This is a genomic window from bacterium (assembly GCA_030685015.1).
Taxonomy (GTDB): Bacteria; CAIWAD01; CAIWAD01; order CAIWAD01; family CAIWAD01; genus CAIWAD01.
Genome location: JAUXWS010000020.1, coordinates 1 through 57,671 on the forward strand (window position 1 = coordinate 1; position 57,671 = coordinate 57,671).

The following is a 57,671-nucleotide window of genomic DNA, read 5'->3' on the forward strand; positions in this document are numbered from 1 at the left end:
TGATCCGGACTTTCTGGGAGGACCGCGCAGAGCTGGACCTGCGGCCCTGTGCGCTGGAGGAGGCGATGCGGGAGGAGCGCCTGCCCGCCTGCGATTGGCTGATCCTGGCCACGGACAACCACTCGTCCCGGCTGCGGGCGCTGGAGCTGTGGCGGCGCTGGGACTGCCGCCTGCTCAACCTGGCCACGGACATCCAGGTGCGGGAAGGCGGCGCCCGCATGTGGGCGCGCGTCACCCTGCTGCCCCGGGACCGCAGCTGGTGCCTGGTCTGCGCCGAGGCGGTCAGCGCCGAGGAGGCGGCCCGGGAAGAGGCGGGTCCAGACCTGCGCGAGCGCCTGCGGCGGGAAGGCTACCTGACCGGGGTGAAGGCGCCGGCTGTCTATCACTTGAACGGCCTGTGCGCGTCCTGGGGGGTTGGCCTGCTGCATCAGGCCCTGTTGGACGGCGGCCTGGCCGAAGGGCGTGACCTCCTGCTCAACCCCGTCGACAGCCTGCTGATGGAGGTGGAGCCGCCGGCCCGGGGCTGCTGGCACTGCGCCCCCGGCGAGGCCGCGGCGGCGCCGGACTCCCTGCCCAGGCTGACGCTGCCCGCGGGGCCGGGGCGGTCCATGGAAGAGGGGCGCACCGCCCGCCGGGGGCCTGGCGGCGGCGCGCGCGGCTTGTGAGTGCAGGGGCGCTTTTCGACGTTCGCTTGGCCGAAGGGCTCACCTGCCCGCGCCATCCATCGTGAGGACGCCGTGACACAAACCGACCTGCCCAACACCGATTCCGCCACGTGGAGCGATCTGACCACCCTGCCCGTCTTCTCCTGCCGTGTGCGCCTGCGCTTCCGCACGGCGGGACAGCTGCCGCCCTTCAAGGCCTCCACCGTGCGTGGCGCCCTGGGTCACGCGCTCAAGGGCCTGGTCTGCGAACAGCGCGGCCGCCCCACCTGCGAGGGCTGTCCCCTTGAACCCGCCTGTTCCTATCCATGGCTCTTCGAAGGGCGCAGTCCCCGGCCCAATCCCTGGTATCAGCAGTCCAACGCCTCGCCGCCGCTGCGTGTGCAGGTGCCGGACGAGGCCCTGGGCCAGGTGCGGCCCGGGGACGGCCTGGATTTCCGGCTGACCGTGTTCGGGGACGGCATCGCCTACACCGGTCTGTTGCTGCGCGCCATCGACGAAGTGGGTCAGAAGTTCGGCCTGGGGCGAGACCATTTGCGCGGCGCCGGCCACTTCCACCGCCTGCAGGTCGTGGACGAGGACACGGGGGAGCCCATCACCGACGGGTACAAGCTGCCTGAGCGGGTGCAGGCCCGGCCGCTGCGGGAACGCCTGCGCCGCCTGGAGCCGACTCCCTGGCGGCGCCTCCTGCTGACCACTCCCCTGCAGATGAAGCTGGGCGGGCGCCTCTGGACGGATCCCGGCCAGATCCCGCCGCTGAAGGATTGGATCGAGTCCATCCAGCGCCGCCTCTATCTGCTCTGCTGGCACCTCGTGCCGGGCTTCGCCCTGGCGCCGCCCGCCGCCGTGCCGCCGGCGGGGCGCCTGCTCGCCTCCGACCTGCGCTGGCAGGAGTTGAACCGCTACTCCCATCGCGACGAGCAGTTGAAACCCCTCTCCGGCATGACGGGCTGGATCCTCTACCACGTGGACGGGACGGCGCTGGACGAGCTGCTCGCCGCCGCCGAGTGGCTGGGTGTGGGACGCCAGACAGTGATGGGTCTGGGGGAAGTCCAGATCCTGGACCGCTGACAGGCCGCTGCCGCCCCCACTCCCCCGCTGGAAACATGGCCAGTTGCCGCCTGCCCCGGGCCTGTCCGCGCGCCGTTCACATCTCCCTCGCTGATCCGGCGACGCCCATGGCGCACCCCGTAGACTCACCGACGTGGCAGTCCATTGAAAGGGACGGGATCCAGCCCCTTGGTTGTTCGCAAGGGAGCGACACACAAGAGGAGGATCCCATGAAGACGCAGCGCGTGTTGGTGCTGGTGGACGAGGCCAATCTGACCTGCACGGTGAGGGGCTTCGACCGCTGGGTGGACTGGAAGCGGTTGAGGGACTACCTGGCCTGCGCCGAGGAGGGCCGGCAGCTGTTGGAGATGGCCGTCTATGTGGGCATGCCGCCCACCCACCCCGACTTCAACGAGGTCGAGGACAAGAAGGACCGCTTCGTCTACTGGCTGGAGACCAACGGCTTCCTGGTGGTGACCCGGGAGGGCGTGCCGGCGCCGGCCAACGGCAACGGTGCGCGCGGACCGGGCTACAAGGCCAACGTGGATGTGCTGATGGCCATGGACGCCGTGTCCCTGGCGGCGGAGATGCGCCCCGACGTGGTGGTCCTCGTCACCGGCGACGCCGACTTCGCCCCCCTGGCGCGCCACCTGCGGCGCAAAGGCATCCGCGTGGAGGCGGCGGGCATCGAGGGCAGCATGTCCCGCGCCCTGCGCAGCGCCTGCAACGACTTCATCGACTTGGCGGAACTCCTCGCCGAGTTCCCGGGGGTCAATGGGCAGGAGGCGCCGGCGCTGGGCACCGCCGGCGGCCTCTTCGCCTGAGGCCGGCAACCTGCCCAGCACCCACGGGCATGCGCCGCCTTTGCCCCCTGGCCTTTCGGGTCAGGGGGCGGTCGTGCTCGGCTCTGGAGTCAGGGCCCCCAAGAGGCGGATGCTCTCGCCCTGGTGCAGAGGCGTACCGCCAAGACCCTGAGACGACATCTGGTCAAGAGTCTGCCGCACGGCCTCGCTGGGTGCGACACCCCGCGATAGCCGGTAGAAAAGCGTTTCAAGCAGCTGCTTTCGCAACGGGCCACTGGCGCCCACGCGGCGGCGATAGGCCAGCACGATGCGGGCGCCGCCCAGCAGCGCCGCCATGGCCGGACCCAGGTCGTTCTCCGTGCAAGGATCCTGGACGGAACCGCTGTGGCAGCAATCCAACACGACCAGGCGGCAACCGGCGGCCTGTGCGAACAAGTCGCCCACATCCAGGCCCGCATCGGCTTGGTTGTGCTTGATCATGGAGCGATGGGGCTGCTGCGGATGGCTTTCCCCGTGGCCGGAGAGCAGCCAGATACCCGCCTGGCTGGGTTTCCGGAAGAACCGTGTGACGGCTTCCACTGACGCGAAATCGGCGGGAGGACCCGTTCGCCGGGACGGCGGCTCGACGCTCGATGAAAGCGGGCGGAAGAGCCAGTTCAGGTTGGGGCACTCCAGGATCAGGAGGCGCCCGCCCCACAACCCGTCCCCGTGGGGCAGGGCGTGCCAGGCGATGTCCTCGGCCTGGCCATCTGCGATGACGTGGATGGTTTCACCTGCGGGATAGCCTTCGAACATGAGTTGCCCCAGTCGCCCGCGGGAAGACAGGGATGAATCGTTGATCCAGTCCGCCGCCAGGGTGCGATGCTCCAATGCGCCACCGCCCGGCGCCGTGCGGATCAGGTGCCACTCCCGCTCCCCCTGGATGAGGCGGACGAAGGCCGGACATCCCGCCGCGAGGACGGAGTACTCCGGCAGGCGGGGCGGCTCCTGGACATGGACGGTCCCCTGATCCAGCTCCCGCTCCGGCTGGGACCCCAGCAGAATGGCCAGCAGCTGCTCCTGCAGGTGGGGCTTGGCCACCAGGTCCAGCACGTGCCGGTTGCAGGGGTGCTCGGCCTCGGTCAGGGCATGGTGCAGGCGCTGTTCGGGCGCTTGGCGGCGTGGAGCCAGACCGGGTGACAGCCACAGGTCGGCATGGCGCTGATAGAGGGGCCGGGCGTGTTCATAGAGACCGCGATCCAGCCAATCCAGCCAGTCCAGCTGATCCGTGCCCAGGCCGTCCACCTGGTGCAGCCTCCGCATCAGGCGGTCCAAGCCGCGCCGCTCCCAATCGAGCCTGCGCAATCCCCGTCTGACGGCCAGGCGCTTGATAGCCGCCACGTGAAGCAATCCCGGGGCATGCAAGGGTCGGTTTGACAAGGCAAGAGCGAGGGCCTCCTCCTCCGGCATGGGCAGCAACCCGGGCCGATCTCCATCCCACGCCAGTTGCAGGCGGCAGCGCATGAAGAAAGCCCGGTGGAAGAGAGGCAGGCGGGCCTCCGCGGCGGGGCCGGGCAAGCAGCGCGCCAGGTCGCCCCAACGTGCATTCCTCTGCAGCAGGTCGCAGGTCTTGCGGACCTGTTCCAGACGGAAGCCGGGCGCCAAGCGCCGCCCAAGACGCAAGGCCAGGCGCAGCGCATCTTCGGCCGTGGGCGCCGTCGTGGAGGAAGCCAGTTCGCCACGCGGATCGTTGACCCGGATGTCGGCGACCAGGCTGAGAACCTGGGCGCGCAGGGCCGTCGGCAAGCCCTCTTCCGCCAACAGGTCTTCCAAGCCATGCATCGCTTCGCTGTGCTGATAGCGGAAAGATTGCTGGCGGGCCTGCTCCAGCTTCAACAGCCACAACCACGTGGACCGACGGTCGCCTTCGCCCGGCTGGGCGGCGGCCGCCAGAAGATCCCGCCCGGTTTGGAGCAGGTGTTCGGCGGCCCGGTGCCGGCGGCAGGTGGATTGGATGCGGGCGGCCCAGTAGGCTTCCAGGGCATGGCGGGGTGCGCTCGATTCCAGGCGGCGGCGGGCCTCCTGCGGCCGGCCGTCCATGAGCAGGCGGATGGCGGGCAACCACGGGTGGCCGCCGGGGGGGGGGCCTTGCCGGCTGGGTTCCACCCGGCGCAAGGCCAGGGCTTCCAGAACGTGCACGTGATCAGTGGACAGGGGGCAGCCCACCAATGGTTTGCCTGATGGCTTGATCATCCCCAGACAGCACGGCGTGCACGGCCCGGAGCCAGGGATCGCGGCTGGCCTCCATCTCCGCCAGGTGTTCCTGGGGGGAAAGGAACTCCGGACCGGCCGCCCGCCTCGCCTCGTCCGCCTGCTCCGCCAGATGCTGGCCCAAGACGATCAACTTGGCCTGTTTTGACTGTCGCAAATCGTCCGGTACTCGTTCCACCAAGCCGAAGAACTTGTCGTGCAGGGCCATGTCCAGTGTCCGCGCCAGGGGCGCCATGCGCAGGCTCGTCTGCACCAGGCGCAGGTTGCGCACATCCCGCGTGCTGGGCAAGCCCGTCGCCGGATCCAGGGGAATGGGCCATCCGCTGTCCCAGGCCAGGGTCGGCGGGAAGTCCTCCGCCTTTGGGCGGTCCGCCAGGGCCAGCACGCCCTTCCAAAACGCGCCAAGCAGTGGCAGGGCCGCCGGGGTCAGCTCGCCATCCAGTTCGGCCAGGTCACCGGCCAGGACGCTTTGGAAGTTGCTGAACTGGAGCAGCACGGGTTCCAGGTCGACCGGGACAAAGGGCGCCCACAGCACCAGGTCGCTGTCCACCAGTTGATGGGCGCTGCCATCCGCCAGCGGCACCACGGTGACGGCCTCCAGACCGCAGGGCAGTTCCTCGGGACCGGTCAACACCAGCAGGCGGGGCACCAGGCTGTTGGCGCCATCCGCATCCCGGGGGATCCAGATTCCGCCCGGTTTGATGGTTTGGGAAGTGGTCGTCACGGGTTGATCCTCATCAGTCAAGAGACGTGTGCCGGGGAACATCGATGGGTTGCCGACGGGCGCAGGCGAGCAGGCTCTCATACATCTTGCGCTGGTCATCTTGCATACTGAGCACTCGGCACAAGTCATTCAAAGCCGGCTGGATATGCCGTCTCCATTGCTCATCCAGCGCCCGCCAGCTGACTCCGAACTCGGGAGCAACCGACTTCATGATGGTCGTCAGGGCGATCTTCTGATCTTCGCCAAGTAGTTGATTCTCCAGTTCAGGCACCACCCGCAACAGCAAGCGACGGTGCTCGGTGCGCATGCGCCGCAGGAAGTGGACCACGACCCGGTCCAGCTCTTCGTGCTCCCCTGCCCCCTCCGCGCTAGCCCCTGCATCTCGCCGGGCATTTCGAACGCCGTCCCCCGCCTCACCTGATTCATCCAGCGTTGGCTGTTGTCCAATCAATCTATCCCCCGGCTGCGGTTGGGACGATCCATCCTCGGAGCCGGAATGCAGCCAGGTCGAATCCAAGGAGCTTGGCATGTGCATGAACGCCCCTTGGTAATCCAGCACGGTCATGAACTGCTGGCATTGGTGAGCCTGCAAGGTGAATTCGAAGGTTGTGTCGATGAACCCGTTCAGCCTGGCGCGCTCCACGTCCAATTCCGGCAGAAGTCCGTTGTCCAATTGACGGGCCAGGCTTTCCAGGTCCGCGTTGTACTTCGCGACCGGCAACGACCACGCGCTGGGCGCCTTCCATGGATCTCTGGCTTCCTCGATGGTCTGGTAGGTCGGTTGGGCCAAGATCTCCCGAATGCGTCGGTTGGCCGTCTTCCATCGCTCCTGAGTTCCCTGCTCATCAGGGATGATCTTGAGGCTGTTGCGCAGGCACTGGCGCAGATAGGCCGCCAAGCTAGTCTCGCGCTCCACGGCACTCCACTTGGAGACGTAATCCCGCTCGAAGATCTCACCCTGGAAGCGATGCAGGACACTTTCCATCAAGGCAAGCCAGGTGGGTGGAGAATCGAACTCGATGTAGCGGGCCAACTGCACGTCCAAGCGAGTTGAACAAACCCCCCGGACCACCTGATGGCGCAGGGCCAGCAGCCAAGCGTTGTAGTCCGGATCCGCCGCCCCCCCTGCGTCGCCCTTGGCCCGCCACCTCAGCCAAAGGGCATGGAGGTTCTGCTCATGTGCTGGGAGATAAGTGGGCATCGATCCAATCCTTCAGCAAATCGACCACTTGTTTGGCAATGTCGGGCGATGCTTGCGCGATGAAGCGCGGGTGCGACCAGGCCGCTTCCCAGGCGGACAGCTCCTGCCAGCAATGAACCAGCAGCAGGGAATCCCCCTCCAGTCCAGGCACGCTGCCTTCCGGTAGGTAGAGCACCCACTTGCGGCGCTTCGATCGTCCCTTGAGCGGCTCGCCGCGTTCATAACTCGACAAGGGCACGGCGCGCAACGCCGGCCCCGCCACGCCCATGGTGTATCCGGGCCGGTGATAGGCTTTCGCCTCCCGCTCGGCCATGCCGAAGGTGAAGAGCCGATCCGGCAGCCACCACAGGTTGTGGGGACGGAAAAAACTCTTCGCTCCTGGCGGCGGCGCATGCATGTCCATGATGGTTCTCGTTCGCTGTGTCCTGTGACGAGGGGCAAGTTAGCGAGAAACACGCAACGTCGCCCCCGCCTGCGTCCATCCCGCCCATGATCACACCAACCAGCGGGCCAGCTTGTACACACCATAGCCCAACGCCACCGCGGCGGCCGCTGGGGCTGCCGTCACCAGCAGGGTCCCGGCTGCCATGCCACCCTCATGCCAGAAATGATTGCCGTGATGAGTGTAGCCCGTACGCCCCGTGACGAGGTGGTCACCGATGCGGTAGCGGATGGACATGCCTGCTCTCCTTCACTTCTGAAACGGCCCCTGCGACCGGTTCACCCAGGGCAAGGGGCCGGCGGGCAGTTTTTCAAACAGGCGGGTCGAATCCTTGTGTGCTCAGCCGGCATTCGCCGCATCACCCCGGTCAGACCCAGACTGGATGCGCCGGATCTGCCTGCTCCATCCCTCCTCGGTGCAGAAGAAGAGGGTTGTCGCCAGGTTGAGGCGGAACAGGGTCTCCACCGGGCACAAGGCGTGGGTGCCCAACAGGGGGACGCACTCCGGATCGATGCGCTGGACGCGGACGGCGCCGGGCACCGGCGGATCGTTGCTGTATCCGGGCGCGGCGGGCATGGTCGGGTCCGGCAGGATCGTGCAGGAATAGCCGGGCTTGGCCACGCGCCTGACATGGGCCAGGACGCGCTGCTTGCCACCCATCAGCATGCCGTGTTGATCGAATAGAAAGGCCATGGTCGACTCCTTGCTTTCACAATGCAAGGGGCTGACCGGTTGAGTTTTCAAGTATATTTCGGCTACAACGTGCGCCGGTTGGCTGGACCTGCTGTTTGTCTGCCAGTCAGGCTGTTTCACGATGGCGGTGGCTCCTCAAGTGGGCGCATCCAGCGGGCGGACGGCGAAGTCGCCTGCGCCGACCGCGGTGGCCATGGCGCGCGTGCTTCAGTGCGTGGCCTGCGGTGCCACGATCTGGGGGGTCGCTCGCACGATCTCCGCTTCGTCGACGGTTCAGGGCTTGCCCGGGCGCAGTTTCCTCCCGCGATGCCCTTGACCAGACCGATGCCAAATCGCCGGGCGATTTCCTTGTTCAGCAAATCTTCGGCGGCCAGCAGGAAGATCCGGGCGCGCTCATTGAAGCGAACGGCCGACCTCGTCGGGTCCGACCCTCGTGCAGCTTGCGCTCCTCGGCGCTCAGCGTGTTGGTCGGCGCGGCGCACATGGATGGCGTGTTCCTGGTTGTGAAGCGCTTTGAACCAGGAGAGCGAAACACATTCGCGCCCACAATCGCGCGGCACGAACACCCAGCATGGAAGGATAAAAGGGCGATTCATTGTCCTTCCCAAACGGATGAATGACGGAAGGGCAAGCGCCGCGCTTGATCCCGGCGCGACCGTCCCGAATGGCGCAGCATCCCGCCCGTGGCCTTTTCCAGGCTCAGCCGCACGGGCTCCATGGCCAGCCTGGCATAGGTCTCCGTCGTCGTCTTCGATTCGTGTCTCAGGATATTTTTGATAACCTCCAGCGGCCTGCCCGTGTCGATCTGGAAGGTGGATAGCCTGCGCCTGAGGTTGTGCATGCGGGCCCATCAGGCCGGCGCGCTCCAGGAGGCGGATCCGCCCGACCTTGGGATTGGTCATGGGTTTGCTTGGGTTGCGCCCCGGAAAGACCCACGAGCTGACGGCCCGGGCGCGGCGGGCAAGGAGAATCTGCCGCACCGCTCCACCCGCACCACGGCAGCTCGCCGTCCGCCCATCACGGCTCTTCCTTTTTGCATGCTGCACGCCGCTTGCCCCAAGGTTCCGCATCCTCGATGCGTCACGCATGATCCCGGACCTGGAACAGTGCCTTGGCGCTTGGGTTGTGGGCAGTGGATGCGCCTTTGCTCCTTACGCTTCGGGACAGCCGGGTACTGCGCATCTCTGTACTGCGCATCTCTATCCAATCCGGGCCAGCTGCTTGCGCTTGGTCACCGCACGGGCCATCGAGCTGGAGGAGGACTGGCTGACGGATCGGCGCAATCTCAACATGGCGCTATTGCTGGAAGCGATGGGCGAGGCCGGGAGGATGGCCGGCTGATTTTGCGCAAGATCCCCGACTTGTCTTTGCCAACGACCAGTACACCCAGCATGACAAGGCGGCCGACATCCCCGCTCCGGACATGTCCTTGCCAGCTGATGACGCTGGTTCCATCGTTTTGATCGGGCAGCCACTACATCTTGAAGGACAGGATGGTCGCCAGACCACAACATCCTGCGCAAGTACTTGACTGACAACAAATGCCGCGATGGCGTGATTTGTGCACGCCGTGCCTTGTCGCGGAGGTGGTGCTTGCGCACGCCATGCGGACCAGGAAACGCAGCTTTGAACAGAGTCTGCCGCCATCCCGCTGGGCTTGATCTCGTGCGGTGCGGCAAGAGGTCGTGCGCACCCATGTTCCATGTTGCGGAAGCGCCCCCGCTGGAAGGTGGCGCGGGAAGGGAGCCCAATGATCCAACCCGGCCAAGCCGACACGGCCGTCGACCCCATCTGCGGCATGAGGGTGGAGACGGCCACCGCGCTGATTGCCGAGCGCAATGGACTGACCGCCTACTTCTGCAGCGAGCACTGCCGTCAGACCTTCCTGTCACATCCGCCTGATGCGGGGCGGGTGAAGCAGGTGGCAAGGGCGGGGGGGACGGTCGCCTATACATGCCCCATGCATCCCGAGGTGCTGCAGGACCATCCCGGCAGTTGCCCCACCTGCGGCATGGCGCTGGAACCAAGGACGGGCATGACGGGCACGGACGACCAGGCGAATCCCGAGCTGCTTGACATGAGCCGGCGCTTGTGGTTCGCCGCCGCGCTGACCGCGCCGCTTGTCCTCGTGGCGATGGGCCACCTGATTCCCGGCCAGCCGATCTCGCACATGCTCACCCTGCGGGCCCAGACGCTGCTCCAGCTGGCCCTGGCGACGCCGGTCTGCACATGGGCGGCGTGGCCCTTTTATGTCCGCGCGGTGCAATCCGTCAAGAACAGAAGCCTCAACATGTTCACGCTGATCGGCCTGGGCGTGGGCGTAGCTTTTGCCTACAGCGTGGTGGCCGCCTTGCTTCCAGGCCTCTTTCCAACGTCCTTCCGCATGCACGGCGAAGCGGCCGTCTACTTCGAATCCGCCGGCGCCATCGTGACACTGATCCTGCTGGGCCAGGTGATCGAGCTGCGCGCGCGCAGCCGGACGGGACAGGCCGTACGGCTGCTGCTCGGCCTGCAGGCCAAGACCGCGCGGCTGCTCATGGATGACGGCACAGAGCGGGATGTGGCCCTGGACCAGGTGCAGGTCGGACAGCGTCTACGCGTGCGGCCGGGCGAGAAGGTGCCGGTGGACGGAGTCGTCCTGGAAGGCTCCAGCTCGCTGGACGAGTCCATGGTCAGCGGCGAGGCGATCCCGGTGGAAAAGGGCGTGGGCGATCGGCTCATCGGTTCGACCGTGAACGGTGGCGGCGGCCTCGTCATGCGCGCGGAGAAGGTGGGCGCCGAGACCCTGCTGGCGAGGATCGTGGCGCTGGTCGCCGAGGCCCAGCGCAGCCGTGCGCCGATCCAGCGACTGGTCGATGTCGTGGCCGCCTGGTTCGTGCCGGCCGTCATCCTCTGCGCCGTCCTGACCTTCATCGCCTGGTCCCTTCTGGGACCCGAGCCGCGTCTGTCCCACGCCCTCATCAATGCGGTGGCGGTGCTCATCATCGCCTGTCCCTGCGCTCTGGGCCTGGCCACGCCCATGTCGATCATGGTGGCCACGGGCAAGGGCGCTGGCATGGGCATCCTGTTCAGGAGCGCCGAGGCCATCGAGCTGCTGCGCCAGGTCGACACGCTGGTGGTCGACAAGACGGGCACGCTGACGGAGGGAAAGCCCAAACTCGTCAGTGTCGTGGTGGCGCAGGGCGGGGAGGAGCGCTCCCTGCTGCGGCAGGCGGCCAGCCTGGAACGGGCCAGCGAACACCCCCTCGCCGCCGCCATCGTCGCGGGCGCCGAGGAGCGAGGCCTGGTGTTGACCGATGTGCGGGACTTCTCATCCAGCACCGGCCTGGGGGTCAAGGGGCGGGTGGAGGAGCGCGAGGTCGCGCTGGGCAACCTGTCCTTCATGGCGAGCCTGGGAGTCCTGCCCGGCGAGCTGGCGACCCGCGCGGACGAGATGCGGCGCGATGGCCGGACCGTCCTGTTCGTGGCCGTCGACGGCCAGGTGGCGGGCCTGCTCGGCGTGGCCGATCCGCTCAAGGCCACGACCGCCGAGGCCATTCGCACCCTGCACGCCGAAGGCGTCCGGATCGTCATGCTGACAGGAGACAACCGCACCACGGCCGAAGCCGTCGCGCGAAGCCTGGGCATCGACGAGATCCTGGCTGATGTGCTGCCCGGCCAGAAGGCCGACGTGATCAAGCGCCTGCAGGCGGAAGGGCGCGTCGTGGCCATGGCCGGCGATGGCGTCAACGACGCCCCGGCGCTGGCCCAGGCGCAGGTCGGCATCGCCATGGGCACGGGGACGGACGTGGCGATGGAGAGCGCGGGCGTCACCCTCGTCCAGGGCGACCTGCGGGGCATCGCGCGGGCCCGCCGGCTCAGCCGCCGCACCATGTCGAACATCAAGCAGAACCTGTTCTTCGCCTTCGTCTACAACACGGTGGGCATCCCCGTCGCCGCGGGTGTGCTCTATCCGTTGTTTGGCGTGCTGCTCAGCCCGGTGATGGCCGCGGCCGCCATGAGTCTCAGTTCGGTTTCGGTGATCGCCAACGCCCTGCGCCTGCGTGGTGCGAAGCTGTAGGATGCGACTTGGGACGAGTCGTCCCCGGAGCGGGGGCTTTCCCGGCGTCAGACGGGACGCCCACTCGTGTCACACAAGGGTGCCATGGCGCCCCAGCGGAGGGGGTAAAGCGGCGTGATGAGGTAGGAAACAAGGGGTGAAAAGGAGAGCCAAGGATGCCAACCCAATTCGGCATGCGTGCAAGTTTGAATCTGCCGTACGAGCAGGCCATTGAGAAAACCGTGGCCGCCCTGCTGGCGGAGGGCTTTGGCGTGCTGACCCAGATCGATGTGAAGGCCACGTTGAAGCAGAAGATCAACGAGGACTTTCGCCGCTATGTGATTCTGGGCGCCTGCAATCCCGCACTTGCCCACCGCGCGCTTTCGGCCAACCTGAACGCGGGCCTGCTGATGCCCTGCAATGTCACCGTCTACGAGGAGGCTGACGGATCGATCGTCACGGCCGTGGACCCGCTGGAGACGTTGGGTTCCCTCAAGGAGGACAACGTGGCGAAGGACGTCGCCATGGAAGCCAGGGCCAAGCTGCAACGCGTCGTGGCGCGCCTCACGTGAACCGTGAATGATCTATAGAAGGAGATTGGCTTCATGAACAACAAGGACAGAACCGGCCTGATCATCGGTCTGGTTGTTGTGGGCGTGCTCATCCTGCTATTCGGAGGCGGGGCCATGAGCGGCTCCCAAATTGGCAGTGGCATGATGGGGAATGGCCGCATGGGCGGCATCCATTGGATGTGGTTCCCCACTGTCGTCATGGTCGGGGTGGGCGTGCTGCTGGGCTGGGTCATCTTTGGGAAGAAGTAGGTGGTCTGCGGAGATGCCCTGATGTGTTCCCGGCGGCAGCACCTGCCACTGCCAAGGGCGATGCATGCCTCGGCCCGAGCCGTCACGCAATAGAACTGAAAGCATGTTGGCTGGGTGGAAACACACGTGGCCACGATTGATCATTGAATCCTCCACCTCCGGGCTTTGTCCAGGGCGGGGCCGGTCGAGGAGCCACCCACGGACGTCAGGAATTCGGACAACTTGGCCGACAAGGCCTCCAAATCGCGGGTCTCGCACTCCCAGACGACCAGCGTGTCCCAACCGGCATGGCGCAAAGTGGCCAGCGCACTGCGGTCCCGGGCGCGGTTGCGGTCGTGCTTTTCCTTCCAAAATCCTCGGTTGGACTTCGGCAACCGGTAGCCGGCACAGCCTTTGTGTGAATGCCAGAAACAGCCGTTTACGAAGATGACCTTCCGCCGTGCAATGAACGCGAGATCTGGTGTGCCCGGCAAGTCTCGTCGATGCAGGCGGAACCGGAATCCCATGGCATGGACAAGACTGCGTACCAAGAGCTCGGGCTTGGTACCCTTGCCTTTGATCCGGGCCATCAACGCGCTGCGGGCCTCGGGTGTGATCACGTCCGTCGCGGCCATGTGCTTCTCGCAGGAAGAAGGTGTCCGAGGGGTGGGACATCCACTCGGTATCCCGATGACAGGAGAATACTGAATCCGGGCCGAAGAGGCAGGATTGGGAGCTGATGACTCTGTGTGCAAGTAGGCGGGAGGCTTTGTCCGATCGACTGAGTCCTGTTTCCTATCGATCAGACAAGGAGGTGTGGGTCAGTCGCGATCAAGTTTGTGGCTGTACCTGGGTCGACCCAGGATGCTGGCAGCCAGCTGCTTGTTGTGCACGGATGAAGTGGCATCGATGCGCTCCAGGGCGATGCGAACATCCCGGTGCCAGCCTTCATTGTCCAGCCAGTCGAGACGCCAATGCCAAGTGGATCCAGGCTTCTATCCAGAGGGAGCTGAGTTCGGGGCAGCCACCCGCAGGCGCTGGACCTCGCCTTGCGCCCTATCACGCCCCATGCTCCCAAATCCCGCATCGTCGATGCGTCGCACATGATCCCGCACCTGGCAGTCACCTCTACAAAAATGAGTTCAATCAGAAATCAACGATCAAACATCGATAACATGATGCAGCTCATGTGGGATCCAAGGCAGCTGGCGACGGGTGCGATCCGGTCGGCCGGCGACATGAGAGTTTCTTGACCAGGAGGCGCATCATGTCCCGCTCACCCTTTGCCGGCCCGACCCTGACCTTGTTCACCCTGGCCCTGCTCGTCGCGCTGGGTGGTCTTGGCTGCGGCCAGTCCACCTCCATCGTCCGCAACCAGGCCATCGGCAATAACGGCAGCTTCGAGCATGACCGCTCGGGACGGCCCGTCAACTGGCACGTCCACCAGAAGGCCGTGAAGAAGAGCCGCACGGAGCTGAGCCTGGACAAAACGGAGGTGCGGGACGGCGGCCAGTCCCTCAAGTTCAGCGTGGGCACCGCCTCCGGCAATGGGGCGGGGGAGTCTCCCGGGATCTACCAGGACTTCGCCACCCGGCCCAACCGCACCTATCGCGTCTCCTTCTGGCTGAAGAACAACCAGACCCGCTTCAAGGTCTTCGTGACCGGCCTCTCGCCCAAGACCACGCCCACCCGCCAGCTCGTCCTCAGCGAAGAAGGCCTGGAGGACGACTGGTCCCAGTTCAATGTCAACCACACGACCACCGGCGCCCAGACGGCGATCCGCTTCGAGCTGAACATCACCGGTCCGGGCACTCTCTGGATCGACGGCGTGGAGATCCAGGAAGTGGACGGCAACTAAGCGCCCGGTACGCCTGGGGAGGCATCCGTGTCTCGGCCCAGGGCATCACCAGGGCATCACCAGGGCAACACCAGGGCATCACCAGGGCATCACCAGGGCATCACCAGGGCATCACCAGGGCAACACCAGGGCAACACCAGGGCATCACCAGGGCATCACCAGGGCACTGTCCATTTCTTCTCACAACCCATGTCCGTCTCAGCTGCAACTCAGCACTTTATCCAGCCTGCCTTACAAGCTCCCAGGCCGGTGCCAGGTTGGTGCCAGTGCCAATGGTGCAGGTTCTGCACCATTGGCCTTAGCAGAAGCGCGGGGCGCTTCTGCCTGCAATCGGCTCGGCTGATCGACACGAAGCCTTCAAGAACCAACTCGTCCTCTCGGGATTACAAGCATTCCTGTGACCGTCCGCCCCGCGCCCCTCAAGAGGAGGCCGAGGCGTAGTTGCGCAGGGCCAGCCGCCAGAAGCCGAGGACGGCCAGGAAGAAGAGGGCCGTCACCCCCAGCACGTGACCCAGCAGGGCGGGGGAGACGCCCTCGAAGAGCAGGGCGGTGGGGAAGGAGCTGATGAGGGCGAAGGGCAGGGCCGTCACCAGGATGCGCCGCACCCAGCCGCGGAAGATGCGGTCCGGCCGTTCGCTGTACTTCTCCAGCACATAGAAGGTCTCGCCCAGGCCGCGGCTCGAATGGAGCCAGAAGACGGGGATGAGGAAGGCGAGGTGCACCAGCCAGTAGAGGATGGCGCCGTTGAGCAGGAGCAGGATGAAGACGCCGGCGGCCAGGGGGTCGAGGGGGCCGGGGTAGCGGCCCAGGGCCCAGGCCAGCAGGGCGACGGCGATGAGCAGGTTGACGAAGGAGTTGGCGGCGAAATCGCGCAGGCTGAGGAAGAAGAGGGGGCTGACCGGGCGCGTCAGGTAGTAGTCCAGGTCGCCCTTGTTGACGAAGATGGGCAGCCACCACATGTTGTTGGCGAAGATGGTCATGTGCAGGGCGTCGATGAGGAAGAAGCCGCAGGCGAAGACGATGGCCTGGTCCAGGTCCCAGCCTCCCAGCAGGGCCGTGTGCCGGTAGAGGACGCCGAAGAAGGCCAGCTGCACGGCGTAGAAGGCGGCGTCCATCACGATGCGGAAGAAGAAATCGACGCGGAACTCCATGGCGCGGCTGAAGGAGAAGCGCAGGAAGTGCAGGTAGAGGCGCAAGTGGCGGCCCATCAGATCCCCACTCCCGTGTAGCTTAGCTCCCCGCGCCGCCAGACCAGCCGCGACAGGGCCCACAGCAGGCCGCACCACAAGCCGATCAGGCCCATGCCCGCCGCCCACTCGCCGAAGGCGAGGCGGCCCATCAGGGCGCTCACCGGGAAGTCGAAGAGGAAGCGGAAGGGGAGCAGGTCCAGCACCGCCCGCGCCTCGTCCGGGAAGAGGCTGAGGGGCAGCAGGGCCCCGCCCAGCAGGCCGCTGCCGAAGCGCACCAGCACGGCCAGGCTCCACACGTTGTCCGCCCAGAAGGCCACGGCCTGGATGGGCAGCAGGAGCAGGAAGTAGAGCAGGTTGCCCGCCGCCAGGGCGATGGCGCCCATGGCCAGTTCGGCCGGCCCCGGGCGGAAGGCGCCGATGCTGCCGGAGAAGAGGGGCATGAGCGCCATGAAGAGGACGAGCTGCACCAGGGCCGGGAGCAGGGCGCCCACATGCTGGGCGTACTTGACGCTCCAGTAGTCGACGGGGTAGAGCAGGTAGCGGCTCAGGCCGCCGTCGTAGATGTCCTGGGAGAGGCCGGCCATCATCTCCTGGCCGCGCACCAGCTTGCCGCAGAGAATGACCAGCACGTAGTACTGCAGCATGGAGGGCAGGTCCCAACCGCCGATCAGCGCTTGGCCCGTGCTGCGGAAGATGGCCTCCCACAAGTACCAGACCACGCCCAGCTGGGCGAAGAAGCTCACCACGACGTTGATCCAGAAGTCGGCGCGGTAGCTCATCGCCTTGCGCGCCTCCACGCTGGCCACGTGGCTGAAGAGGCGGGCGCGCTGCCTCACGCCGCCTCCACCGCGGGCGGGGACTCGGCGGCCGGCAGGTCGCCTTGGGCGCGGCGGGCGTGGAGCAGGCCCTCGATCACGGTGCCGATGTCCATCTCCTCGATGGCGAGGTCGTGCACGGCCAGTTCCGTCACCAGGCGGCCGGCCAGGCTGGGGATCTCGTCCCGCGGCGCCTGGATGCGCAAGCGCTCCGGCCCCTCCTCGAGCACCTCGAGATCCAGGCCCCGCCCCAGCAGGCGGCGCAGGTCGGGCGGCGGCGCCCCCGGCTTGAGCTGCACGGCCACCACCTTGTGCCGGGCGTGGGTGCGCATCACCTCGGCCAGCGGCCCGTCGAAGACCAGCTCGCCTTCGCGGATGATGAGGATGCGCGCGCAGAGCCGCTCGATGTCCTCCATGTAGTGGCTGGTCAGCAGCATGGCCGGGCGGTGCAGCTGCCGGTAGTCGAGGATGAAGTCGCGGATGGCGCGCTGGGCGCTGAGGTCGAGGCCGATGGTGGGCTCGTCCAGGAAGACCACGCGCGGCCGGTGGAGGAGGGCGGCGATCAGCTCCATCTTCATCCGCTCCCCCAGGCTGAGGCGGCGGATCTGGATGTGCAGCTCGCCCTTCACCTGCAGGGTCTCGCTGAGGAAGGCGAGGGTCTCGCGGTACTGGCGCTCGGGGATCTGGTAGATCTCCTTGAGCAGGAGGAAGCAGTCCGCCGCCGGCAGGTCCCACCACAACTGCGCCTTCTGGCCCATGATGAGGGCGATGCGGCGCTGGAAGTCCCGCGCCCTCTCCCAGGGCTTGTGCCCCAGCACCCGCGCCTCGCCTGAACTGGGGTGGATGATCCCGGCCAGCATCTTGACCAGCGTGGTCTTGCCGGCGCCGTTGGCCCCCACCAGGCCGAGGATCTCGCCTTCGCCCACGTGGAAGGTGGCCTCGCGCACAGCGTGCTTGACCACCGTCTCCCGCCTGACCAGCGAGCGCAGGCTGCCCCAGAGACCCTCCTGCTTGCGGTGGACATGGAAATCCTTGCTGAGGGATCGCACCTCGATCATGGCCGGCTCCTTGGATGCCTGAATATGATGAAGCGGGACGGGGGGTGGGCGGGCGGCCGGCGCTTTGTCCGCCACCGCCGGTCAGCCTGTCCTCGGGACCTGTGGACGGTCCCGGCGGCGACGCGTGGATTTCCTTTTGCCAAGAGCGACCTTCCGGCATGATACACGCCACCCGTCAACCCGCGGCCGGTTCCGGCCTGGTCCTGGCCAGCCTGTTGTCGCTCCTGCTCCTGCTGGCCGCCTGCGTCGGGGGGGAGCCGGCGGCGGACCGGCCCCGCGTCGTCTGCACCACCGGCATGATCACCGACCTGGCAGCCCGCATCGGGGGTGACCGCCTCCAGGTGGACGGCCTGATGGGGCCGGGGGTCGATCCGCACCTCTACAAGGCGAGCGCCGGCGATCTCCACCTGCTCAGCCGCGCCGATCTCGTGCTCAGCAACGGCCTGCATCTGGAGGCCCGTCTGGGGGAGGTGCTGGCCAACCTGCGTGAGGCTCGCGCCGTCGCCCTCTGCGAGGGATTGGAGGGAGTCGACCTGCTGGTCGCCGCCGGGGGCGGCGATCTGCCTGATCCGCATCTCTGGTTCGACGTGGCGGCCTGGAGCCGCGTCGCCCGGCGCATCGGCGAGGAGCTGGCCCGCCTCGATCCGCCGGGGGCCGCCAGCCACCGGGAGCGCGCCGCCCGCCTGGCGGAGGGCCTGGACAGCCTGGACGCCGCCATCCGCGCCCGCACGGCCGCCCTGCCGCCCGAGCGCCGCGTCCTGGTCACCGCCCACGACGCCTTCCAGTACTTTGGCCGCGCCTACGGCTTCGAGGTGCGGGGCCTGCAAGGCATTTCCACGGTGGCCGAGGCGGGGGCGCGGGACGTGCAGGAGCTGGCCGCCTTCCTGGCCGAGCGGCGCATCCCGGCCATCTTCGTGGAGTCCAGCGTGCCACGCCGCACCCTGGAGGCCGTGCGCGAGGCGGCCCAGGCCGCCGGGCACGAGGTGGCCATTGGCGGCGAACTCTACTCCGACGCCCTGGGCAGCGCCGGCACGCCCGCCGCCACCTACGAGGGGATGGTGGCCCACAACGTGGACACCATCCTCCAGGCGCTCGCCGTGCCAAAGGAGGCGCCATGAGCCGGCCACCCGCCATCGAGGTGCATGACCTCACCGTCGCCTACCGGGCGCGGCCCGTGCTCTGGGACGTCGACCTCGAGGTGAAGGCCGGCACCCTGACGGCGCTGGTCGGACCCAACGGCGCCGGCAAATCCACCCTGCTCAAGGCGATCCTCGGCCTGGTCAAGCCGGCGGCGGGCACCGTGCAGGTCCTTGGGGCGCCGCTGGCCCTGGTGCGGCGCCGGGTGGCCTATGTCCCGCAGCGGGGCAACGTGGATTGGGACTTCCCCGTCACGGTGGAGGACGTGGTGCTCATGGGCACCTATGGGCGTCTGGGCTGGTTCCGGCGGCCCGGTGCGGCAGAGCGACGGGAGGCGCGCCAGGCCCTCGATCGCGTCGGCATGACCGACTACGCCCGCCGCCAGATCCGCCAGCTCTCGGGCGGGCAGCAGCAGCGCACCTTCCTCGCCCGGGCCCTGGCCCAGGGTGGCGAGCTGCTCATCATGGACGAGCCTTTCCAGGGGGTGGATGCCCGCACCGAGCGGACCATCGTCGACCTGCTGCGACAACTGCGCACGGAGGGTTCCACCGTGCTCGTCGTCCACCACGACCTGCAGACGGTGCCCGATTACTTCGACGAGGTCGCCCTGCTCAACGTGCAGCTGGTGGCGGCCGGCCCCGTGGCGGAGGTCTTCACCGAAGCCAACCTGCGCCACACCTACGGCGGCCGGGTCGCCGGCGAGCGGCCCGCCGCCGCCTTCCCGGGAGTGGACGCGTGACGGGCCTGGACCACACCGCCCGCGTCGTGCTGTCCGGCTGCGCCCTCATCGGCCTGCTGGGCGGCGTGCTGGGCGTCTTCGTCGTGCTGCGCCGCCAGAGCCTGGTGGGGGACGTGGTCTCCCACGCCGCCCTGCCCGGCATCGTGCTCGCCTTCTGGCTGCTCGGCAGCCGCGCCGCCCCCGTCCTGGCGGCCGGCGCCATCGTGGCCGGCCTGGCCGGCATGTTGGTGGTGACCTTCATCCTGCGGCACTCCCACATCCGCGAGGACGGCGCCCTGGGCCTGGTCCTGGCCGGCTTCTTCGGCTTGGGCGTCATGCTCCTCACCTGGATCCAGGGACGCCCCGACGCCGCCCAGGCCGGGCTCGACCGCTACCTCTTCGGCAGCGCCGCCTCGCTGTTGGTGCGCGACCTGTGGTGGATGGGCGGCGCCGCGCTGGCCGTGGTCGGCGTGCTGGTCCTCCTGTGGAAGGTGTTCGCGCTGACCGCCTTCGACCCCGACTTCGCCGCCCAGCTGGGCTGGCCCACGGTGCGGCTGGACTTCATTCTCACCCTGCTCACCGTGCTGGTGATCGTGCTGGGGCTGCAGACGGTGGGCGTGGTGCTGATGAGCGCCCTGCTCGTCGCCCCGGCTGTCGCCGCCCGCCAATGGACGGACCGCCTGGGCGCCATGACCCTCCTCGCCGCGCTGGCGGGGGCCCTGGCCGGCCTCCTGGGTGGCTGGGCCAGTTTGACGGTGGAGCGGATGCCCACCGGCCCCGCCATCGTGCTGGCCGCCGCGCTGCTGGTGGCCCTCTCGCTGCTTGCCTCGCCCCGGCGCGGCTTGCTGGGGGTGCTGCTGGCGCGGCGTCGGGCGAGGCGCGGAGGGGAGGCGCTGCCGGCCGGCCGGGCCTGAGCAGCGATCCGCCCTGCCTTCCCCCGCTGGGCGGCTGGTGGGACCTGTCCACCGCCGCGGGCAGGGCGCCCCTTTGGCCGAAGCTATGGGGGCGCGCTGTCCAGGCCGCGTGACCCGGCGTGAATCTGGATGGCCGGGGAGGCTGGATACAGCGAACTTTTCGGGAAAACCCAGGTGCCCCGGGAGGGTGGGGTGGCGGTGGGAGGGAAAACTGGGGTTCTTCGGAAAACTGTCCCGAGGCCGGGCTGCCTCTGCAGCACGCCCGGGCAGCCATCCCCGCCCTGGATGATGGCGCGGCCGGCCGGCCGCGCCTGAGCAGCGATCCGCCCTGCCTCCCCCGCTGGGCAACTGGAGAGACCTGTCCGCCGCCGCAGGCAGGGCACCCTTATGGGAGGCGTGGCGGGGGCGCGCTGTCCAGGCCGCGTGACCCGAGGTGAATCTGGATGGTTGGAGAGGCCGGGTACAGCGAACTTTTCGGGAAAACCCAAGTGCCCCGGGAGGGTGGGGTGGTGGTGGGAGGGAACACAGGGATTTTTCGGAAAACTGTCCCGTGGCCGGCCTGCCTCCCCGGCACACGCGGGAGGCCATCGCCGGCCCGGATGATTGGATTCAGTGTCCGATGGAAGGAAGGCCCAGGCCTGTCATGACTCCCGTGCTTGAAGTCCAGCTCATCGCCGTCGTGGCGGCCCTGGCCTGCGCCCTCCCCGGCGTCTGGCTGCTGCTGCGTCGCCAGGCGCTGCTCAGCGACGCCATCAGCCACAGCGTGCTGCTCGGCATCGTGCTGGGCTACCTCTGGTTGGGCCGTCTGGACTCCCCCTGGCTGGTGGCTGCGGCGGCCCTGAGCGGCCTGGCCATGGTCTGGCTGGTGGAGCTGCTGCGGCGCAGCGGCCGCATGAAGGAGGACGCCGCGTTGGGCCTTGTCTTTCCCGTCATGTTCAGCCTGGCCGTCGTCCTCGTCACGCGCCTGGCCGGCGGGGTGCATCTGGACACCGACGCCGTGCTGCTCGGCGAACTGGCTTTCGCCCCCTTTCGCCGGCTCGCGCTCTTCGGCCTCGACCTGCCCCACGCCCTCTGGCAGATGGGCGGCCTCCTGCTGGCCAACCTTCTCTTCCTCCTCGTCTTCTGGAAGGAATTGACCGCCTCCGCCTTCGACCCGCTGCTGGCATCCGCCCTCGGCTTCCTGCCGGCCCTGCTGCACACCGCGGAGCTGGGCCTGCTTTCGCTTACTTGCGTGGGCGCCTTCGACGCGGTGGGTTCCGTCCTGGTGGTCGCCCTGGTCGTCACGCCCGGCGCCGTCGCCCTGCTGCTCAGCGAACGGTTGCCCGCCGTCTTTGCCTGGGCCGCGCTGGCCGCCGTGGCCATGGCCCTCCTTGGCTGGCAGATCGCCTGGCGCCTGGATGCCTCCATCGCCGGGTCCATGGCGGTGGCGGGCGGCGTCCTCTTTGGACTGGCCCTCCTCCTCTCCCCGGAGCACGGGCTGGTGGCGACCCGGCGACGCAGCCGCCAGCAGAGCCGCCTCTTCGCCCGGCGCGTGCTGGCCATCCATCTCTTCAACCACGAAGGGACGGCGGAGGAGGAGCGCGAATGCCGCCTGGGCCACCTGAGCGAGCACCTGGGCTGGTCGGCCGAGACGGCGGGACGCGTGGTGCGCTGGGGGGAGGCGGAGGGGGATCTGGCCTGCCGGGGCGAGTATCTTGGCTTGACGAATCAGGGGCGGCGCCTGGCCCGCCAGGCCCTGGAGGACCTGCCCCTGCAGATGACGGGACGCGGCACGGAGGCATGGGCCTGTCCCTGGCCGCGCCGGGGATGAAACACGGAAGGGAGACGACATGGCGATGAGCTACCGGCCGCTGGGCCGCTGCGGCACCAAGGTGAGCACGCTGGGTCTGGGGGGCTGGACCACCTTCGGCGGAACCCTCAAGGAGCAGTCCCAGGTGGACCGCATCCTGCACGCGGCCTTCGAGCACGGCGTGAACTTCTTCGATTCGGCGGACATCTACGCCAAGGGCGCCGCCGAGGAGGCGATGGGGCGCGCCCTCGCCGCCCTGCCCCGCCACCGACTGGTCATTTCCTCCAAGGTCTTCTGGCCCATGAGCGATGACGTCAACGACCGCGGCCTCTCGCGCAAGCACATCATCGAGTCCGTCGAGAAGAGCCTGCGCCGGCTGGGCACCGACTACCTGGACATCTACTTCTGCCATCGTTTCGACAGCGAGACGCCGGTCCTCGAGACGCTGCGCGCCATGGACGACCTGGTGCGCCAGGGCAAGGTCCTCTATTGGGGCACCAGCGAGTGGAGCGGCGAGAACCTGCGCCAGGCCCACCGCCTAGCCCGCGAGTGGCTGGTCCATCCCCCCCAGGTGGAACAGCCCCAGTACTCCCTCCTCGCCCGCGGCCGCTTCGAGTGGGATGTCCTGCCCACCTGCCTGGAGTTGGGCATGGGCACGGTCGTCTGGAGCCCGCTGGCCAGCGGCCTGCTCAGCGGCAAGTACGACGGAGGCATCCCCGCCGGCAGCCGCCTGGAGATGCAGGAGTGGTTGCACCGGAGCCTGCTCAAGCCGGACAACCTGGAACGTGTCCGCCGCTTGGGGGAGCTGGCCGCCGCCCGCGGCCTGGGCCGCGCCCAACTGGCCCTGGCCTGGGCCGCCGACCGTTTCGGCGTGTCCAGCGTCATCCTGGGAGCCACCAGCGAGGCCCAGTTGCTGGAAAACCTCGGTGCGCTTGACCTGGTCATCGACGAGGAGCTGCGCGGCGGGTTGGAGGCCATCTTCCCCGCCGGCCTGCAGGGCACCGACTGATGGAAGCTTCCGCCCGGCGCGCCCTGCTCGATGGCATCATCGACTACGCCGGCCTCTTTCCGCCCGCCACCCTGCCCATGGCGGAGGCGTGGCGCGAGTACGGCCGCCACCGGGCCTCGCCCCAGGCCTGGATGCTGGGCCGCTTCATCTGCCCCGCCGCCCGGCTGGAGGAGTTGGCGGCCTGTCTCCAACCGGAGGAAAGCGGCGTGTCGCTGGCTCTACTGGCCGCTCGCGCTCCCGAGGCCGCGGCCCTGTCGGAAACCCTCGCCGCGGATGAAGCGGGCTGGGCGCGCTTCAGGACCGGGCAGTCCGGTCGGGCCCGGGTGGAGGCCTGGGAGCTGCGCCTGCCGGAGGACTCGCCCGACGGAGACGCGCTGGAGGCCATGCTGGCGAAGGGGAGGGCGCTGCTTTCCCCGGACATGGACACCTTCTGGGAGGCGGGGCCGGACTGGGATCGCGGGCGGCTGGAGGCCCTGGCCGAGGTCCTGGTCCGTCTGAACGCCGGTGGCGGACGACACGGCCTCAAGCTGCGCTGCGGCGGCGTGACGGCGGCCGAGTTCCCCACTCTTGACCGCGTGGCGATGGTGATCACCCTCTGCCGCGACCACGGCCTGCCCCTGAAGCTCACGGCGGGGCTGCATCACCCCTTGCGCCATTGGCGACCCGAACCGGGCGTCTGGATGCACGGATTTCTCAACGTCTACTTCGCCGCCATGGCGGCCCTGACCCACGGACTGGCGGAGCGCGACCTGCTCCCCATCCTGTCGGAGACCCGCCGGGATCTCTTCCGCTTGCGGGAGGGCGAGCTGTCGTGGCGTGAGTTGCGGGTGGAGACCTCGGAGGTCCGCGAGGCCCGCCGCCTCCTTCCCGGCCATGGAAGTTGCAGTTTCGATGAACCGGTGGCCGACCTGCGCGCGCTGGGTTGGCTGGAATCAGGGGGAGAGGGAGGATGAGCGACCAGGACTTCAACGCGCTGCGTTCCTTCGTGCCGGGCGCCCAGGAGACGGACTTCCCCATCCAGAGCCTGCCCTTCGGCGTCTTCGTGCCGGTGGCGGGCGGCGCGCCGCGGGTGGGCGTGGCCATCGGCGACCAGGTGCTGGACCTGGCCGCCCTGGAGGAGGCGGGCTGCTTCAGCGGACCCCGGCTTGAGGGGAAGCGCGTCTTCGCCGCCGACGCCCTCAACGCTTTCATGGCCCTGGGCCCGGCCGCCTGGGCCGAAGTCCGCGCCCGCCTGCAGGACCTGCTGCGCGAGGACAACCCCGAGCTGCGCGACCGCGCCCCCCTGCGCGACGCCGCCCTCTTCCCGCAGTCCGCCGTCCGCCTGCTCCTGCCCGCCCGCATCGGCGACTACACCGACTTCTACTCCTCCCGCGAGCACGCCACCAACGTGGGTGTCATGTTCCGCGGCAAGGAGAACGCGCTCATGCCCAACTGGCTGCATCTGCCGGTGGGCTACCACGGCCGGGCCAGCAGCGTGGTGGTGTCGGGCACGCCGGTGCGCCGCCCCTGCGGCCAGACCGAGGCCCCCGAGGGCGGGCGGCCCCTCTTCGGCCCCAGCCGCCTGCTCGACATCGAGCTGGAGATGGGCTTCTTCACCGGCCCGGGCAACGAGCTGGGCGCGGCCATCCCCATCGAGCAGGCCCGCGAGCACATCTTCGGCCTCGTGCTGGTCAACGACTGGTCGGCGCGGGACATCCAGAAGTGGGAGTACCAGCCCCTGGGTCCCTTCCTGGCCAAGAACTTCGCCACCACCATTTCGCCCTGGGTGGTGCCCCTGGCCGCCCTCGAACCTTTCCGCATCCCGGGTCCGGCGCAGGACGACCCCCAGCCACTGCCATACTTGCGCCAGCCCGGCCCCGGCGCCTTCCAGGTCGAGCTGGAGGTCTGGCTGCGCGGCGCGCGCATGGACCGGCCGGCGCGCATCATCGCCAGCAACCTCAAGCACCTTTACTGGAGCATGGAGCAGCAGCTGGCCCACCACACGGTGACCGGCTGCAACCTGCGGCCGGGCGACCTGCTGGCCAGCGGCACGATCAGCGGGCCGGACAAGGAGTCACGCGGCAGCCTGCTGGAACTGACCTGGCGCGGCACGGAGCCCCTGGACCTGCCCGGCGGCGAGACGCGCCGCTTCCTGGAGGACGGCGACACGGTGACCATCACGGGCCAGGCCCAAGGTCCGGGCTGGCGCATCGGCTTCGGCGAGGCGGTGGGAACCATCCTGCCCGCCCGTCCATCGGCCTGATTGCCGCGGCCCCCTTGCTTTGCTACCCTGGACGCCACGGATTGAAAGGAGCCATGAGCGGCCTGCCCACCACCAAGCCCCGTGCCTGTCGCGGGATGCAGCCGGCCCACAGCCCCCTGCGGCGCTTCCTCGCGCAGCTCGTGCTGCTGGTGTGGTGCGTGCAAAGCCTGGCGCTGGTGCCCCTGGTCGCCCATTGGACCAGCGTCGACCATGGCCACGATGTGGCGGACTGCCACCCCGCCGCAGGGGAGGGGGATGACGGCTGCGACCCGTCTTGCGCCTGCCTGGGTTGTCCGGCCCATGGTGGCGGTCTGGCCTTGCTCGTCACGCTGAACGGCCTGGGTCCGCTCCCCATCGCCCCGCCGGAAGGCCGCGTGCACCAAGTGCCGCCTGTGCTGCTCCTCGTCCACTCCGTCTTCCGACCACCCGCTGCCTGATCTCTTCTTCTCAATCCTGACCTGAGACCGCTGCCCTCTGCCGGGCGGGGGAATCAGGACACTCCGCAACCAAAGCCACGTAGCGAGGAAGACCACAATGCGAATACGACCGCCCCGTGGGGGGTTCGGGCGTAGCGCCCTGCTGCTCCCCCTTGTGCTCCTGGTGAACGGGTCCATCCCCGCCGCGCCTGTCGCCGACGCTGGCGACACGCTGCGCGTCACCTGGAACGACTGTCAACCCTTGGTCGAGGCCCACCCTCGCCTGGCAGCGGCCCGCGCTTCCGTCCAGGCCGCCGCCGGAGCCGTGCGGGAGGCGGCCGCGCTGCCCAACCCGGAGGGGGACCTGCGCCTCCTCAGCGTGGACCCGCGCCACGGAGGTGAAGCGGCCCGGGAAGAGGAGTTCGCGCTGGGATTGCCCCTGGACTGGATCTGGACCAGGCCGGGACGCCTGAGCTCGGCGCGGGCGGGCGAAGCACTGGCTGCCGTTGAAGCGGAGCTCGTGACGCGCGAGCTGACGCTCGAACTGGCGGAGGCGTTCTGGGTCCTGGCCGGCGACCAGGCACGGGCGGCGACGCTGGACGACCTGGACCGGCACATGCAGGACCTGCGGCGTGCCATCGCCATCCGCGTCCAACTGGGCGAATCCCGGCCGGTGGAGGCGGCGCGCATCGATGTGGAAGCCCTGCGCCAGCAAGCCGAGGCGGACGCGGCCCGGCGCGCCCTCGAACTCAGCCGCCGGCGGCTGGCACAGTGGCTGCCCGCGGCGGCGGGCGTTCCGCTGGTGGTGGAGACGGACATTTTTCAGCTGCCGGCGCCACCGGACGAAGGGGCGCCCGGGGAGCACGCGCGCTTGCGCGCGGCGCAGGCCAGCATCAGGGCGGAACGCGGGGCGCTCGCCGCCGAACGGGCCGGCCTGCTGCCCCGCCTGGAGCTGCACGGCAGTCTCGAGCGCGCCGACGACCGCCTGGCCCGGGGGGTGGGACTGACCCTGGACCTGCCGCTGTTCAATTGGAACCGCGGCCGCATCGGGCAGGCCCGCGCCCGCCTGCGGGAGGCGCAGGCCGGGCTGGACGAGGAGCGCCGCCGGCTGGCCATGGACCTGGCGGAGGCGGAGTCCGCCTGCGGCACGTCCCTGGCGACGGCCCGCAGCTACCGGGACGAGATCCTGCCCCGCGCCGAGGAGGCCGCACTGGCCCTGGAGAAGGGCTGGCGGCTGGGAGAGGCCAACCTCTTCGAATTGATCGACGCCCGCCGCCTGCTGGGGAGCATCCGACGCGAGGCGATCGAGGCCTGTGTCCAGGCTCAGGTGGACAGGCTCCGCCTGGGCATGCTGCTTGAGAAGGAGATCTACTGATGAAGGCGATCGCCAAGCGGGCGGCGCTGTTGGCGCTGCTGTCCCTGGTTCACTCCTGCGGTCGGCCGCCCACCGCGGAGGACCATGGGGAACATGACGGCCATGAACACGCGTCCCAGGACGCGACGGCGGAAGGGCATGGACAGGATCACGACCACGGCGCCGAGGAATCCGACCTGGACCGCCCGGTGGAGGAGTTGTTCGCGGCCGGCTGCGAGCATGGCGTGAAGACCCACCAGTGCGAGGAATGCCGCTACGAGGTGGGCGTGGCACGGGCACCCGGGCGCCTCTTCGAGGAAGGGCTGCTCCACCTGGGGCATGTGGAGGCCCGCGCGGTCGAGACCACCCTCACTCTCACGGGTGAGATCGTCTTTGATGCGCAACGGGTGGCCGATCTGGGCACGACGGCGCCGGGCGTCGTGCGCCAGGTTCGTGTGGCGCTGGGCGAGCGCGTGCGGCGCGGCCAGGTGCTGCTGGAGCTGGAGAGCGCCGAGGCGGGCGAGGCCGAAGAGGCTCTTCTTGAGGCCGCGGCCCAGTTGAAGATCGCGGAGCGGGGCGTCGCGCGCATCGACGAGCTGCGCCGGGAGGGGATCAGCTCCGAGCGGGAGCATGTGCTTGCCGCCAAGGACCTGGAGGCGTCGCGGAACCGGGTCGCCACCGCCCGCCAGCGCCTGGCCATGATGGGGCAGGACACCACGGGCGAGCGCCTCCCGAGCGCGGAGGAGCCCCGCGGCCGTCTGGTGGTGAAGGCGGCCGGCGACGGCGCCATCATCGCCCTGCACGCCGCGCCGGGCGAGAGCGTCCAGCCCGGGGACGTGCTTGTCACCCTGGCGGACAACAGCTCGCTGTGGGTCTGGTGCGACCTCCACGAGCGGGATCTCGCCGCCTTGCACGGCCTTGTCCCCGGGGCCGGATGGCGGGCGGTGGTCACGGTCAAGGCCTGGCCCGGCGAGGAGTTCACCGGCGTCGTCGATCTCGTCAGCCCGGTGATGGACGCCGCGACCCGCACCGTCAAGGTGCGCGTGGCCGTGCGCAACCCCGCGGGGCGACTCCTGGCCGGCATGTTCGCCCGTGTGGGGATCCTGCTGCCCGGCGGCGAGATGGTCGCCGCGGTGCCACGCGCCGCGGTCTGCGAGGACGAGGGCCGCGCCTTCATCTTCGTGCCCCACCATGAGGACTACTTCGTGCGGCGCCCGATCACCACGGGCCGCGCCTGGGGGGACTGGGTCGAACTGCTGCAGGCGCCGGACGGCGTCTCCACCGTGGTGACGGAGGGGGTCTTCCTGCTCAAATCCGACGTGCTGCGCTCCAAGATGGGCGCCGGTTGCGCCGACTAGGAGAAAGCGATGAAACTCACCCTTCTGCTCCTGCGCCACCGCCTGCTGGTGGTGCTGGCGGCGGCCGTCCTGGCCGTCGCCGGCGCGATCGCCTGGCGCGCCCTGCCCATCGACGCCTTTCCCGATGTCACCAACACCCAGGTGATGATCCTCAGCCAGGCTCCGGGCCTGGCCGCCACCGATGTGGAGGACCGCATCAGCTATCCCATCGAGCAGGTGATGCGCGGCCTGCCCCGTGTCACCGAGGTGCGCTCCCTCTCCAAGGCCGGCCTCTCCCAGGTCGTGGTCATTTTCGAGGATGGCGTGGACACCTATTGGACGCGCCAGCAGGTCTTCGAGCGGCTCTCCATCGCCCGCGAACAGCTGCCGCCCGGCGTCGAGCCGGAGCTGGGCCCCATCAGCACGGGGCTGGGCGAGATCTTCCAATACACCCTCGAGAGCGACGCGGCCGATGCCATGGAACTGCGCACCATCCAGGACTGGCTGGTGGCGCCCCTGCTCAAGCCGGTGCCCGGCGTCAATGAGGTCAACAGCTTCGGCGGACAGGTGCGGCAGGTCCAGGTGCTGGTCTCGCCGGACCTCCTGCTCGCCCACGGCCTGACGCTGGAGGAGGTGGCGGACGCGCTGGAGGCCAACAACGCCAACGCCGGGGGCGGCGTCATCGTGCGGGGCTGGGAGCAGGTCTACCTGCGCGGCGTGGGTCTTCTGCAGGGGCCGCAGGATGTCGAGAACGTGGTGCTGCGCGCCCGGGACGGCACCCCCGTTCTGGTGAGGGACATCGCCGAGGTGGTGATCGGCGCCGAGACGCGCCAGGGCGCGGTGACGCGCGACGGCAAGGGCGAGGCCGTGGCGGGCATGATCATCATGTTGAAGGGCGAGAACGCCCGCGACGTGGTCGACCGGGTGAAGGCCGCCATGGACGGCATCCGCGACAACCTGCCCGCCGGCGTCCGGCTCAACGTCTTCTACGACCGCACCGACCTGATCCAGGCCTGCATCCGCACGGTGCAGAACGCCCTGCTCGAGGGCGGCTTGCTCGTCATCATCGTTCTCTTCGTCTTCCTGGCGGAATTGCGCACGGCCCTCATCGTCCTCGTCAGCCTGCCCCTCACCTTCCTGGCCAGCTTCATTGTGATGGGCTGGACCGGCATCAGCTCCAACCTGATGAGCCTGGGCGGGCTGGCCTTCTCCGTGGGCATGGTGGTGGACGCCTCCATCGTCGTGGTGGAGAACGTGCGCCGGCACCTGGCCCACGCCCTGCCGGAGACGCCGACCCGGGAGGTGGTCGCGCGGGCCGTGACGGAAGTGGCCCGGCCCGTTTCTTTCTCGGTCCTCATCGTCGTCATCATCCTGGTGCCGCTCTACACCCTGCAGGGCATCGAGGGGAAGATGTTCGCCCCCCTCGCCTCGACCATGCTCATCGCCCTCCTCGCCTCGTTGCTCATCGCGTTCACCGTCATCCCCGTCCTGTCCGAACTCGTGTTGCGGCGGCGGCCGGATCGCGAGTTCGCTGTCACGCGCCGCCTCCACACCGGCTACATGCGCCTGCTGGACCGCGCCCTGCGCCGCCCGGGCCTGACCATGGGTATTTCGACCGCTTTCCTGGCAGGGGCGTTGGCGCTGGTGCCCTTCATCGGGACCGAGTTCATGCCGGACCTCGACGAGGGGGCGATCGCCGTCAACGTCGTGCGCCTGCCCAACGCCTCGCTCGAGGGCTCGGTGGCCGTGGCCACGGCCATCGAAAAGCGCCTGGCGGCCTACCCTGAGGTGGCGACGGTGGTGAGCAAGACGGGTCGCGCCGAGATCTCGGAGGATCCCATGGGGCCGGAGCAAACCGATGTCATCATCATGCTCAAGCCGCGCGGAGCCTGGGGCCGGGGACGCCACCGGGCAGAGCTGGTGGCGGCCATGCAAAACGACCTGGCGACCATCCCCGGCCTGCGCTACTCCTTCTCCCAGCCCATCGCCCTGCGCGTCAACGAGCTGATCTCCGGCGTCAAGAGCGATCTCGCCGTCAAGATCTTCGGCCCCGACCTGGACGTCCTCAAGAAGCTGGCCGACCAGGCGGCCGCCGTGTTGCAGAACACGCCGGGCGCCAGCGACGTCAAGGTGGAGCAGGTCTCGGGCATGGAGCAACTCGACGTGCGCGTCGACCGCCAGGCCTCGGCACGCCATGGCATCAACATGTCCGACATCAACGCGACCATCGAGCTGGCTGTCGCCGGCCGCCAGGCCACCATCCTGATCGAGGAGCAGCGGCGCACGGCCGTGGTGCTGCGCTATCCCGAGGCCGAGCGCGGCTCCCGGCATCAGGTGGAGCGTTTGCTGGTGGCGGCGCCGGGGGGCGAGCGCGTCCCCCTCGCCCAGCTGGCGGAATTCGCACTGGTGGAGACGCCCATGCAGGTGAGCCGCGAGAACGGCATGCGGCGGGTGGTGGCGGAGGCGAATGTGCGGGGGCGGGATCTGGGCGGTTTCGTCGCCGAGGTCCAGGAGCGGCTCCAGCCGCTGGTGAAATCCATGCCCACCGGCTACCACCTGGCGTACGGCGGCCAGTTCGAGAATCAGCAGCGCGCCATGCGCCAGCTAAGCCTGGTGGTGCCCGTCGCCCTGCTTCTCATCCTGGTTCTCCTCTTCCTGGCCCTGGGCTCGCTCCCCGTCTCCCTGCTCGTTCTCCTGAACCTGCCCTTCGCCCTGGTCGGCGGCGTCATTGCCGTCGTGCTGTTCCAGATGCCGCTCTCGGTCTCGGCGGCCGTCGCCTTCATCGTCCTGCTCGGAGTGGCCGTGCAGAACGGCGTGGTGCTCGTCGCCTTCTTCCGCCAGCTGCGGGAGCAGGGAGAATCCGTGGCGGACACCGTCCGCATCGGTTGCGACCTGCGTTTCCGGCCCTTGCTGATGACGGCCTTGACCAGTTTCATCGGCCACCTGCCCATGCTCTACGCCACAGGTTCCGGGGCCGACATCCAGAAACCCCTGGCCGTGGTGGTGATGGGCGGCCTCGTCACCTCGACGCTGCTGACCCTGATCGTCCTGCCCACGCTCTATCTTTCCGCCCATCGCTGGCGGGAGGGCCGGAGGGCGCGGCGGGCCGCCTGACCGCTTCGCCTCCCGGGCGTGGTGCGCGCAAGGCCATGATGCGAAGTGGATGGAGGTGGCATGAACGAGGTGCTTGAGCAGATCTGGGCGCACCGCTCCATCCGCGCCTACCGGCCCGACCCGCTGGCGGAGGAGACCCTGCGCGAGATCCTGGAAGCCGGCTTGCGGGCGTCCTCAAGCGGCAACATGCAGACCTGGTCCGTCATCGTGACGCGGGAGGAGGAGCGCAAGCGCCGCCTCTGGGAGCTGCATCTCAGGCAGGACATGATCCTCCAGGCGCCGGTCGTGCTCTGTTTCTGCGCCGACTTCCACCGCATGGGCCGCTGGTGCCGGCGGCGCGACGCCGTCCCCGGCTACGACAACCTGCTCAGCTTCCTGGTGGCCACCGGGGACCTCTTCCTGGCCGCGCAGAACAGCGTCTTGGCCGCCGAAAGCCTGGGCCTGGGCGCCTGCTACATGGGCACCACGCTCAACGCCATGGAGGAGCTCTGCCTCTTCTATGAGCTGCCCCCCGGCGTGGTGCCGGTCACCAGCGTCGTGCTGGGCCATCCCGCCGAGGACCCCGCGCCCCGCATGCGCCTGCCCCTGGATGGCCTCCTGCACCAGGAGCGCTACCGGGACTACGACGACGCCGAGATCGACGGGATCTACCAGCTGCGCGACACGGAGGGCTGGCTGCGCTATCTGGCCATTCCGGAACTGGCGGAGCGCATGGGGCGGGACGGCATCACCAACCTGGCCCAGGTCTACACCCGGCTCAAGTACCGCAAGGCCGATTTCGACGAAGCCTCCCGCCGCATCCTGGCCCTCCTGCGCCGACAGGGCTTCATGGCACAGGACGACTGATTCCCGCTCCGGTCCGCCCCCGGCCGTGGTGGTCGCCGGCTTGTCAGCGGGCGGGGGGCAGCAGCACCGCGTCGATGACGTGGACCATGCCGTTGGAGGCCTTGACCGAGCCCAGGATGCGGTGGCCGTCAATGAGGACATCCCCGCCCCGCCGCGTGATCAGCGCGGCCGTGCCGTCCACCATGCCCAGGCTCTGCCCGTCCCGGAAGCTCTCGAGGGCCAGGGCCGAGGTGGTCACATGATGGTAGAGGATCGTCTTCAGCTGGTTCTTGTTCTCCGCCTTGAGCAGATTGGCCAGGGTCCCCGCCGGCAGCTGGTCGAAGGCGGCGTTGATCGGGGCGAAGACGGTGAAGGGTCCGGCGTTGGAGAGGGCGTCCACCAGTCCGGCCGCCTGCACGGCCTTGACCAGGGTGCCGTGGTCCGGCGAGGCGACGGCCACCTTGACGATGTCCTTCTGCGAGACATCGTCCTGCACGGCGGATTGTCCGGCCGAGGCCGACGGGGCGGCGGACTGCTCGGCGGGCGGGGCGCCGCAGCCGATCCACAGCGAGACGGAGATGATCAGCGGAAACAGCCTGCTCATGTGCATCCTCCCATTGGTCTGGACAGCCACTGCCTGCGGGCGGCTTTGCAACGCGTGAAAATCGCACCTGAAGGTAGGATTAAAGTTCAAGAATACCAGTTGGATGGACCCGCGGGCCTGGGGCAGGGCTCGGGTTGGATGATGAGGGCGGTGACGCGACCAGGTCCAGCGGACTCTTAGCGCAGCTCCCGCCTCAGCCGGCGCAAATCGGGGATGGTCACGGCCCGGCCGTTGAAGCGGGCCAGATCCAGGGCGCCCAGCTGGCGCAAGGCGCGGGCCACCGTCTCCGGACGCACGCCCAGCATGGCGGCCAGGTCGCGGCGGGACAGGGGCAGATCGAGGCGCGCCAGGTTGCCGTCCCCCTCCACCAGGCCGCAGCCGGGCAGGAGCTGCAACAGGAGATCAAGCAGGCGCCATTCCAGGGTGCGGGTGGCCATGCGCAGCCGGGCCTCCCCGTAACTGCGCAACTCCAAGGCCAGCAGGCGGGAGAATTCGGCGCGCAGCTCCGGGTTGCGGGTGAGGATCTCGTCCAGCAGGCGGGCCGGGAAGAAGCAGGCGCGGGACTGGCGCAGCGCCTCGGCCCCGGCCGTGTAGTCCATGCCGCCGAAGTAGGCGGGGAAGCCCAGGGTCTCCCCGGGATGGGCCAGGCGCAGGATGACCGAATTGCCCTGCTTGTCCGACTTGCGCAGGGCGAGCAGGCCGGACTCGATGCAATGCAGGCCGTGGCAGGGGTGGTGTTCGTGGAAGAGGATCTGGCCCGGGGCCAGGATCAGGTCCGTGCGGAACTCCTCGAGCAGCCGCTGGTCCCGATCGTCCAAGTGGCTCCAACACGAGGCGGGAAAGAGCCGGCACATGCGGCAGGCGCTCACCGCCAGAAGGTCGACTTGGCCCACACCGGCTCCTTGCGTCTAGTGGACTGATTCTCGTGAGATGACGGATGATGACGTGCATAGGCCGTCCAGCGCAAGGCGTCCGCGCCGCCGGCGCAGTGGGGCTGCGTCAAGGCGCGGCAACGCGGCGATGGGCGGCCTGGGCGCTTCCCGTAGGGTTTGCGGGGTTACCAACGTTCCATCTCCCATGCATTGTGCAGCAAACAGCATCCGGCAGATCACGGGAATCGGTCCACCAGTCTGGTCGTCACCAACTTCGCCAGACACTTGATTTTTATCAAGCGGGAGAATGACAAAAGCCGTTCGCCGGACACCTGTTGTTCCTTAAACTATCCGCCAGCCATCCAGCGCTTGTCACGACGCAACAGACCCCAGTCCGGGAGGTGCCATGAGCGAACGCATCGAGTCCTTTGCCTACAACGATGACGTCGTCCGCAAGTTCGTGATGGCCACGCTGCTGTGGGGCGTGGTCGGCATGCTGGTGGGCCTGCTCATCGCCTTGCAGCTGATCTGGCCCGCCTTGAACTTCGACCTGCCCTTCCTCACCTTCGGCCGGCTGCGTCCGCTGCACACCAATGCCGTCATCTTCGCCTTCGTGGGCAACAGCATGTTCGCCGGCATCTATTACTCGACCCAGCGCCTGCTCAAGGCCCGCATCTTCAGCGATCTCCTGTCGCGCATCCACTTCTGGGGGTGGCAGGCCATCATCGTCTCGGCGGCGCTTACCCTGCCCTTCGGCTTCACCCAAAGCCGCGAGTATGCGGAGCTGGAGTGGCCCATCGACATCGCCATCGCCGTGATCTGGGTCGTCTTCGCCGTCAACTTCTTCATGACCATCGCCCGGCGGCGCGAGCGCCACCTCTACGTGGCCCTCTGGTTCTACATCGCCACCCTCATCACCATCGCCATCCTGCACATCTTCAACAACCTGTGGGTGATCGCCGGCCCGCTCAAGAGCTACTCCATCTACGCCGGCGTGCAGGATGCCTTCATGCAGTGGTGGTACGGCCACAACGCCGTGGCCTTCTTCCTCACCACGCCCATCCTCGGCCTCATGTACTACTTCCTGCCCAAGGCGGCGGAGCGCCCGGTCTTCAGCTACCGGCTCTCCATCCTCCACTTCTGGACCCTCGTCTTCATGTACATCTGGGCCGGGCCCCACCACCTGCACTACACGGCCCTGCCGGGCTGGGCCTCCACCCTGGGCATGGTCTTCAGCATCATGTTGTGGATGCCTTCCTGGGGCGGCATGATCAACGGCCTGCTCACCCTGCGCGGGGCCTGGCACAAGGTGGCCGAGGATCCCATCCTCAAGTTCTTCGTGGTGGCCGTCACCTTCTATGGGATGAGCACCTTCGAGGGGCCCCTCTTGAGCGTGAAGACGGTCAACGCCCTGTCCCACTACACGGACTGGACGGTGGGGCACGCCCATGCCGGCGCCCTGGGCTGGAACGGCTTCATGGCCTTCGGCATGCTCTACTGGCTGGCGCCCCGCCTCTTCCAGACGGGCCGCCTCTACAGCCGCAAGCTGGCCGAATGGCACTTCTGGCTGGGCACGGTGGGCATCCTGCTCTACGTGGTGGCCCTCTACTCGGCGGGCATCACCCAGGGCCTCATGTGGCGCGCCTTCGACCAGACGGGCCGCCTGCTCTACCCCGATTTCGTGGAGACGGTGCTGCGCCTGGAGCCCATGTACATGGCCCGCGCTCTGGGCGGCAGCCTCTACCTGCTGGGCGCCCTCATCGGCGCCTGGAACATCCTCATGACCTGGAGCCGGCGTCCGGCCGTCTACGAGGAGCCGGTCTACGAGGCGGCCGCCCTCGTCAATGTCAAGGAAGAGGCCGACTACAGCCGCCTGGGCGAGGCGGGCACGCCCATGCCCGGCCTCGGGCACGCCGCGCGCCGCTTCACCAGCCTGGCCTGGCACCGCGTGTGGGAGGGTCGCGGCCTGCTCTTCACCGTCTGGGTGGCCGTGGCTGTCATCGTGGCCAGCCTCTTCGAGATCATTCCCACCTTCCTCATCAAGTCCAACGTGCCCACCATCGCCTCGGTCAAGCCCTACACGCCGCTGGAGTTGTACGGGCGGGACATCTACGTGGCGGAGGGCTGCTACAACTGCCACAGCCAGATGATCCGGCCCTTCCGCGCCGAGGTGCTGCGCTATGGCGAATACTCCAAGCCCGGCGAGTTCGTCTACGACCATCCCTTCCAGTGGAGCAGCCGGCGCATCGGTCCCGACCTGCACCGCGAGGGCGGCAAGCGCAGCGACTTCTGGCATCTGGAGCATTTCCGCGACCCGCCGCGCATGACCCCGGGCTCCATCATGCCGGGCTACCCCTGGTTCGAGACGAGCCTGATCGATTTCGCGGCCATCCAGAAGCGGGTGAAGGCCATGGTGATCCTCGGCGTGCCTTACGGGGACGAGGCCGCCCGGGCCGCCGAGCTGGCCCGCGAACAGGCCGGCCGCGTGGCGCGCGCCATGGCCGAGGCGGGCGGTCCCGCGAACCTGGAGGACAAGCAGGTGGTGGCCATGATCGCCTACCTGCAGCGTCTGGGCACCGACATCAAGTCCTCGGCGGCCGGCGGCGCGGGCGTGCTCCTCCCGCAGAGCCGGGCGGAGAACTGACATGGGCCTGTCCGCCATCATGGGACATGCCGGCCTCTCGGGCTATGCGATCGTGGCGATGCTGCTCTTCATCGCCGTCTTCGCCAGCCTGATGGTGCGCCTCTGGCGCCAGGGACGCTCGGGCCGCCTCGAGGAGGCGGGCCGGCTGCCCCTCGATGACGGCCGGCTGGCCACGCTCGTTGATCCATCGACCCGCAGGCGCAAGGAGGGGTGATGAAGGACCGGACTCCCAACCAGCTGTTGGACCACAACTACGACGGCATCGAAGAGTACGACAACCCGCTGCCCCGGTGGTGGGTGTGGATCTTCTGGGCCACCATCATTTTCGCCGAGCTCTACTTCATCTGGTTCCATCTTGGTCCCGGGCGCAGCATCCACGACGAGTACGCCGAGGAGATGGCCACCTGGGACGCCCGCTTGGCCGAGCTGGCTCCCGCCGCGGTCAGCGAGGCCGACCTCCAGAAGATCCTCGGGGATCCGGCCCGCGTCCAGGCCGGTGCCCTGGTCTTCGCCGGCAAGTGCATGCCCTGCCACGCCGCCGACGGCGGCGGCATGACCGGCCTGGGGCCCAATCTCACGGACGACTGGTGGAAGCAGGGGGACGGCAGCCTGGCGGCCATCTATCAAGTGGTGCGCGACGGCGTGGCCGGCACCGCCATGCAGGCCTGGGACCAGCAGTTGAAGCCGGGGGAGCTGCAAGAGGTGACGGCCTTCGTCCACTCCCTCCAGGGCACGACGCCGGCCAATCCCAAGGAGCCGGAGGGTCGGCAGCTGGGCGTGGCCGACCAGGCGGCCGGACAGTAAGCGCGCGAAGCCGCGACGGGCGGATCAGGGTCACGCCGGGGACCCCGCCCGCCGGCAGGGTGTGACACGGCGTCCTCTCGAAGTGGCGGCGCGGCCCCCGCGGCGGGCCGGCCGACGGCAGGAAGGGAGGCGCATGAGCGAACACTCGGTCCTGGAGGCCCCGGAGCGGGTCCTCTCCACCCTGAACAAGGACGGCAGCCGGCGCTGGCTGCGTCCCCGCCTGGCGCGGGGACCCTGGCAGCGACGCCGCCTGGTGGTGGCTTGGCTGCTCATCGCGCTCTTCACCCTCATGCCCATCCTGCGCCTCAAGGGCAAGCCGCTCATGCTGCTGGACCTGGCGGCCCGCGAGTTCACCCTCTTCGGCGCCACCTTCCACGCCACGGACACCCTCTTCCTCATGTTGCTGATGGTGGGCATCCTGCTCTCCATCTTCCTGCTCACGGCGCTGTTGGGACGGGTCTGGTGCGGCTGGGGCTGTCCCCAGACCGTCTACATGGAATACGTCTTTCGTCCCCTCGAGCGCCTGATCGAGGGCGACCACCTGCGCCAGCACGAGCTGGACCAGGGCGGCGGCGCCAGTCCGCGCCGGATGGTCAAGCATCTGGTCTTCCTGCTCATCTCCGTCTTCCTGGCCAACACCTTCCTCGCCTATTGGGTGGGATGGGACCGGCTCCTGCACTGGATCAGCGGATCCCCGCTGGAACACTGGGCCGGCTTCCTGGTGATGGCGGTGACCGCCACCCTCGTGTTCGGCGATTTCGCCTGGTTCCGGGAGCAGACCTGCATCGTGGCCTGCCCCTACGGCCGTCTCCAGAGCGTGCTGCTGGACCGGCACTCCCTCATCGTGGCCTATGACGCCCGGCGCGGGGAGCCGCGCGCCAAATGGCGCCGGCAAACGGCGGAGCGTCAAGGAGGGGATTGCATCGATTGCCACCATTGCGTGGTGGTCTGTCCCACCGGCATCGACATCCGGGCCGGCCTGCAGATGGAGTGCATCCATTGCACCCAATGCATGGACGCCTGCGACACGATCATGGACCGCATCGGCCGCCCCCGCCGCCTCATCCGCTACGGCAGCCAGGCCGAGCTGGAGACGGGCGTGCGCCGCTTCCTGCGGCCCCGCGTCGTGCTCTACCCGCTGGCCCTCGGCCTGGTCCTGGGATTGCTCGTGGTCAACCTGATGCGCCGGGAGGACACGGTGCTGACCATGCTGCGCGGTCTGGGCACACCCTACAGCGTGATGCCGGGCGACAGCATCGCCAACACGATCCGGCTCAAGGTGGACAACCAGCGGGGGGTGGATCGCCAATACTGGATCCGGCTGGCGGAGCCGGTCGGGGGACGGGCCATCGTCGCCCCCAATCCCCTGGCCGTGGCGGCCGGGCGCATGAACACGGCGACCATCGTGGTCCTGGTGCCGCGCACCGCCTTTGACGGCGGGGGCGCCGCGGCCGTCTTCGAAGTGGAGGACGGCCTGGGCTACCAGGCCCGCCTGGCGGGCGCCCTGCTCGGCCCGGCGTCGCATCTGGCGGGAAAGGCCGGCGAAGAGTCGATGGATCCGGGAGGAGACGATGACTGAGCAAACGCGGCGCGGCCGCTGGTGGCCCTGGGCCGTCGTCGCCCTGCTGGTCTTGATGGGCACGATGATGGCCGTGCTCATCAAGGTGGCCGTCGACGACCCCACCCATGTGGTGGAGCCGGATTACTACCAGAAGGCCATGCGCTGGGACGACACCGCCGCCCTGCGCGATGCGAGCGCGCGGCTGGGCTGGCAGGTCCGCCTCGACTTCCGCGAAGTGCCGGGCGAGCTGCTGGCGGGGGCGGGCCATCCGCCTCCCAACACGCTGGTCGTGGCCATCCTGACGGACTCGACGGGGGCCGCCCTCGCCGGCCTCAACGTCCACCTGCGCGCCTTCTTCAGCGCCCGCGCCGACCGTGTCTACGAGGCGGATCTGCCGGAGGTGGCGGGAGGCTACGGCGCCGCCTTCCGCCTGGGGCCGCCCGGCATCTGGGACTTCGAGCTGAGCGCCCGCCGCGACAGCACGACCTTCGTCTGGAGCGGCACGCGGGAGCTGGGCGCCGTGCGCGAGTAGGGAGGGGTTGATGGAGGCTCTGTTCCTGGCCGTGTTGGCCGCCAGCCTGCTGGGCAGCCTGCATTGCGCCGGCATGTGCGGTGGTTTCGTCGCCTTCTACGCGGGGGGGGACCGCTCCCACGGCCGCTCGCGCCTCCTCTCGCACGCCGCCTACAGCGGCGGCCGCCTGCTCACCTATGCCCTGCTGGGGGTGGCGGCCGGGATCCTGGGGCGGGCCCTCGACCTGGCCGGCGCCGCGGCGGGCTTGCAGCGCGGCGCGGCGGTGGCCGCCGGCCTCCTCATGATGCTGTGGGGCCTCGTCATGCTCTTGCAGGTGAAGGGCCTGCGCATCTCCACCCACCTGCCGCCCGTCTTCCAGCGCCTGGTCCAGGAGGCGCTGGGACAATTGGGGGACAAGCCGCCCGTGGTCAAGGCCCTGGTGCTGGGCCTGCTCTCGACCCTGCTTCCCTGCGGCTGGCTCTACGCCTTCGCCATCACCGCCGCCGGCACGGGGGATCCGGTCGCCGGGGCCCTGGTCATGGTGGCTTTCTGGCTGGGCACGCTGCCCGTGCTGCTGACGCTGGGCATGGGCGTGCAGGCGATGGCCGGACCGCTCCGCCGGCATCTGCCCGTGATCAGCGCCCTCCTCCTCATGGTGATCGGCGCCCTGACCGTGCTGGACCGCGCCAGCATCTCGGTGGAGCGCTTCCGCGGGATCGGGGCCGCCGTGGCGGTGGAGGCGGAACAGCCTGCCGCCACGGGGCTCAAACCCTGGGAACTGCCCTGTTGCCAGGCCCCGGGCGACAGCACCAGCTCGAAGCCGCACAAGTGAGCGGGCAGGCATGACGAGCGGGACCCCCACCCGCTGCACCCACTGCGGCCTGCCCGTCCCCGCCGGCCTGATCGAGCCGGGGGTGGAGCATCCGTTCTGCTGCAATGGCTGCCGCACGGTCCATGAGGTGATCCACCACCACGGCCTGGAGCAGTTCTACCGCGTGGCCCAGGTCACCGGCGAGACGCCCTGGAAGGCCAATCCGAGCGGCCGCACCTTCGAGGACTTCGACGACCCCGCCTTCCTCGAACTATATGCCCGCCCCCTGGCCGGCGGACTGCGGCAGGTGGAGTTCTATCTGGAGAATGTCCACTGCGCCGCCTGTGTCTGGCTGGTGGAGAAGACGCCCCTGGCCATCCCCGGCGTGGTGGAGGCCCGCCTGGACGTGCGGCGCTCCCAGGCCACCATTGTCTGGGACCCGGCCCGCAGCCGGCTCTCGGCGGCAGCCTGCTTCCTTGACCAGCTGGGTTATCCGCCCCATCCCTATCGCGGCATCAAGGTGCGGGAGATGCGCCGCATGGAGGATCGCCGCCTCCTGCTGCGCATCGGGGTGGCGGGGGCGGTGGCGGCCAACGTCATGATCATCGCCGTCGCCCTTTACGGGGGTTTCTTCCATGGGATGGAGGCCCAGTACGAGACCTTCTTCCGCTGGGTCAGCCTGGCGGCCATCCTGCCCTCCATGTTCTACTCGGCCTCCGTCTTCTATCAGGGGGCCTGGGCCGCTCTGCGCAACCGACGCCTGCACATGGACCTGCCCGTCAGCATCGGCCTGTCGGCAGGCTTTGTCAGCGGAGTGGTCAACACGGTGCGCGCCAGCGGCGACATCTATTTCGACTCCCTGGCCACTCTCATCCTTCTCCTGCTGGGTGGACGCTGGCTGGAGCGCCGCCGCCAGCGGGAGTCGGCCGACGCCGCCGAACTGCTCTACTCCCTGGCCCCCGCCGCCGCCCGCCGCATCGACGCGACGCCCGAGGGCGAGCAGGTGCGGGAGGTGCCGGTGGAGGCGCTCAAGGTGCAGGACCTGGTGGAGGTGCGGGCGGGCGACCTCGTGCCGGTGGACGGCCTGGTCGAGGAGGGCGTCAGCGAGCTGGACCTCTCCCTCCTCACCGGTGAATCGCGGCCGGTGGCGGTCCGCGGCGGCGAGGCGGTCCATGCCGGCACGACCAATCTGCTCTCGCCTCTGCGCGTGCGGGTGGAGGCGACGGGTGAGCAGACCCGCGTGGGCCGCCTCATGCAGGTGGTGGAGGAAGCAGCCGGCCGCCGGGCGCCCATCGTGCGGCTGGCCGACCGCCTGGCCGCCTGGTTCACGGGCGTCGTCATCGTGCTGGCCGGGGGCACTCTCCTGCTCTGGCTGCAGATCGATCCCGCCCACGCGGTCAACCACACCGTGGCCCTCCTCATCATTACTTGCCCCTGCGCCCTGGGCCTGGCCACGCCGCTGGCCATCAGCGTGGCGGTGGGCCGGGCGGCCCGGGCGGGCATCCTGGTCAAGGGCGGCGACGTGGTGGAGGCGCTCAGCAGGCCGGGCCTGCTGCTGCTGGACAAGACGGGCACCCTGACCGAGGGGCGCAGCAGTCTGCGCCTCCTCCTGGGAGACGAGGGCGCGCTGGCCGCCGCCGCCGCCCTCGAACGCCGCGTGCAGCACCCGGTGGCCCGCGCCCTGGTCAGCGAGGCGGACAGGCGGGCGCCGGGGGGCGAGGGGGAGCACCGCATCGAGGATCTGCGCCAGGACCTGGGCGGCGGCATCAGCGGGCGGGTCGACGGCGTGGAGATCTGGGTGGGCAGCCCGGCCTGGGTGGAGTCCCGCCTGGCGGGACCTCTTCCCGCCCAGCTGCGCGGCTGGGTGGAACACGTGGTGGCGGAGGGCCTCAGCCCCGTCGTCCTGGCCCGCGCCGGCCGGCCGGTGGCCGTGGCCGGGCTGGGGGACGCCCTGCGCCCGGATGCCGCCGCCACCCTGGCCCGCCTGCGGGAACGGGGCTGGCGCTTGGGCATCCTCTCGGGGGATCATCCCCACATCGTGGCGGAGACGGCCCGCCGCCTGGGATTGGACCCGTCCTCCTGCCGGGGCGGCGTGCTGCCCGAGGAGAAGCTGGCGGCGGTGGAGGCGGCGGCGCGCCAGGGCACGGTGGTGATGGTGGGAGACGGGGTCAACGACGCGGCGGCCCTCTCCGCGGCCACGGTGGGGGTCGGCGTCCACGGCGGCGCCGAGGCCAGCCTGGCGGCGGCGGACGTCTTCCTGACCAGGCCCGGCCTGGCCGCGGTGGCCGACCTGATGGAAGGCGCCCGTCGCACGGTGCGCGTCATCCGCCGCAATCTCATCTTCTCGCTGTGCTACAACGTGGTGGGGGCCGGCCTCGCCATCGCCGGGCACATCAATCCCCTGCTCGCCGCTCTGCTCATGCCACTTTCGTCCATCACGGTGGTGACCAGCAGCTTCCGTTCGCGTACCTTCGTCTGAGAAGACCGTGCGGGGCAGGCCGGCGGGCGCTCCCCCGGTCGCCACAGCTTCGGGAGGCGTCCCGTGTCCGTCATCTACCTCGTCCTGCCCCTCGCCCTGCTCATCGCCGCCGGCATGATCTGGGCCTTCATGCGCTCCGTCCGCCGCGGCCAGTTCGACGACCTGGACACACCGGCCCTGCGCATGCTCTTCGACGACCACCCGGCCCGCCGCGACAAGGCGGGGCAGGCCGGGGATCCGCCCACGAAAGCGGCCGACGAGGCGGAGCCCCCCTCCGCCTGATCCTGATCCAACCTGGCTGCCACCTTTTGCCGCCCGCCGCACTCGTAGAGGCAGGGGACAGAAAGGCGACCTGATGCATGCACCCGATCCACCCCCGGCCGACCTCTTCTGGAGGCTGCTGGAGCCGCACTGGGAGAAGCTGTGCGCCCTGGCGCGGCAGCTGGCGCCTGCCGGCGAGGAGGGCGACCTCTTGCAGGACTGCCTGCTCAAGGGAGTGGGCGGACTGCCCGGTCTGCGCGACGTGGACCGCTTCATGGCCTGGATGGCCCGCATCCTGGTCCATGAAGCCCGCCGCCGGCACCGTCGGGGCCTGTGGCGGCGCTGGGGGACGAGGGCGGATCCGGCCGAGGCGATGGAGCTGCCGTCCGGCGGGGACGCGGGCGGCGAGGAGCACCTGCGGCGCAGGCACCTCAAGTGTGCCCTGGCCGCCCTGGCGCCGGCGCGGCGCGAGGTGCTGCTCCTGCACTACCTGGGCGGCCTTTCGCTGGCCGAGGTGGCGCAGGCGCGCGGGGAGGCCCTCAGCGCCGTCAAGACGCGGATCAGCCGGGCGCGCCGGGAACTGCGGGGCATGCTGGAAGGCCGCCTCAACCTGGCCCTGATCGGACGACAGAGCGAGAAGGAGCTGGATCATGACTTCGAACAGCACCTGGAAGCCGCGCCTCTCCGCGGACAGGAGTCCTGAGCGGGAGGACGAGGACCTGCGCGCCCTCTTCCACAGCCTGCGTCCACGATCCGGGGAGCTGCCCGACCTGGCGGAGGAGCGCCGCCGCCTGGAGGCGCGCCTGGCTCGGGGAAGGGCGGCGGCAAGCGGAGCGCGGGCGCCTGGGCTGGCCCGCCTGGAGAAAGGATGGATGGAGATGTGGAGACCTGCCAACTGGAGCCTGCTGCGCGTGGCGGGGGCTTGTGCCCTGCTGGCGGTGGTGCTGGCCTGCACCGTGCCTCTTGATTATGACCGCGAAGCCGGCCTCAACTTGCGCCTGACCATCAACGGGGAGCTGCAACCCGTGCTTGAGCTGTTGCGGGAAGGCCCCTGGAGCCTGGATGCCCTCCGCGTGGATGAGGGGGCGACGGCGAGCGTGGTGGAGGCCAGGCTGCGGGACGCCCGCGTGGAGGACCTGGAGATCCTGCGCACCCTGGCTGTGGTGGAGGAGCTGGAGAGCGGCCCGTGGGCCGAGGAACGGCGTGGCACGCTGTTCACCATGATGATGGACAACGTTTTCCATCTGCGCCTGGACATTTCGGGGATGAGCGACGAGCAGATCAACGAGGCCCTGGGCGAGCGCCTGCAGGCCGAGGGCTATCCCGGCCGCGTGACCGTGCGGCGCCAGGAGGGCATGCCGCAGGTGCTGGTGGAGGTCGAGGGCGACGAGGGAGCGACCCCCGGCCAGCTCACCATCGAGCTGTCCGACCGGCGGGACAGCATCGCGACCGAGGGCGTCTGGGTGCAGGAGGGGCGCCCCCTCAACCTGGAGCTGGGCCAACTTGAAGGATTGAGCGAGGAGGAGATCCGGGCCCGGGTGCGCCAACAGCTGCAGGCGGCCGGCTTGCACCCCGATTCCAGCCAGATCTTCATCCAGCGACATGAATCAGGCGAAGGGCAGCGCCGTCAGGCCGAGCTGAAGGTGGAGGTGCGGGCCGGCGAGTAGATTCCTGGACGGCCGCCGGGTCGTCAGGACCGATCGACAGGGCGGGGCGCCAGAGGGCCCCGCCCTGTTTGTTCTCCATTCCATTGGATGATCCCCGCCCTTCTGCATGTCGGGTGTGAATTTCATCCCCATCCGACCGATAAGCAAGAGAGCAGAAGGGACATCCATTACGGGAAATGGAGCAGAGGTGGGCCGAAAAGGCGTCAGCCACAGCATAAAACGTATGGCCCTTGCCTGGCGCCCGTGCTGGGCACTGCCGCTGCTCTGCTTTGTGGCGAGCGGATCCGCCTCCCCGGGGCGACCGCCGGTGGAGCACCTGTCCCCCTCCGACAACGGCTTCGCCAGCACCTGTCTTTCCAGCAGCCACGCCGAAGGGGGCAGCGTCTTCGTGGGCGGGGCCGACGGACTGCTGGAGTTCGATGGACAGGAGTGGCGGGAGCTGACCACGCCGGGCCGCACCCAGGTCAGAAGCGTCATGGCCTTGCCCGACGGCCAAGTGGCCTATGGCGCCGTCAACGAGTTCGGCATCTTCTTCGCCGACCAGCGCCGCGACTGGCAGGTGCGCCAGTTGTCCGACAGCCTGAAAGGTCGGGCGCCCTACTTCCGCGAGATCCGCGCGATCTGCGCCCTCTCCCACGGCCTCTACTTCCAGAGCCAGGAGTTCCTGGCCCGTTGGCAGGACGGCCTGCTGCAGCTCTTCCTGCCCCCCGGATCCATTGGCGGCGCCGTGGCGGTGGGGGACACGCTTTATCTGCAGGTCGAGCAGCTGGGCCTCGTGCGGCTGGATCCACGCCTCATCCCCAAGGGCCAGCTGCAGATCCCCGACGCGGCGCTGCGCCCCGTGCTGGGTCCCGACCTCTTCGTCGGGGGCAACCGCCTGGTCCTCCTGCTGCCCATGGAAGGGGGCCTGATGCTGGGCACGCTCTACGGCGGCGTCCATCAGCTGGCGGCGGGACGGACCCGCCCGCTGGCCTCCCTTTCCACGCTGGTGCGTCCCCTTCAGCTGTTTCATGGTGTTCGCCTGGCCGACGGGGGGCTGGCCCTCGCCACCCTCCAGGGCGGCGTCCTTCTGTTGGACCGGCGGGGCGTGCTGCGGCGACAGCTGGGCGAGGAGGACGACCTGCCCTCGCCCATGGCCGTCCATCTCAGCGTGGACCCCCGCGGCGATCTGTGGATCGCCAGCACGGAAGGCCTGAGCCGGGTGGGCTTGTCGCAGAGCTGGACCGTGCTTGATCAGGCCGACGGCCTGCGGGGCCAGCCGCTCAGCCTGGCGCGGCACCAGGGCGAACTGGTGGTGGGCACGACCCAGGGGCTTTTCCGGCTGGAACAGACGCTGGACGGCCGCAGCGGATCCTTCCGCCCGCTGACCGGGACGCCCGGCATTGCCTGGCAGCTGCTGCCCACCGGCCCCTCGCTGCTGGCCATCCTCGGTGGGCGTCTCCTGGAGATCGGAGCTGGACCGGCGCGGGCGCTGCCAGGGGGACAGCCCACCTTCCTCCACCAGGACCGCCACCGCGCCGGGCGAGTCTGGGCGGGCGCGGAGGGCCGTCTGCGCTGGTTGGAGCACGGACTGGGCGGCTGGCAAGTGGCCGGCGAGGTGCCCGGCGTGCGCGGCATGGCCAACTCCATGGCTCAGGACGCGGGCGGCGCCCTGTGGGTGGGGTGCAACGACGTGGGCGTTTATCTGGTGGAGGAAGGGCCGGAGGGTTGGCGCGCCCGGCTCCATGGGGTGGACCAGGGACTGCCGCCGGGCAGCTGCCGGGTGGTGGGCTTGGGGGACTCCCTCGTCGTGCTGGCCTCTGGCGGCGCCTTTTCGCCGGACGCCGCGGGCCGCTTGCGCCCCGTGTCCTGGGTTGATCCCCCACCGGGCTGGACGCTGAACGCCGCCACGGAGTTGACCTTGGCCGAGGGCACGCTGTGGGGCCTCTTCCGCGAGGGGCTGGCCCGCCTGACCCTGGCGGACGGCCTGCGCGAATGGCGCCCCATCATCCCCACCCGTTCCGGACAACGACCGGGACCTTTGCTGGTCGAGGGCGATGAGCTGTGGGTGGGGGTGGACCGCGACCTGCGCCATTACCGGCGGCTGCCCGGTGGCGGGGAGCAGGCGGTGTGCGACCTGCCGGTGAAGCTGCGCAGCCTGGTGCTGGACGGGCGGGAGTGGGCCGGCAACGCCGGGGGCCTGCGGGGGCTGGAACGCATCCGCGGCTCCGGGCCGCTGGAGGTGCGGGTGGCGTGCGGGATGGCGGACCGGGACGGCACGCAGTGGTCCTGGCGGGTGGAAGGCCTGGACGCCGCCTGGAGCGAATGGAGTCCTGACGCTCGCCTGAACATCTCATGGCTGCCGGGCGGACGCTACAAGGTGCTGGTCCGCCACCGGCAGGGCGAGTCCGCCTCCGCCCCGATCCTGCTTGCCCGCATCGTCGTTCCACAGCCCTGGCACAGCCACTGGTGGGTGCGGGGACTGGCCCTGCTCCTGCTGGTGGGCGCCGTCTTCGGCTTGGCCCGGGGCCGGGCCCGCCACCTGCGCCGCATGAATGAGGCGCTGGAGGCGGAGATCCTGGAGCGACGACGCGCCGAAGCGGCCTTGCGTTCTTCCGAGTCGCGCTACCGCAACCTCTTCGAGCACGCCCTGGACGGCATCATCATCATGGATGAGAGTTGCTTCCTGCAGGTCAACCCCTCCGCCTGCCGCATCTACGGGCGCTCGGCCAGCGATCTGGTGGGCCGCAGCCCGGTGGAGCTGTCGCCCCCCCTGCAGGCCGACGGCAGCCCTTCCGCCGAGCAGGCCCGGGCCATGCTGGACGCGGCGCTGGCCGGCGAGTGCCGCCATTTCGAATGGACCCACCTGCGGCCGGACGGCAGCCCCCTGCATGTGGAGGTCAGCCTCTCGCCGCTGGATCTGGGCGACACCCGGCTGGTGCTGGCCGAGGTGCGGGACGTGAGCGAGCGCCGCCAACTGGAGGAGCAACTGCGGCAGTCGCAGAAGATGGAGGCGGTGGGGCGGTTGGCCGGTGGCGTGGCCCACGACTTCAACAACATCCTCATGGTCATCCTGGGCCAATGCGACCTGCTCATGATGAGCCTGGACGCCAGCGATCCCATCCGCGAGGAGCTGCAGCAGGTGCGGGACGCCGCCCAGCGCGCCTCCCAGCTGACCCGCCAGCTGCTCGCCTTCAGCCGCCGCCAGACCCTGCATCCCCAGCGCATCTCCCTCAACATCGTCCTGGGCGACCTGGAGAAGATGCTGCGCCGGGTCATCGGCGAGACGATCGAGATCAACCTCAACCTCGCCACCGACCTGCTGCGGGTCAGCGTGGACCCGGGACAGATGGACCAGGTCATCATCAACCTGGCCGTCAACGCCCGCGACGCCATGCCGGCGGGCGGCGCGCTCAACATCAGCACGCGCAACATCCTGCTCACCGCCCAACGCGCCCGTGAGCTGGGCGTGCGGGAAGGCCCCCACATCCTGCTCAGCATCCGCGACAACGGACAAGGCATCAGGCCGGAGCTGATCGACCACATCTTCGAGCCCTTCTTCACCACGAAGGACCATGGCAAGGGGACAGGGCTGGGCCTCGCCACGGTTTACGGCATCATCACGCAAAGCGAGGGCGCCATCCGGGTGGAGAGCCTGCCGGGCGAAGGCAGCTGCTTCGAGATCTACCTGCCCGCCTCCCTGGTGGAGGGGGAGGGCGAGCCGGGACCCGACGCGGCCCCCGCGCTGGAGTCCGGCGACCAGGAGCGCATCCTGCTGGTCGAGGACGAGGGGGCGGTGCGCGATGTGCTGCAGCGCACGCTGGAGAACCATGGCTACCAGGTCGAGACGGCGGTGGACGGACGCGAGGGGCTGGACAAACTGCTCAACGGCTGGCCGCCCGACCTCGTGCTCAGCGATGTGGTGATGCCCAACCTGGGCGGTTTCGAGCTGGTGCGGGCCATGCGCAAGGCCGGGTGCCGGCAGCCGGTGGTGCTGATGACGGGCTACACGGACCGCGATCTCAATCCGGAGGATCTGGACAGCCTGGCCATCACGGTGCTGATCAAACCATTCGGTCCGGGCGCCCTGCTGCGTGAGATCCAGCGCCGGCTGTTCGAGCTGCGCTGAGCCTCCCCCCGCCCGCCCCTTCGCGGGTTGGCCGCTTTCCCTGGAGCCATCCTCCTCCCGGCTTCGCCGCCTGCGCCTCCTGTCGCGCGCTTTGCTATCCTTGGCCATCAAGGGGCAGCCAGCAGAGAGGAGTCCATGAGCGCCAGCAAGGCCCACAAGATCACCCTCATCCAGGGGGACGGCATCGGTCCGGAAGTGACGGCGGCGGCCCGGCGGGTGATCGCCGCCACGGGCGTCAAGGTGGAGTGGGACTTGATGCCGGCCGGGGCCGGCGCGGCCGAGACCCACGGCAACACCCTGCCCGATGAGACGCTGGAGTCCATCCGCGCCAACAAGGTGGCGCTCAAGGGGCCGCTCACGACCCCCATCGGCGGCGGCTTCCGCAGCGTCAACGTGGCCCTGCGCAAGGAGCTGGACCTCTACGCCAACATCCGCCCCGTGCGCTCCTCCCTCGGCATCACCGAGCACCACAAGCCCATCAACCTGGTCCTCTTCCGCGAGAACACGGAGGACCTCTACGCCGGCCTGGAGCAGGACATCGCCCCCGGCGTGGCGCAGAGCCTGAAGATCATCACGGAGAAGGCCTCCACCCGCATCGCCCGCGCCGCCTTCGCCTGGGCCGCGCAGAAACAGCGCCACACGGTCCACGCCGTGCACAAGGCCAACATCATGAAGAAGTCGGACGGCCTCTTCCTGCAAAGCGTGCGCAAAGTGGCCAGCGAGTACCCGGACCTCCAGTACAAGGAGATCATCGTCGACAACTGCGCCATGCAGATGGTGATGCGGCCCGAGATCTTCGATGTGGTGGTGCTGGGCAACCTCTACGGCGACATCATCAGCGACCTCTGCGCCGGGCTGGTGGGCGGCCTGGGGGTGGTGCCGGGCGCCAACGTGGGCGACGACTGCGCCGTCTTCGAGTCCGTCCACGGCAGTGCGCCGGACATCGCCGGCCGCGGGATCGCCAACCCCATCGCCACCATCCTCTCGGGCAACCTCATGCTCCGCCATCTGGGCGAGGAGAAGGCGGCCGACCGCGTGCAGGCGGCGCTCACCCTCTTCATGGCGGACAAGAGCAACCTGACCCCCGACCTGGGCGGCACGGCCACCACCGACCAGCTGGTGGACGGCATCCTGCGCAAGCTGGACCTGCTGAAGTAGAAGGAGCGCCCCACCCGACCGGCGCAGGGTCGAGCCGGGCGCCCCCTTCCATCAGGCCCCGGACGTCGCGGGACGGACGGGGCTCAGTTCTCGCGCACCCGCCGCAGGTAGGCCTGCACCTCGCTCGAGAGCAGCCCCGCATGCCGGCTCAGCTCCTGCGCGGCGCCCAGCACCTGGCTGCTGGCCGCCCCCGTCTCCTCGGCGGCGGTGCTGAGGGCGCCGACGTTGCCGCTCACCTCCCGCGTGCCCATGGCGGCCTGTTCCACGTTGCGGGCGATCTCATGGGTCGTGACGCCCTGTTCCTCCATGGCGCCGGCGATGCTGGTGACGATCTCGTCGTTCTGCCCGATCACCCGCGAGATGTCCCGGATGCTGCGCGCCGCCTCCTGGGTGTCCTGCTGGATGGCCAGGATCTGCTGGCGGATGTCCTCGGTGGCCTGGGTTGTCTGGCGGGCCAGGGTCTTCACCTCGTCGGCCACCACGGCGAAGCCCTTGCCCGCCTCGCCGGCGCGCGCCGCCTCGATCGTGGCGTTGAGGGCGAGCAGGTTGGTCTGGTCGGCCACGCTCTTGATCAGGTCCGCCACCTCGCCGATGCGGGCCACGCTCTGGGTCAGGCGCTCCACGTTCTGGTCGGCTGTGCGGCTGCTGGCCACGGCCTGCTCGGCGATCTCGCTGGAGGTCCTCACCTGGCGGTTGATCTCGCCAATGCTGCCGGACAGCTCCTCCGAGGCGGCGGCCACGGCCCCCAGGTTGACGCTGCTCTGCTCGGCGGCTGCGGCGACGCTGCCCGCCTGGGCGCTGGTCTCCACGCTCAGGGCGGACATGCTCTGGGCGGTGGCCTGCAACTCCTCGGCGGCGGCGGAGACGGCCTGCACCACCTGTCCCACGCTGGACTCGAACTCGGCGGCCAGTTGCAGGCGGAGGCGCCGGCGCTCCTCGGCCTCCTTGGCCTCGCGCTCCTGCTGGGCGGCCTCCAGGCGGCGGACTTCCAGCCCGTTCAGCTTGAACACCTCCACGGCCCGGGCCATCTCGCCCAGTTCGTCCCCGCGCTCGGTGAAGGGGATCGTGATCTCCAGCCGGCCCTCGGCCAGCGTGCTCATGTTCCCGGTCAGCGCCGTGATGGGTTGGACCAGGCCGCGGGCCAGGCGCCGCCCGATCCAGGCGATGATGAGGGTGGTGATCAGGGCGAAAGCGCCAATCCGCAGCAACATGCTGCGAATGGGCGCCCTCACCTCGGCCAGGTCGATCTCGGCCAGCACGGCCCAGCGGTAACCCAGCAGCTCCAGGGGGCCATAGGCGCTCAACACCTTCTGATTGCGGTAATCCCGGGTGGTGGTCGTGCCGGACTGGCCGGCCAAGGCCGCCTGGACAACGTCCGTCCTCACCTCGCGGCCCAGGATGGTGCTCTCCTGCTGGAAACGGCTGTCGCTGTGCATCATGAAATCCGCCCCGACCAGGTAGCACTCGCCCGTCTCCCCCAGCCCGGTCGTGTCCTTCATGATGGAGTTGATCAGATCGGCGGGCAGTTGAATGGCCAGCGATCCAAGCAAGGCGCCGGAATCCGGGTCATGGATGGGGGTTGCCAGGAAGGCGGCCGGGGCGCCGGAGGAGGGGGCGTAGGCCTCGAAGGCGACAAAGGCCAGGCTGCCCGGCACCGGGTGGTCCAGCACCTGCCCCGCCACCCGCGCCAACCCGGTCTCCTTCCAGGCTCCGTGGCGCAGATTGGTGGCGAAGTCCGCCTCCTTGTAGACCGTGAAGACAATGTTGCCGGCCTGGTCGATCAGGAAGAGGTCGTAGTAGCCGTTTTCCAGGCAGAGGGAGCGCAGGCGGGGATGGTGCCGCTTGTGGAGGGCCGAGTAGGGCGATCCATCGCCGGCGTCGTCCAGGTGGTGCCGCTCGCCCAGTGGATGGGGATTTCCCTTGATGTAGAGCTCGGCCAGGCGGCTCTCCCCGTCCGCACCCAGCCGGCCGAACGCCTCGGCCAGGTCGACCACCGCCTCTTCGGCCTCCTGTCCGGCGGCCAGGGTGCGCACCTCGCGCGAGACACGCTCCAGCATCATGCCCAGTTGATTGATCCGGCTCTTGTGGGCGATGGACAGCTTCTCCCGGGCATCCTTGGCCAGGGCTTTCTCGCTGACGATGGCGGCGTTGCCGCCAAGCAGGAGGGCGATGATCACCGCCGGAAGGATGACCATCAAGGGGAGACGGGTTGAAATCCTCATGTCGCGATGAGCCATGTCGTTCACCTCCTGTCGCATGATGACGGATCTATCGGGTGATCGATGGTTCACCTTCTATCCCTGAAAAAGCACTCGAGGCAGGCAATCAGCTGCCCACCGAGCAGGGATGGGGAAGGCGGGAGTCTCACCAAGCCTTAACACTCCGAGGCGAAACTGGGTCCGGTGCAACACCTCACCCGGACCGGGCACCCGGCCGGAACAGCCAAGGAGACGGACATGATCACTCGAACCCTGTCGAAAGCCATCACCCTGGTGGCGGCGGCCGCCCTGGTGGGCAGCCTCCAGGCCGCGCCCGTCCAGGTGGACAAGGAGATCGCCCCCTACAAGAAGGTGGAGGGGATCAAGGGCAATGCCACCAGCATCGGTTCGGACACCATGAACAACCTGATGACGCTGTGGCTGGAGGCCTTCCGCAAGTTCTACCCGCAGGTCACCATCCAGATCGAGGGCAAGGGCAGCTCCACGGCCCCCACCGCCCTGATCGAGGGCACGGCCCAGTTCGGTCCCATGTCGCGTCCCATGAAGAACAGCGAGATCGACCAGTTCGAGGCCAAGTACGGCTTCGCCCCGACCGGCATCAAGACCTCCCTTGACGCCCTCGCCGTCTTCGTGCACAAGGACAATCCAATCAAGGGCATGGGCCTGGACCAGGTGGACGCCATCTTCTCCTCCACGCGCAAGCGCGGCCTTCCCGCCATCACCACCTGGGAGGGTGTCCTGCCCAACCACGCCCTGTCCAGCAAGCCCTTCAGCCTCTACGGCCGCAACAGCGCCTCCGGCACCTACGGCTACTTCAAGGAGCACGCCCTGAACAAGGGCGACTTCCTCAACGTGGTCAAGGAGCAACCGGGCAGCGCCGCCGTGGTGCAGGGCGTGGCCGGCGACAAGGCGGGCATCGGCTACTCCGGCATCGGCTACGCCACCAGCGGCGTGCGCGCCGTGCCCCTGGCCGAGACGGCCAAGGGTCCCTTCCACGAGGCGACTTACGGGAATGTGATCGCCGAAACCTACCCCCTGGCCCGTCCGCTGCTGCTCTACGTGGTGGTCGACCCGGGCAAGCCCATGGACACCCTCACCCGCGAGTTCCTCACCTTCATCCTCAGCAAGGAAGGTCAGGAGATCGTGGTGAAGGACGGCTATCTGCCCCTGCCCGCCGCTGTGGTGAAGCAGGAGCTGGCCAAACTCGGCAACTAAGGGATGTCATCTCGTGACGGGAACTCCTCCGGCCGGCCGCCGGCCGGAGGAGCCTCATCCAGCCTGCGCCGGCGGATCCTGGCCGACCGCCTCGCGGCCTTCCTGATCGCTGGGGGCGGCATCGGCGTCGTCATCGCCATCCTCCTCATCTTCCTCTTCATCGGGCGCGAGGCCGTGCCACTCATCGCCGGCTCCCGGCTGGGCGAGCCCACGGCCCTGGCCCTGACAGGGGGCGGCGAACCCTGGCTGGTGGGCACCGATTCCTTCCAGGACCTCGCCTGGCACCTGGATGGGGAAGGCCACCTGGCGGTGGTGGACCGCACCGGTGGCGGCGTGCAGCAGCAGTTGGCGGTTGAGCTGGACAGTCGGGAGCGGATCACGGCCAGCGCCCTGGATGGCGGGGCGGGGGCCGAGCGCTTCCTGCTGGGCACCAGCGCCGGCCGCCTGCTGAATTGCCGCCTCAACGTGCGACGCGTTTCCACCGACGAAGGCCGGCACAGTGTCGCCGTCCTCCAGCAGGGGGCGATCGCACTGCCCCCCGACAGCCTGGCCGCCGCGGCCGGCCCGGTGGAGCGCCTGGCCTGGGCTCGGGGCGAGAACCGGTCCCTGGTGGTGTGGACGGCCGCCGGCCGACCCGCCGTGGCCATCGAGGATCGCGACGAGGAGACGTGGAGCCGCCTGCCGCTGCCTGCCGGCCTGGCGGACCTGGCGCCCGTGGCCCTGGCCGTCGCCCCCTCCGGGGAACGTCTGGCGCTGGGGCTGGCCTCCGGCGAGCTGGTGGTGCTGGACCTGCGCGGCGGCGTGCCGGGTCCCGTCCTGCGCTGGGACTCCGGCCTGCAGAGGCTGACCGCCCTGACCTTCCAGATCGGCAGCGGCCGGTTGGTGGCGGGGGACAACAGCGGTCGCCTCGCCTCCTTCATGGAAACCCGCGACAGCAGGGACCAACCGGCCTGGATCCCCGCCCTGGGGCTGGAGCACCACCAGGCCCCCATCGTCCAATTGGCCCCCGGCCCGCGGGACCGCAGCCTGCTCTCGGTGGATGCCCAGGGGCTGGCCCTGCTCCACTACACGACCACCGGTCGCACCCTGCTCAGCGCCCAACTGCCCGCGGGGAGCCGCACCCTGTCCTTCAGCCCGCGCTCCGACGCCGTGGTGGCGGGCGGCGCCGGCCTCCTCCAGGTGGCGAAGCTGGACAATCCCCACCCGGAGATCTCCTGGCGGGCCCTCTTCGGCCAGCTCCACTATGAGGGCTATGGCGAGGCGGCCTCGGTCTGGCAGTCCACCGGCGGCAGTGACGATTTCGAGTCCAAGTTCGGCCTGCTGCCCCTCATCTTCGGCACGCTCAAGGGCACCTTTTTCGCCCTGCTCATCAGCGTGCCTCTGGCCCTGCTGGGCGCCATCTACATCTCGCAGTTCGCGCCCACCTGGCTGGCCCGCACCATCAAGCCCGCCATCGAGATCATGGCCGCCCTGCCCAGCGTCATCGTGGGCTTCCTCGCCGGCCTTGTCTTCGCGCCCTACCTGGAGACGCACCTGAGTTCGGTGCTGGCCTTCATGGTGCTTCTGCCCCTCCTCGTGGTGTTGATGGTGCCGGTCTGGCAGCGCATTCCCGGCCACCGCCTGGGACCCAAGGGGCTGCCCCAGCTGGCCCAGGGCCTGGTCCTGACCCTGGCGGCGCTGGCGACGGCCTACGCGCTGGGTCCCTGGCTGGACGCCCACGTTTTCGGAGGCAGCCTCATCGGCTGGCTGCACGGCACCGGCGGCATCGTCTACGACCAGCGCAACAGCCTGGTGGTGGGTTTCGCCCTGGGCTTCGCCGTCATCCCCATCATCTTCACCATGGCCGAGGACGCCCTCTCCAACGTGCCCGAGGCCCTGGTCAACGCCTCGCTGGCGCTGGGGGCGTCCCGCTGGACGACGGTGGCCCGCGTCGTGCTGCCCGGCGCCGCGGCGGGCGTCTTCGCGGCGGTCATGATCGGGCTGGGCCGGGCCATCGGCGAGACCATGATCGTGCTGATGGCCACGGGCAACACGCCGCTGATGGACGCCAGCCCTTTCAACGGCTTCCGCGCCCTCAGCGCCTGCATCGCCGTGGAGATCCCCGAGGCGCCCATGGGAGGCACCCTCTACCGCGTGCTCTTCCTGCAGGCCCTGCTCCTCTTCCTCTTCACCTTCGTGATCAACACGGCGGCCTCGTGGATCGGCGAGCGCCTGCGCAAGAGCCACGGGAGGTTCTAGGTGGCCGTGAACACGTCGGCCCGGGACAGCGTGCCGGTGATGGTGACCAGCCTGGGCCTGGTGCTCATCCTCCTCATGCTGGGCCTTGTCTTGTGGCTGATCCTGTCGCGCGGACTGGCCTCCCTCTGGCCCCACCCGCTCGAGCGCTTCGACCTGCACGACGGCCGCGTCGTGTTGGGGGAGGTCTGGGAGGAACTGGAGGGACCGGAGGGCGCCCGCCTCCGCCTGCGGGTCGGCAACCGTGAACTGACCGGGCAGGATGTGGTGCTGCTCGATCTCAGCGAGGTCAGCGCGCGCCAGCGGCCCGCCGACGCCATCCTGGTCGAGCGCCACGAGAACGGAGTGTTCGTGGGCTGGCTGGCCGGGATCGAGGGGCCGGGGCTCTCGCTGGCGGGGGACAGCCCGGAACTGCGCCGCCGGCTGGATGAGGCGATCCGCGCCAGCGGGCGCCTCGACGACCAGTTGCGGGAACGCCAGGAGCGGGCCCGACGCCTCTCCCTGAAGCGCGGACGCTGGGAGGAGAAGCTGGCCCGCCGGGACGGCCCCTCTCCTGGCGCGGACCGCCTGCAGGGCCGGATGGAGGCGGCGTCGGTGGAACTGCGCACCTTGGACGCGGAGCTGGACAGCCTTTATGTCCTGGCGGCGCAGTGGAGCCTGGTGATGCGCACGTCGTCGTCGGACAACGTGTCGCTGCCGCTGCTGCAGGTGGTGCGCTGGGTGCCGGTCAACGAATTGGGGACGCCGGCGCGCCTGGGGCTCTACCTCAAGCGCCTGTGGGGCTTTCTCAGCGAGGAGCCGCGCGAGTCCAACACGGCGGGCGGCGTCTGGCCGGCCATCTTCGGCACGGTGCTCATGGTGCTGCTCATGTCGCTGGCGGCGGCCCCCCTGGGCGTGATGACCGCCGTCTACCTGCACGACTACGCCAAGCAGGGCCTGCTCGTGCGCCTCATCCGCCTGGCGGTGAACAACCTGGCCGGGGTGCCCTCCATCGTCTTCGGCATTTTCGGCCTGGGCTTCTTCATCTACTTCACAGGCGGCAGCCTCGACCAGCTCTTCTTCTCCGAGCGGCTGCCCGAACCCACCTACGGCACCGGCGGCATCCTCTGGGCCAGCCTCACCCTCGCCCTGCTCACCTTGCCCGTGGTGGTGGTGGCCACCCTGGAGGGGCTCGCCGCCGTCTCCCGCACCACGCGCATGGCCGCCCTTGCCCTGGGCGCCACGCGATGGCAGATGATCCGCCAGGTGGTGCTGCCCAACGCCATGCCCGGCATCCTGACCGGCCTCATCCTGGCCGTGAGCCGGGCCGCCGGCGAGGTGGCCCCCCTCATGATCACGGGCGTGGTCAAGCTGGCGCCCAGCCTGGCCCTGGACGGGGACTTCCCCTTCCTGCACCTGGAGCGCAAGTTCATGCACCTGGGCTTCCACATCTACGACCTGGGCTTCCAGAGCCCCAACGTGGAGGCGGCCAAGCCCATGCTCTACGCCACGGCCCTCCTTTTGATCTGCATGGTGCTCTTGCTCAACCTGACGGCGATCCTGCTGCGCAACCATTTGCGCAAGGTCTACAAACAGGCGGCCTTCTGATGATGGAATTGAAGAAACCGGAGGTGGCGGAGCGCGCCCCGCTGGAGGAGACGGGCACGGCCATCCTGGCCCGCGGCGTGGAGGTGTGGTACGGGGAGTCGCGCTCCATCCACGGGGTGGACCTCGTCATCCCCGATCGCCGGGTGACGGCCTTCATCGGACCCTCGGGCTGCGGCAAGAGCACGCTGCTGCGCTGCTTCAACCGCATGAACGACCTCATCCCCGACTGCCGCGTGACGGGCACAATCCAGGTCCATGGGCGGGATATCCACGCCCCCGGCATCTCCCTGGAGGACCTGCGCCGCGAAGTGGGCATGGTCTTCCAGAAATCCAACCCCTTCTCCAAGTCGATCCACGACAACGTGGCCTATGGTCCCCGCGTCCACGGCCAGAACGACCGCCGCGCCCTGGACGAGATCGTCGAGACCTGCCTCAAGCGCGTCGCGCTCTGGGACGAGGTCAAGGACCGGCTGAAGGAGAGCGCCCTCGACCTGT

At 69.1% G+C, this 57,671-nt stretch carries 48 protein-coding genes (1 of these 48 running past the window's edge); 35 read left to right on the forward strand and 13 right to left on the reverse strand.

Going from position 1 to position 57,671, the window contains the following annotated elements; genetic code table 11:
* The 3 genes from Q8O14_02125 to Q8O14_02135 form a co-directional block, all read left to right on the forward strand.
* On the forward strand, positions 1-665 hold a 665-nt coding region (locus Q8O14_02125), incomplete at its 5' end, for a hypothetical protein (protein MDP2359539.1).
* Positions 666-737: 72 nt separating this feature from the next.
* Positions 738-1,733, forward strand: a complete 996-nt coding sequence (gene cas6 / locus Q8O14_02130; protein ID MDP2359540.1) for a CRISPR system precrRNA processing endoribonuclease RAMP protein Cas6 — start codon at positions 738-740, stop codon at positions 1,731-1,733.
* Positions 1,734-1,942: 209 nt separating this feature from the next.
* Positions 1,943-2,536 carry an NYN domain-containing protein gene (locus Q8O14_02135; GenBank protein ID MDP2359541.1) on the forward strand — a complete coding sequence of 198 codons (594 nt, stop codon included), beginning with the start codon at positions 1,943-1,945 and terminating at the stop codon, positions 2,534-2,536.
* Positions 2,537-2,596: 60 nt separating this feature from the next.
* On the opposite strand, the gene Q8O14_02140 is transcribed toward Q8O14_02135, so the two are convergent.
* The 6 genes from Q8O14_02140 to Q8O14_02165 all read right to left on the reverse strand — a co-directional run bounded on the left by Q8O14_02140 (position 2,597) and on the right by Q8O14_02165 (position 7,825).
* Complete coding sequence (locus Q8O14_02140) at positions 2,597-4,693, reverse strand: CHAT domain-containing protein (GenBank protein ID MDP2359542.1); 2,097 nt, start codon at positions 4,691-4,693, stop codon at positions 2,597-2,599.
* 4 nt (positions 4,694-4,697) lie between these two features.
* Positions 4,698-5,489, reverse strand: coding sequence for a hypothetical protein (locus Q8O14_02145; protein MDP2359543.1), 792 nt, complete (start codon positions 5,487-5,489; stop codon positions 4,698-4,700).
* Between the two features lie 13 nt (positions 5,490-5,502).
* Entirely contained in the window at positions 5,503-6,522 is a 1,020-nt protein-coding gene (locus tag Q8O14_02150) for a hypothetical protein (protein ID MDP2359544.1), read from the reverse strand.
* 142 nt (positions 6,523-6,664) lie between these two features.
* Positions 6,665-7,093 carry a hypothetical protein gene (locus Q8O14_02155; protein MDP2359545.1) on the reverse strand — a complete coding sequence of 143 codons (429 nt, stop codon included), beginning with the start codon at positions 7,091-7,093 and terminating at the stop codon, positions 6,665-6,667.
* Positions 7,094-7,183: 90 nt separating this feature from the next.
* Entirely contained in the window at positions 7,184-7,369 is a 186-nt protein-coding gene (locus tag Q8O14_02160; protein MDP2359546.1) for a hypothetical protein, read from the reverse strand.
* Between the two features lie 102 nt (positions 7,370-7,471).
* Positions 7,472-7,825, reverse strand: coding sequence for a hypothetical protein (locus tag Q8O14_02165; protein MDP2359547.1), 354 nt, complete (start codon positions 7,823-7,825; stop codon positions 7,472-7,474).
* Positions 7,826-9,575: 1,750 nt separating this feature from the next.
* On the opposite strand from Q8O14_02165, the gene Q8O14_02170 reads away from it, so the two are divergent.
* The 3 genes from Q8O14_02170 (at position 9,576) to Q8O14_02180 (ending at position 12,685) form a co-directional block, all read left to right on the forward strand.
* Complete coding sequence (locus tag Q8O14_02170; protein MDP2359548.1) at positions 9,576-11,885, forward strand: heavy metal translocating P-type ATPase; 2,310 nt, start codon at positions 9,576-9,578, stop codon at positions 11,883-11,885.
* Between the two features lie 155 nt (positions 11,886-12,040).
* Positions 12,041-12,436, forward strand: a complete 396-nt coding sequence (locus Q8O14_02175; GenBank protein MDP2359549.1) for a DUF302 domain-containing protein — start codon at positions 12,041-12,043, stop codon at positions 12,434-12,436.
* Between the two features lie 33 nt (positions 12,437-12,469).
* Complete coding sequence (locus Q8O14_02180; protein MDP2359550.1) at positions 12,470-12,685, forward strand: hypothetical protein; 216 nt, start codon at positions 12,470-12,472, stop codon at positions 12,683-12,685.
* A 140-nt stretch (positions 12,686-12,825) separates the two neighbouring features.
* On the opposite strand, the gene Q8O14_02185 is transcribed toward Q8O14_02180, so the two are convergent.
* Positions 12,826-13,299: a very short patch repair endonuclease gene (locus Q8O14_02185; GenBank protein ID MDP2359551.1), complete on the reverse strand. Its 474-nt coding sequence runs from the start codon at positions 13,297-13,299 to the stop codon at positions 12,826-12,828.
* Between the two features lie 632 nt (positions 13,300-13,931).
* Between Q8O14_02185 and Q8O14_02190 the strand changes: the two genes are divergently transcribed.
* Positions 13,932-14,522 (forward strand): carbohydrate binding domain-containing protein, encoded by a 591-nt coding sequence (locus Q8O14_02190; protein MDP2359552.1) that lies wholly within the window; start codon positions 13,932-13,934, stop codon positions 14,520-14,522.
* Between the two features lie 419 nt (positions 14,523-14,941).
* Here Q8O14_02190 and Q8O14_02195 read toward each other — a convergent pair whose 3' ends face one another.
* The 3 genes from Q8O14_02195 to Q8O14_02205 are packed head-to-tail and all read right to left on the reverse strand — an operon-like array spanning position 14,942 to position 17,585.
* Complete coding sequence (locus Q8O14_02195) at positions 14,942-15,730, reverse strand: ABC-2 family transporter protein (protein MDP2359553.1); 789 nt, start codon at positions 15,728-15,730, stop codon at positions 14,942-14,944.
* Positions 15,730-16,548, reverse strand: coding sequence for an ABC-2 family transporter protein (locus tag Q8O14_02200; protein ID MDP2359554.1), 819 nt, complete (start codon positions 16,546-16,548; stop codon positions 15,730-15,732). The genes Q8O14_02195 and Q8O14_02200 overlap by 1 nt, the downstream gene beginning before the upstream one ends.
* A complete protein-coding gene (locus Q8O14_02205; protein ID MDP2359555.1) occupies positions 16,545-17,585 on the reverse strand; it encodes an ATP-binding cassette domain-containing protein in 1,041 nt (346 codons plus the stop codon). The genes Q8O14_02200 and Q8O14_02205 overlap by 4 nt, the downstream gene beginning before the upstream one ends.
* A 158-nt stretch (positions 17,586-17,743) precedes the next feature.
* On the opposite strand from Q8O14_02205, the gene Q8O14_02210 reads away from it, so the two are divergent.
* The 12 genes from Q8O14_02210 (at position 17,744) to Q8O14_02265 (ending at position 32,461) form a co-directional block, all read left to right on the forward strand.
* Positions 17,744-18,703, forward strand: a complete 960-nt coding sequence (locus tag Q8O14_02210) for a zinc ABC transporter substrate-binding protein (protein ID MDP2359556.1) — start codon at positions 17,744-17,746, stop codon at positions 18,701-18,703.
* On the forward strand, positions 18,700-19,461 hold the full coding sequence (locus tag Q8O14_02215) for a metal ABC transporter ATP-binding protein (protein ID MDP2359557.1): 762 nt from the start codon (positions 18,700-18,702) through the stop codon (positions 19,459-19,461). The genes Q8O14_02210 and Q8O14_02215 overlap by 4 nt, the downstream gene beginning before the upstream one ends.
* Positions 19,458-20,354: an iron chelate uptake ABC transporter family permease subunit gene (locus tag Q8O14_02220; GenBank protein MDP2359558.1), complete on the forward strand. Its 897-nt coding sequence runs from the start codon at positions 19,458-19,460 to the stop codon at positions 20,352-20,354. Before Q8O14_02215 ends, Q8O14_02220 begins: the two co-directional genes overlap by 4 nt.
* Before the next feature lie 643 nt (positions 20,355-20,997).
* Positions 20,998-22,164, forward strand: a complete 1,167-nt coding sequence (locus Q8O14_02225; GenBank protein ID MDP2359559.1) for a metal ABC transporter permease — start codon at positions 20,998-21,000, stop codon at positions 22,162-22,164.
* A gap of 25 nt (positions 22,165-22,189) precedes the next feature.
* The gene (locus tag Q8O14_02230) at positions 22,190-23,152 is read left to right on the forward strand and encodes an aldo/keto reductase family protein (protein MDP2359560.1); all 963 of its coding nucleotides are present in this window, start codon (positions 22,190-22,192) and stop codon (positions 23,150-23,152) included.
* Complete coding sequence (locus tag Q8O14_02235; GenBank protein MDP2359561.1) at positions 23,152-24,105, forward strand: hypothetical protein; 954 nt, start codon at positions 23,152-23,154, stop codon at positions 24,103-24,105. The genes Q8O14_02230 and Q8O14_02235 overlap by 1 nt, the downstream gene beginning before the upstream one ends.
* Positions 24,102-25,394: a fumarylacetoacetase gene (fahA, locus tag Q8O14_02240; protein ID MDP2359562.1), complete on the forward strand. Its 1,293-nt coding sequence runs from the start codon at positions 24,102-24,104 to the stop codon at positions 25,392-25,394. The genes Q8O14_02235 and fahA overlap by 4 nt, the downstream gene beginning before the upstream one ends.
* A gap of 53 nt (positions 25,395-25,447) precedes the next feature.
* Complete coding sequence (locus Q8O14_02245; protein MDP2359563.1) at positions 25,448-25,831, forward strand: hypothetical protein; 384 nt, start codon at positions 25,448-25,450, stop codon at positions 25,829-25,831.
* Positions 25,832-25,928: 97 nt separating this feature from the next.
* Positions 25,929-27,185 carry a TolC family protein gene (locus Q8O14_02250; GenBank protein ID MDP2359564.1) on the forward strand — a complete coding sequence of 419 codons (1,257 nt, stop codon included), beginning with the start codon at positions 25,929-25,931 and terminating at the stop codon, positions 27,183-27,185.
* The gene (locus tag Q8O14_02255) at positions 27,185-28,522 is read left to right on the forward strand and encodes an efflux RND transporter periplasmic adaptor subunit (protein MDP2359565.1); all 1,338 of its coding nucleotides are present in this window, start codon (positions 27,185-27,187) and stop codon (positions 28,520-28,522) included. The genes Q8O14_02250 and Q8O14_02255 overlap by 1 nt, the downstream gene beginning before the upstream one ends.
* A gap of 9 nt (positions 28,523-28,531) precedes the next feature.
* Positions 28,532-31,615 (forward strand): CusA/CzcA family heavy metal efflux RND transporter, encoded by a 3,084-nt coding sequence (locus Q8O14_02260; protein ID MDP2359566.1) that lies wholly within the window; start codon positions 28,532-28,534, stop codon positions 31,613-31,615.
* Positions 31,616-31,675: 60 nt separating this feature from the next.
* The gene (locus tag Q8O14_02265; protein ID MDP2359567.1) at positions 31,676-32,461 is read left to right on the forward strand and encodes a nitroreductase family protein; all 786 of its coding nucleotides are present in this window, start codon (positions 31,676-31,678) and stop codon (positions 32,459-32,461) included.
* 43 nt (positions 32,462-32,504) lie between these two features.
* Here the strand turns inward: Q8O14_02265 and Q8O14_02270 are convergent, their stop codons facing one another.
* Positions 32,505-33,044, reverse strand: a complete 540-nt coding sequence (locus Q8O14_02270; protein MDP2359568.1) for a fasciclin domain-containing protein — start codon at positions 33,042-33,044, stop codon at positions 32,505-32,507.
* Positions 33,045-33,220: 176 nt separating this feature from the next.
* Entirely contained in the window at positions 33,221-33,937 is a 717-nt protein-coding gene (locus tag Q8O14_02275) for a Crp/Fnr family transcriptional regulator (protein MDP2359569.1), read from the reverse strand.
* Positions 33,938-34,322: 385 nt separating this feature from the next.
* Here Q8O14_02275 and ccoN point away from each other — a divergent pair, with 385 nt between their 5' ends.
* From ccoN to Q8O14_02335, 12 genes are all read left to right on the forward strand, one after another.
* Positions 34,323-36,560: a cytochrome-c oxidase, cbb3-type subunit I gene (gene ccoN / locus Q8O14_02280; protein ID MDP2359570.1), complete on the forward strand. Its 2,238-nt coding sequence runs from the start codon at positions 34,323-34,325 to the stop codon at positions 36,558-36,560.
* A gap of 1 nt (position 36,561) precedes the next feature.
* Positions 36,562-36,774 (forward strand): cbb3-type cytochrome c oxidase subunit 3, encoded by a 213-nt coding sequence (locus Q8O14_02285; GenBank protein ID MDP2359571.1) that lies wholly within the window; start codon positions 36,562-36,564, stop codon positions 36,772-36,774.
* On the forward strand, positions 36,774-37,364 hold the full coding sequence (locus Q8O14_02290; protein MDP2359572.1) for a cbb3-type cytochrome c oxidase N-terminal domain-containing protein: 591 nt from the start codon (positions 36,774-36,776) through the stop codon (positions 37,362-37,364). Before Q8O14_02285 ends, Q8O14_02290 begins: the two co-directional genes overlap by 1 nt.
* A gap of 133 nt (positions 37,365-37,497) precedes the next feature.
* A complete protein-coding gene (ccoG, locus tag Q8O14_02295; protein MDP2359573.1) occupies positions 37,498-38,943 on the forward strand; it encodes a cytochrome c oxidase accessory protein CcoG in 1,446 nt (481 codons plus the stop codon).
* On the forward strand, positions 38,936-39,457 hold the full coding sequence (locus tag Q8O14_02300; protein ID MDP2359574.1) for a FixH family protein: 522 nt from the start codon (positions 38,936-38,938) through the stop codon (positions 39,455-39,457). Before ccoG ends, Q8O14_02300 begins: the two co-directional genes overlap by 8 nt.
* 10 nt (positions 39,458-39,467) lie before the next feature.
* Entirely contained in the window at positions 39,468-40,268 is an 801-nt protein-coding gene (locus Q8O14_02305) for a sulfite exporter TauE/SafE family protein (protein MDP2359575.1), read from the forward strand.
* A 10-nt stretch (positions 40,269-40,278) separates the two neighbouring features.
* Positions 40,279-42,726, forward strand: a complete 2,448-nt coding sequence (locus Q8O14_02310) for a heavy metal translocating P-type ATPase (protein MDP2359576.1) — start codon at positions 40,279-40,281, stop codon at positions 42,724-42,726.
* A 63-nt stretch (positions 42,727-42,789) separates the two neighbouring features.
* Positions 42,790-43,008, forward strand: a complete 219-nt coding sequence (gene ccoS / locus Q8O14_02315; protein MDP2359577.1) for a cbb3-type cytochrome oxidase assembly protein CcoS — start codon at positions 42,790-42,792, stop codon at positions 43,006-43,008.
* Positions 43,009-43,081: 73 nt separating this feature from the next.
* Positions 43,082-43,690, forward strand: a complete 609-nt coding sequence (locus Q8O14_02320; protein ID MDP2359578.1) for a sigma-70 family RNA polymerase sigma factor — start codon at positions 43,082-43,084, stop codon at positions 43,688-43,690.
* Positions 43,638-44,654 carry a hypothetical protein gene (locus Q8O14_02325; protein ID MDP2359579.1) on the forward strand — a complete coding sequence of 339 codons (1,017 nt, stop codon included), beginning with the start codon at positions 43,638-43,640 and terminating at the stop codon, positions 44,652-44,654. The genes Q8O14_02320 and Q8O14_02325 overlap by 53 nt, the downstream gene beginning before the upstream one ends.
* Before the next feature lie 307 nt (positions 44,655-44,961).
* The gene (locus Q8O14_02330; protein MDP2359580.1) at positions 44,962-48,762 is read left to right on the forward strand and encodes a PAS domain S-box protein; all 3,801 of its coding nucleotides are present in this window, start codon (positions 44,962-44,964) and stop codon (positions 48,760-48,762) included.
* A gap of 135 nt (positions 48,763-48,897) precedes the next feature.
* Positions 48,898-49,920 (forward strand): isocitrate/isopropylmalate dehydrogenase family protein, encoded by a 1,023-nt coding sequence (locus tag Q8O14_02335; GenBank protein ID MDP2359581.1) that lies wholly within the window; start codon positions 48,898-48,900, stop codon positions 49,918-49,920.
* An 83-nt stretch (positions 49,921-50,003) separates the two neighbouring features.
* Here the strand turns inward: Q8O14_02335 and Q8O14_02340 are convergent, their stop codons facing one another.
* On the reverse strand, positions 50,004-52,157 hold the full coding sequence (locus tag Q8O14_02340; GenBank protein MDP2359582.1) for a methyl-accepting chemotaxis protein: 2,154 nt from the start codon (positions 52,155-52,157) through the stop codon (positions 50,004-50,006).
* Positions 52,158-52,376: 219 nt separating this feature from the next.
* Here Q8O14_02340 and Q8O14_02345 point away from each other — a divergent pair, with 219 nt between their 5' ends.
* The 4 genes in view from Q8O14_02345 to pstB are tightly spaced (at most 3 nt apart) and all read left to right on the forward strand, a layout consistent with a single transcriptional unit that may run on beyond the window.
* Positions 52,377-53,354, forward strand: a complete 978-nt coding sequence (locus Q8O14_02345) for a phosphate ABC transporter substrate-binding protein (protein MDP2359583.1) — start codon at positions 52,377-52,379, stop codon at positions 53,352-53,354.
* A 3-nt stretch (positions 53,355-53,357) separates the two neighbouring features.
* On the forward strand, positions 53,358-55,592 hold the full coding sequence (locus Q8O14_02350) for an ABC transporter permease subunit (protein MDP2359584.1): 2,235 nt from the start codon (positions 53,358-53,360) through the stop codon (positions 55,590-55,592).
* Positions 55,593-57,176, forward strand: coding sequence for a phosphate ABC transporter permease PstA (gene pstA, locus Q8O14_02355; protein MDP2359585.1), 1,584 nt, complete (start codon positions 55,593-55,595; stop codon positions 57,174-57,176).
* Positions 57,176-57,671, forward strand: the 5' portion of a protein-coding gene (pstB, locus tag Q8O14_02360; protein MDP2359586.1) for a phosphate ABC transporter ATP-binding protein PstB. The gene runs 311 nt beyond the window's last position; 496 of the gene's 807 nt are visible here — the first part of the coding sequence; its start codon is at positions 57,176-57,178; its stop codon lies off the right edge, out of view. Before pstA ends, pstB begins: the two co-directional genes overlap by 1 nt.

Excerpts from the sequence above, each read along its gene's own strand:
- Q8O14_02135 (MDP2359541.1), top strand. The coding sequence starts at position 1,943 with ATGAAGACGCAGCGCGTGTTGGTGCTGGTGGACGAGGCCAATCTGACC.
- Q8O14_02155 (MDP2359545.1), bottom strand. The coding sequence starts at position 7,093 with ATGGACATGCATGCGCCGCCGCCAGGAGCGAAGAGTTTTTTCCGTCCC.
- Q8O14_02160 (MDP2359546.1), bottom strand. The coding sequence starts at position 7,369 with ATGTCCATCCGCTACCGCATCGGTGACCACCTCGTCACGGGGCGTACG.
- Q8O14_02165 (MDP2359547.1), bottom strand. The coding sequence starts at position 7,825 with ATGGCCTTTCTATTCGATCAACACGGCATGCTGATGGGTGGCAAGCAG.
- Q8O14_02170 (MDP2359548.1), top strand. The coding sequence starts at position 9,576 with ATGATCCAACCCGGCCAAGCCGACACGGCCGTCGACCCCATCTGCGGC.
- Q8O14_02175 (MDP2359549.1), top strand. The coding sequence starts at position 12,041 with ATGCCAACCCAATTCGGCATGCGTGCAAGTTTGAATCTGCCGTACGAG.
- Q8O14_02180 (MDP2359550.1), top strand. The coding sequence starts at position 12,470 with ATGAACAACAAGGACAGAACCGGCCTGATCATCGGTCTGGTTGTTGTG.
- Q8O14_02185 (MDP2359551.1), bottom strand. The coding sequence starts at position 13,299 with ATGGCCGCGACGGACGTGATCACACCCGAGGCCCGCAGCGCGTTGATG.
- Q8O14_02190 (MDP2359552.1), top strand. The coding sequence starts at position 13,932 with ATGTCCCGCTCACCCTTTGCCGGCCCGACCCTGACCTTGTTCACCCTG.
- Q8O14_02195 (MDP2359553.1), bottom strand. The coding sequence starts at position 15,730 with ATGGGCCGCCACTTGCGCCTCTACCTGCACTTCCTGCGCTTCTCCTTC.
- Q8O14_02205 (MDP2359555.1), bottom strand. The coding sequence starts at position 17,585 with ATGATCGAGGTGCGATCCCTCAGCAAGGATTTCCATGTCCACCGCAAG.
- Q8O14_02210 (MDP2359556.1), top strand. The coding sequence starts at position 17,744 with ATGATACACGCCACCCGTCAACCCGCGGCCGGTTCCGGCCTGGTCCTG.
- Q8O14_02215 (MDP2359557.1), top strand. The coding sequence starts at position 18,700 with ATGAGCCGGCCACCCGCCATCGAGGTGCATGACCTCACCGTCGCCTAC.
- Q8O14_02225 (MDP2359559.1), top strand. The coding sequence starts at position 20,998 with ATGACTCCCGTGCTTGAAGTCCAGCTCATCGCCGTCGTGGCGGCCCTG.
- Q8O14_02230 (MDP2359560.1), top strand. The coding sequence starts at position 22,190 with ATGAGCTACCGGCCGCTGGGCCGCTGCGGCACCAAGGTGAGCACGCTG.
- Q8O14_02235 (MDP2359561.1), top strand. The coding sequence starts at position 23,152 with ATGGAAGCTTCCGCCCGGCGCGCCCTGCTCGATGGCATCATCGACTAC.
- fahA (MDP2359562.1), top strand. The coding sequence starts at position 24,102 with ATGAGCGACCAGGACTTCAACGCGCTGCGTTCCTTCGTGCCGGGCGCC.
- Q8O14_02245 (MDP2359563.1), top strand. The coding sequence starts at position 25,448 with ATGAGCGGCCTGCCCACCACCAAGCCCCGTGCCTGTCGCGGGATGCAG.
- Q8O14_02250 (MDP2359564.1), top strand. The coding sequence starts at position 25,929 with ATGCGAATACGACCGCCCCGTGGGGGGTTCGGGCGTAGCGCCCTGCTG.
- Q8O14_02255 (MDP2359565.1), top strand. The coding sequence starts at position 27,185 with ATGAAGGCGATCGCCAAGCGGGCGGCGCTGTTGGCGCTGCTGTCCCTG.
- Q8O14_02260 (MDP2359566.1), top strand. The coding sequence starts at position 28,532 with ATGAAACTCACCCTTCTGCTCCTGCGCCACCGCCTGCTGGTGGTGCTG.
- Q8O14_02265 (MDP2359567.1), top strand. The coding sequence starts at position 31,676 with ATGAACGAGGTGCTTGAGCAGATCTGGGCGCACCGCTCCATCCGCGCC.
- Q8O14_02270 (MDP2359568.1), bottom strand. The coding sequence starts at position 33,044 with ATGAGCAGGCTGTTTCCGCTGATCATCTCCGTCTCGCTGTGGATCGGC.
- ccoN (MDP2359570.1), top strand. The coding sequence starts at position 34,323 with ATGAGCGAACGCATCGAGTCCTTTGCCTACAACGATGACGTCGTCCGC.
- Q8O14_02285 (MDP2359571.1), top strand. The coding sequence starts at position 36,562 with ATGGGCCTGTCCGCCATCATGGGACATGCCGGCCTCTCGGGCTATGCG.
- Q8O14_02290 (MDP2359572.1), top strand. The coding sequence starts at position 36,774 with ATGAAGGACCGGACTCCCAACCAGCTGTTGGACCACAACTACGACGGC.
- ccoG (MDP2359573.1), top strand. The coding sequence starts at position 37,498 with ATGAGCGAACACTCGGTCCTGGAGGCCCCGGAGCGGGTCCTCTCCACC.
- Q8O14_02300 (MDP2359574.1), top strand. The coding sequence starts at position 38,936 with ATGACTGAGCAAACGCGGCGCGGCCGCTGGTGGCCCTGGGCCGTCGTC.
- Q8O14_02305 (MDP2359575.1), top strand. The coding sequence starts at position 39,468 with ATGGAGGCTCTGTTCCTGGCCGTGTTGGCCGCCAGCCTGCTGGGCAGC.
- Q8O14_02310 (MDP2359576.1), top strand. The coding sequence starts at position 40,279 with ATGACGAGCGGGACCCCCACCCGCTGCACCCACTGCGGCCTGCCCGTC.
- Q8O14_02320 (MDP2359578.1), top strand. The coding sequence starts at position 43,082 with ATGCATGCACCCGATCCACCCCCGGCCGACCTCTTCTGGAGGCTGCTG.
- Q8O14_02325 (MDP2359579.1), top strand. The coding sequence starts at position 43,638 with ATGACTTCGAACAGCACCTGGAAGCCGCGCCTCTCCGCGGACAGGAGT.
- Q8O14_02335 (MDP2359581.1), top strand. The coding sequence starts at position 48,898 with ATGAGCGCCAGCAAGGCCCACAAGATCACCCTCATCCAGGGGGACGGC.
- Q8O14_02340 (MDP2359582.1), bottom strand. The coding sequence starts at position 52,157 with ATGGCTCATCGCGACATGAGGATTTCAACCCGTCTCCCCTTGATGGTC.
- Q8O14_02345 (MDP2359583.1), top strand. The coding sequence starts at position 52,377 with ATGATCACTCGAACCCTGTCGAAAGCCATCACCCTGGTGGCGGCGGCC.
- Q8O14_02350 (MDP2359584.1), top strand. The coding sequence starts at position 53,358 with ATGTCATCTCGTGACGGGAACTCCTCCGGCCGGCCGCCGGCCGGAGGA.